General features: G+C 73.8%; 50 protein-coding genes and 1 other RNA gene (1 of these 51 running past the window's edge). 33 read left to right on the forward strand and 18 right to left on the reverse strand.

The annotated features are described in order from the left end of the window. The first annotated feature begins 157 nt into the window (after positions 1 to 157). The 3 genes from DOO78_RS15085 to DOO78_RS15095 all read left to right on the forward strand — a co-directional run bounded on the left by DOO78_RS15085 (position 158) and on the right by DOO78_RS15095 (position 2,447). A complete protein-coding gene (locus tag DOO78_RS15085) occupies positions 158 to 1,405 on the forward strand; it encodes a NupC/NupG family nucleoside CNT transporter (protein WP_207802919.1) in 1,248 nt (415 codons plus the stop codon). Then, on the forward strand, positions 1,405 to 2,127 hold the full coding sequence (locus DOO78_RS15090; protein WP_111470692.1) for a DUF4336 domain-containing protein: 723 nt from the start codon (positions 1,405 to 1,407) through the stop codon (positions 2,125 to 2,127). Before DOO78_RS15085 ends, DOO78_RS15090 begins: the two co-directional genes overlap by 1 nt. Before the next feature lie 131 nt (positions 2,128 to 2,258). Next, on the forward strand, positions 2,259 to 2,447 hold the full coding sequence (locus DOO78_RS15095) for a CsbD family protein (RefSeq protein ID WP_111470693.1): 189 nt from the start codon (positions 2,259 to 2,261) through the stop codon (positions 2,445 to 2,447). Between the two features lie 140 nt (positions 2,448 to 2,587). Here the strand turns inward: DOO78_RS15095 and DOO78_RS15100 are convergent, their stop codons facing one another. From DOO78_RS15100 to ffs, 6 genes are all read right to left on the reverse strand, one after another. Then, positions 2,588 to 3,586, reverse strand: coding sequence for a polysaccharide pyruvyl transferase family protein (locus DOO78_RS15100; protein ID WP_111470694.1), 999 nt, complete (start codon positions 3,584 to 3,586; stop codon positions 2,588 to 2,590). Between the two features lie 89 nt (positions 3,587 to 3,675). After that, positions 3,676 to 5,634, reverse strand: coding sequence for a hypothetical protein (locus DOO78_RS15105; RefSeq protein ID WP_128080064.1), 1,959 nt, complete (start codon positions 5,632 to 5,634; stop codon positions 3,676 to 3,678). A 189-nt stretch (positions 5,635 to 5,823) separates the two neighbouring features. Next, the gene (recR, locus tag DOO78_RS15110) at positions 5,824 to 6,429 is read right to left on the reverse strand and encodes a recombination mediator RecR (RefSeq protein ID WP_111470696.1); all 606 of its coding nucleotides are present in this window, start codon (positions 6,427 to 6,429) and stop codon (positions 5,824 to 5,826) included. 43 nt (positions 6,430 to 6,472) lie between these two features. Further along, positions 6,473 to 6,808, reverse strand: a complete 336-nt coding sequence (locus DOO78_RS15115) for a YbaB/EbfC family nucleoid-associated protein (RefSeq protein ID WP_111470697.1) — start codon at positions 6,806 to 6,808, stop codon at positions 6,473 to 6,475. Positions 6,809 to 6,817: 9 nt separating this feature from the next. Next, positions 6,818 to 8,785: a DNA polymerase III subunit gamma/tau gene (locus DOO78_RS15120; protein WP_111470698.1), complete on the reverse strand. Its 1,968-nt coding sequence runs from the start codon at positions 8,783 to 8,785 to the stop codon at positions 6,818 to 6,820. A gap of 88 nt (positions 8,786 to 8,873) precedes the next feature. Beyond that, positions 8,874 to 8,971: signal recognition particle sRNA small type (gene ffs, locus DOO78_RS15125), an RNA gene on the reverse strand. Between the two features lie 112 nt (positions 8,972 to 9,083). On the opposite strand from ffs, the gene nudC reads away from it, so the two are divergent. Continuing rightward, positions 9,084 to 10,010, forward strand: coding sequence for an NAD(+) diphosphatase (nudC, locus tag DOO78_RS15130; RefSeq protein WP_111470699.1), 927 nt, complete (start codon positions 9,084 to 9,086; stop codon positions 10,008 to 10,010). Between the two features lie 10 nt (positions 10,011 to 10,020). Then, positions 10,021 to 10,329, forward strand: a complete 309-nt coding sequence (locus tag DOO78_RS15135) for a phosphoribosylamine--glycine ligase (RefSeq protein ID WP_111470700.1) — start codon at positions 10,021 to 10,023, stop codon at positions 10,327 to 10,329. Positions 10,330 to 10,506: 177 nt separating this feature from the next. Here the strand turns inward: DOO78_RS15135 and polA are convergent, their stop codons facing one another. The 5 genes from polA to fsa form a co-directional block, all read right to left on the reverse strand. Continuing rightward, positions 10,507 to 13,455: a DNA polymerase I gene (polA, locus tag DOO78_RS15140; protein WP_111470701.1), complete on the reverse strand. Its 2,949-nt coding sequence runs from the start codon at positions 13,453 to 13,455 to the stop codon at positions 10,507 to 10,509. Next, entirely contained in the window at positions 13,439 to 13,675 is a 237-nt protein-coding gene (locus DOO78_RS15145; RefSeq protein ID WP_111470702.1) for a zinc-finger domain-containing protein, read from the reverse strand. Before DOO78_RS15145 ends, polA begins: the two co-directional genes overlap by 17 nt. A gap of 207 nt (positions 13,676 to 13,882) precedes the next feature. After that, the gene (locus tag DOO78_RS15150) at positions 13,883 to 14,842 is read right to left on the reverse strand and encodes a tyrosine recombinase XerC (RefSeq protein WP_243634565.1); all 960 of its coding nucleotides are present in this window, start codon (positions 14,840 to 14,842) and stop codon (positions 13,883 to 13,885) included. A 121-nt stretch (positions 14,843 to 14,963) separates the two neighbouring features. Beyond that, complete coding sequence (locus tag DOO78_RS15155; RefSeq protein ID WP_165838910.1) at positions 14,964 to 15,641, reverse strand: DUF484 family protein; 678 nt, start codon at positions 15,639 to 15,641, stop codon at positions 14,964 to 14,966. Beyond that, entirely contained in the window at positions 15,638 to 16,294 is a 657-nt protein-coding gene (gene fsa / locus DOO78_RS15160; protein ID WP_111470705.1) for a fructose-6-phosphate aldolase, read from the reverse strand. Before fsa ends, DOO78_RS15155 begins: the two co-directional genes overlap by 4 nt. 110 nt (positions 16,295 to 16,404) lie before the next feature. On the opposite strand from fsa, the gene DOO78_RS15165 reads away from it, so the two are divergent. Beyond that, positions 16,405 to 18,612, forward strand: a complete 2,208-nt coding sequence (locus DOO78_RS15165; protein WP_111470706.1) for a primosomal protein N' — start codon at positions 16,405 to 16,407, stop codon at positions 18,610 to 18,612. 9 nt (positions 18,613 to 18,621) lie between these two features. Here the strand turns inward: DOO78_RS15165 and DOO78_RS15170 are convergent, their stop codons facing one another. Then, positions 18,622 to 19,863 carry an MFS transporter gene (locus DOO78_RS15170; protein ID WP_111470707.1) on the reverse strand — a complete coding sequence of 414 codons (1,242 nt, stop codon included), beginning with the start codon at positions 19,861 to 19,863 and terminating at the stop codon, positions 18,622 to 18,624. 203 nt (positions 19,864 to 20,066) lie between these two features. Here DOO78_RS15170 and DOO78_RS15175 point away from each other — a divergent pair, with 203 nt between their 5' ends. The 20 genes from DOO78_RS15175 (at position 20,067) to DOO78_RS15265 (ending at position 44,156) form a co-directional block, all read left to right on the forward strand. After that, positions 20,067 to 20,660, forward strand: coding sequence for a F0F1 ATP synthase subunit delta (locus DOO78_RS15175; RefSeq protein WP_111470708.1), 594 nt, complete (start codon positions 20,067 to 20,069; stop codon positions 20,658 to 20,660). Beyond that, positions 20,660 to 22,195, forward strand: coding sequence for a F0F1 ATP synthase subunit alpha (atpA, locus tag DOO78_RS15180; protein ID WP_111470709.1), 1,536 nt, complete (start codon positions 20,660 to 20,662; stop codon positions 22,193 to 22,195). The genes DOO78_RS15175 and atpA overlap by 1 nt, the downstream gene beginning before the upstream one ends. 28 nt (positions 22,196 to 22,223) lie before the next feature. Then, a complete protein-coding gene (locus DOO78_RS15185) occupies positions 22,224 to 23,114 on the forward strand; it encodes a F0F1 ATP synthase subunit gamma (RefSeq protein ID WP_111470710.1) in 891 nt (296 codons plus the stop codon). A gap of 132 nt (positions 23,115 to 23,246) precedes the next feature. Continuing rightward, positions 23,247 to 24,674: a F0F1 ATP synthase subunit beta gene (gene atpD, locus DOO78_RS15190; protein WP_111470711.1), complete on the forward strand. Its 1,428-nt coding sequence runs from the start codon at positions 23,247 to 23,249 to the stop codon at positions 24,672 to 24,674. Positions 24,675 to 24,824: 150 nt separating this feature from the next. Beyond that, entirely contained in the window at positions 24,825 to 25,238 is a 414-nt protein-coding gene (gene atpC, locus DOO78_RS15195) for an ATP synthase F1 subunit epsilon (RefSeq protein WP_111470712.1), read from the forward strand. A 280-nt stretch (positions 25,239 to 25,518) separates the two neighbouring features. Then, positions 25,519 to 26,370: a ferritin-like domain-containing protein gene (locus DOO78_RS15200; protein WP_111470713.1), complete on the forward strand. Its 852-nt coding sequence runs from the start codon at positions 25,519 to 25,521 to the stop codon at positions 26,368 to 26,370. 89 nt (positions 26,371 to 26,459) lie between these two features. Beyond that, a complete protein-coding gene (locus DOO78_RS15205; RefSeq protein WP_111470714.1) occupies positions 26,460 to 27,500 on the forward strand; it encodes an endo-1,4-beta-xylanase in 1,041 nt (346 codons plus the stop codon). An 84-nt stretch (positions 27,501 to 27,584) separates the two neighbouring features. Next, on the forward strand, positions 27,585 to 28,430 hold the full coding sequence (locus DOO78_RS15210) for an NAD-dependent epimerase/dehydratase family protein (RefSeq protein WP_111470715.1): 846 nt from the start codon (positions 27,585 to 27,587) through the stop codon (positions 28,428 to 28,430). After that, complete coding sequence (locus DOO78_RS15215) at positions 28,430 to 29,317, forward strand: aldose epimerase family protein (RefSeq protein WP_243634566.1); 888 nt, start codon at positions 28,430 to 28,432, stop codon at positions 29,315 to 29,317. The genes DOO78_RS15210 and DOO78_RS15215 overlap by 1 nt, the downstream gene beginning before the upstream one ends. A gap of 100 nt (positions 29,318 to 29,417) precedes the next feature. Continuing rightward, on the forward strand, positions 29,418 to 29,555 hold the full coding sequence (locus tag DOO78_RS27525; protein WP_165838911.1) for a hypothetical protein: 138 nt from the start codon (positions 29,418 to 29,420) through the stop codon (positions 29,553 to 29,555). A gap of 345 nt (positions 29,556 to 29,900) precedes the next feature. Next, positions 29,901 to 31,253, forward strand: coding sequence for a DUF3140 domain-containing protein (locus DOO78_RS28180; RefSeq protein ID WP_111470716.1), 1,353 nt, complete (start codon positions 29,901 to 29,903; stop codon positions 31,251 to 31,253). A 388-nt stretch (positions 31,254 to 31,641) separates the two neighbouring features. Then, positions 31,642 to 33,291: an acyl-CoA dehydrogenase family protein gene (locus tag DOO78_RS15225; protein WP_111470717.1), complete on the forward strand. Its 1,650-nt coding sequence runs from the start codon at positions 31,642 to 31,644 to the stop codon at positions 33,289 to 33,291. A 166-nt stretch (positions 33,292 to 33,457) separates the two neighbouring features. Further along, a complete protein-coding gene (crtI, locus tag DOO78_RS15230; RefSeq protein ID WP_111470718.1) occupies positions 33,458 to 35,053 on the forward strand; it encodes a phytoene desaturase family protein in 1,596 nt (531 codons plus the stop codon). Between the two features lie 31 nt (positions 35,054 to 35,084). Further along, positions 35,085 to 36,686: a phytoene desaturase family protein gene (locus DOO78_RS15235; protein ID WP_111470719.1), complete on the forward strand. Its 1,602-nt coding sequence runs from the start codon at positions 35,085 to 35,087 to the stop codon at positions 36,684 to 36,686. 4 nt (positions 36,687 to 36,690) lie between these two features. Next, positions 36,691 to 37,524: a lysophospholipid acyltransferase family protein gene (locus DOO78_RS15240; RefSeq protein WP_111470720.1), complete on the forward strand. Its 834-nt coding sequence runs from the start codon at positions 36,691 to 36,693 to the stop codon at positions 37,522 to 37,524. Continuing rightward, a complete protein-coding gene (locus tag DOO78_RS15245) occupies positions 37,521 to 38,618 on the forward strand; it encodes a glycosyltransferase (protein ID WP_111470721.1) in 1,098 nt (365 codons plus the stop codon). Before DOO78_RS15240 ends, DOO78_RS15245 begins: the two co-directional genes overlap by 4 nt. Continuing rightward, the gene (locus DOO78_RS27535; RefSeq protein WP_165838912.1) at positions 38,615 to 40,288 is read left to right on the forward strand and encodes a squalene/phytoene synthase family protein; all 1,674 of its coding nucleotides are present in this window, start codon (positions 38,615 to 38,617) and stop codon (positions 40,286 to 40,288) included. The genes DOO78_RS15245 and DOO78_RS27535 overlap by 4 nt, the downstream gene beginning before the upstream one ends. Positions 40,289 to 40,325: 37 nt before the next feature. Beyond that, positions 40,326 to 41,558, forward strand: coding sequence for an FAD-dependent oxidoreductase (locus DOO78_RS15255; protein WP_165838913.1), 1,233 nt, complete (start codon positions 40,326 to 40,328; stop codon positions 41,556 to 41,558). Then, the gene (locus DOO78_RS15260; protein ID WP_111470723.1) at positions 41,551 to 42,912 is read left to right on the forward strand and encodes an aldehyde dehydrogenase family protein; all 1,362 of its coding nucleotides are present in this window, start codon (positions 41,551 to 41,553) and stop codon (positions 42,910 to 42,912) included. Before DOO78_RS15255 ends, DOO78_RS15260 begins: the two co-directional genes overlap by 8 nt. Before the next feature lie 107 nt (positions 42,913 to 43,019). Then, positions 43,020 to 44,156: an alpha/beta hydrolase gene (locus DOO78_RS15265; protein ID WP_111470724.1), complete on the forward strand. Its 1,137-nt coding sequence runs from the start codon at positions 43,020 to 43,022 to the stop codon at positions 44,154 to 44,156. A 47-nt stretch (positions 44,157 to 44,203) separates the two neighbouring features. Here the strand turns inward: DOO78_RS15265 and DOO78_RS15270 are convergent, their stop codons facing one another. Then, complete coding sequence (locus DOO78_RS15270; RefSeq protein ID WP_111470725.1) at positions 44,204 to 44,449, reverse strand: DUF1272 domain-containing protein; 246 nt, start codon at positions 44,447 to 44,449, stop codon at positions 44,204 to 44,206. Positions 44,450 to 44,542: 93 nt separating this feature from the next. Here DOO78_RS15270 and DOO78_RS15275 point away from each other — a divergent pair, with 93 nt between their 5' ends. Then, on the forward strand, positions 44,543 to 44,746 hold the full coding sequence (locus tag DOO78_RS15275) for a hypothetical protein (RefSeq protein ID WP_111470726.1): 204 nt from the start codon (positions 44,543 to 44,545) through the stop codon (positions 44,744 to 44,746). Between the two features lie 249 nt (positions 44,747 to 44,995). Here the strand turns inward: DOO78_RS15275 and DOO78_RS15280 are convergent, their stop codons facing one another. The 3 genes from DOO78_RS15280 to DOO78_RS15290 form a co-directional block, all read right to left on the reverse strand. Next, positions 44,996 to 45,976 (reverse strand): ketopantoate reductase family protein, encoded by a 981-nt coding sequence (locus DOO78_RS15280; RefSeq protein WP_111470727.1) that lies wholly within the window; start codon positions 45,974 to 45,976, stop codon positions 44,996 to 44,998. 17 nt (positions 45,977 to 45,993) lie between these two features. After that, positions 45,994 to 47,139, reverse strand: a complete 1,146-nt coding sequence (locus DOO78_RS15285; RefSeq protein WP_128080065.1) for an SH3 domain-containing protein — start codon at positions 47,137 to 47,139, stop codon at positions 45,994 to 45,996. Between the two features lie 139 nt (positions 47,140 to 47,278). Then, positions 47,279 to 48,040 (reverse strand): class I SAM-dependent methyltransferase, encoded by a 762-nt coding sequence (locus tag DOO78_RS15290; RefSeq protein ID WP_111470729.1) that lies wholly within the window; start codon positions 48,038 to 48,040, stop codon positions 47,279 to 47,281. 38 nt (positions 48,041 to 48,078) lie between these two features. On the opposite strand from DOO78_RS15290, the gene mutM reads away from it, so the two are divergent. The 6 genes from mutM to DOO78_RS15320 all read left to right on the forward strand — a co-directional run bounded on the left by mutM (position 48,079) and on the right by DOO78_RS15320 (position 54,457). Then, positions 48,079 to 48,924 (forward strand): bifunctional DNA-formamidopyrimidine glycosylase/DNA-(apurinic or apyrimidinic site) lyase, encoded by an 846-nt coding sequence (mutM, locus tag DOO78_RS15295; protein WP_111470730.1) that lies wholly within the window; start codon positions 48,079 to 48,081, stop codon positions 48,922 to 48,924. A 30-nt stretch (positions 48,925 to 48,954) separates the two neighbouring features. Further along, positions 48,955 to 49,734, forward strand: a complete 780-nt coding sequence (locus tag DOO78_RS15300) for an enoyl-CoA hydratase (protein WP_111470731.1) — start codon at positions 48,955 to 48,957, stop codon at positions 49,732 to 49,734. A 130-nt stretch (positions 49,735 to 49,864) separates the two neighbouring features. Next, the gene (gene rpsT, locus DOO78_RS15305) at positions 49,865 to 50,143 is read left to right on the forward strand and encodes a 30S ribosomal protein S20 (RefSeq protein ID WP_111470732.1); all 279 of its coding nucleotides are present in this window, start codon (positions 49,865 to 49,867) and stop codon (positions 50,141 to 50,143) included. A 357-nt stretch (positions 50,144 to 50,500) separates the two neighbouring features. After that, the gene (gene dnaA, locus DOO78_RS15310) at positions 50,501 to 51,892 is read left to right on the forward strand and encodes a chromosomal replication initiator protein DnaA (protein ID WP_111470733.1); all 1,392 of its coding nucleotides are present in this window, start codon (positions 50,501 to 50,503) and stop codon (positions 51,890 to 51,892) included. 210 nt (positions 51,893 to 52,102) lie between these two features. Continuing rightward, positions 52,103 to 53,230, forward strand: coding sequence for a DNA polymerase III subunit beta (dnaN, locus tag DOO78_RS15315; RefSeq protein ID WP_111470734.1), 1,128 nt, complete (start codon positions 52,103 to 52,105; stop codon positions 53,228 to 53,230). A gap of 342 nt (positions 53,231 to 53,572) precedes the next feature. Next, entirely contained in the window at positions 53,573 to 54,457 is an 885-nt protein-coding gene (locus tag DOO78_RS15320) for a sulfite exporter TauE/SafE family protein (protein WP_165838914.1), read from the forward strand. Between the two features lie 7 nt (positions 54,458 to 54,464). Here the strand turns inward: DOO78_RS15320 and DOO78_RS15325 are convergent, their stop codons facing one another. Then, positions 54,465 to 54,923, reverse strand: a complete 459-nt coding sequence (locus tag DOO78_RS15325; protein WP_207802920.1) for a nitroreductase family deazaflavin-dependent oxidoreductase — start codon at positions 54,921 to 54,923, stop codon at positions 54,465 to 54,467. A gap of 95 nt (positions 54,924 to 55,018) precedes the next feature. Continuing rightward, a protein-coding gene (locus tag DOO78_RS15330; RefSeq protein ID WP_111470736.1) for a CaiB/BaiF CoA transferase family protein crosses the window boundary here: on the reverse strand, positions 55,019 to 56,057 show its 3' portion. 158 nt of this gene lie beyond the right edge of the window; 1,039 of the gene's 1,197 nt are visible here — the last part of the coding sequence; its start codon lies off the right edge, out of view; the stop codon is at positions 55,019 to 55,021.

Below are 56,057 nucleotides of genomic sequence, written 5' to 3' on the forward strand. Positions count from 1 at the left end.
CTCCCGGACAGTCCGCCGGCTGGGGGCGCGCCCCCAGCCGGCGGCGCCCAAGTCTCTATCCCAGCGCCAAAGACACAAGCGAACCGGAGGTTCGCGCCCGGCGCCAAGGGGACTGCCCATGGGGACCGTTGATGGGTCACCATCAACGGTCGTTGGTATGAGCCTGCTGCAACTCCAGGCGCTGCTCGGCCTGCCGCTGCTCTGCCTGCTGGCCTGGGCCTGCGGCGGCTGCCGGCGCGGCGTGCGGGCGCGGGTGGTGGTGGCGGGGCTGCTCGGCCAGCTCCTCCTCGCCGGGGCGTTGCTGCACATCCCGCCGCTCCGCGCCGGCTTCGCCGCGGTGGGCGATGCGGTGGAGGCGCTGGCGCGGGCGACGCGGGCCGGCACCAGCCTGGTCTTCGGCTATCTCGGCGGCGGGCCGCTGCCCTTCGCCGAGACCGTGCCGGGCGGCAGCTTCATCCTCTTCTTCCAGGCGCTGCCGCTGATCCTGCTGGTCGGGGCGCTCTCGGCGGTGCTCTATCACTGGCGGGTGCTGCCCCGGGTGGTGGATCTGCTGGCGGGCGGGCTGCGCCGTCTCTTCGGCCTCTCCGGCGCCTGCAACCTCTCGGTCGCCGCCAATGTCTTCGTCGGCATGGTGGAGGCGCCGCTGCTGATCCGGCCCTGGCTCGGCACGCTGACCCGGGCGGAGCTCTTCGTCACCATGGTCGCCGGCCTCGCCACCATCTCGGGCAACATGCTGGTGGTCTATGCGACGATGATCGCGCCGGTGGTGCCCGACGCCGCCGGCCAATTGCTGACCGCGAGCCTGATCGCGGCGCCCGCCGCCATCCTCGCCGCCCTGCTGATGCGGCCCGAGGAGGCCGTGCCGGGGGCGGCGGCGCCGGAGGGCGCGATGCCGCGACTCTACGACAGCACCATGGACGCGCTGGTGCGCGGCACCGCCGACGGGCTGCAATTGCTGCTCGGCATCATGGCCTCGCTCATCGTCTTCGTGGCGCTGGTGGCGCTGCTGAACGCCATGCTCGAGCCGCTGACCGGCCTGACGCTGGAGCGGATCGCCGGCTTTGTCTTCTGGCCGCTGGCCTGGGCGATGGGCGTGCCGGCCGAGGAATGCGCGACGGTCGGGCAGAGCCTCGGCATCAAGGTGGTGGTGAACGAGTTCGTCAGCTACCTGCAGCTCGCGGCGTCCGGCGGCGCCGGCCTCTCCGAGCGCTCACGCATCATCCTCACCTACGCGCTCTGCGGCTTCACCAACTTCGCCTCGGTCGGGATCATGGTCACCGGCATGGCGGCGCTCTGCCCGGAGCGGCGGGCGGAGATCACCGCGCTCGGCCTGCCGAGCCTCGTCGCCGCCAGCATCGCCTGCTGCATGGCGGGCGCCACGGTCGGCGTGCTGACGCCGCCCTGATGCAGGGGGCCGTCCACAGGGCGCTGCCGCAGCCCATCGCGGCCGATCTCTGGCTGGTGGAGGGCGGGCCGCAGCGCGTGCTCGGCCTGCCCATCCCTTTGCGGATGACCGTGCTGCGCCTCGCCGGTGGCGGGCTTTGGCTGCATTCGCCGGTGCCCTACGGGGCGGACCTCGCTTCGGCCTTGCAGGCGATCGGGCCCGTCCGTCACCTCGTCGCGCCCGGCACGGCGCATTGGACGCATCTGCCGGGCTGGCAGGCCGCCTTTCCGGTGGCGCGGCTCTGGGCGGCGCCGGGCGTGGTCGCGCGGGCGGCGCGGCAGGGCGTGGCGCTGCGGGCGCATGGCGTGCTCGGGCCGGTCCCGGCGCCCGACTGGGCCGGGCAGATCGACCAGGCGATGCTGGAGGGGCTGGGCTTCGTCGAGATCGCCTTCCATCACCGGGCGAGCGGCAGCCTCATCCTCACCGACACGGTGCAGGCCATGGCGCCGGCGCAGCTGCCGCGAGGCCTCGGCTGGCTGCCGCGACTGCTCGGCGCGGCAGCCCCGGACGGTGGGACGCCGCTGCATGTCCGGCTGCTGCTGCTCCGGCACCGCCGCCGCAACCGCGCAGCCCTGCAGCGGCTGCTGGAGCTGGCGCCGCGGCGGGTGATCTTCGCCCATGGCGCCTGGTTCGCCGAGGATGGCGCGGCGCGGCTGCGGCGGGCCTTCGCCTGGCTGATGTGAGGGAGCGGGGCGACGCATCGCGACATTTCGCAATCGAGGCGGAGGGGCGGCACCGGCAACCCTGGCGCCCGCGGCCGCGTTTCCCCTGCCAGAAGCCGCCGCGAATTGCGGAGGCGGACGGAGGATCTGCCATGGACAAGGACCGGATCGAGGGCGCCGCCAAGCAGGTGAAGGGCGCCGTGAAGGACATGGCCGGCAAGGTGACCGGCGACACCAAGCTCCAGGCCGAGGGCAAGGCCGACAAGGCCGAGGGCAAGGTGCAGAACACCGTCGGTGGCGCCAAGGACAAGGTGCGCGACGCGGTCGACCCGAATCGCTGAGAGGGGTCGGTTTCGGCTGGACCTGGGCGGCGCTGGCGCGCTGCCCGCCAGCCGGCCCATTGATCCTTCTTGCTGAGTGACCCTGGATGCCGCCGCGGGATGGAGATCGGCCCGTGGCGGCATTCGTCATTGCGGCGCCTTCACTGCCAGGCGAGTTGCGTCAGCAAGGCTTCGGGCAGGGGCCATTGCGCCTGATCGAAGCCGACCTTCTGGGCCAGCGGAAAGGCCTCGAAGAAGCTGTCGAGCCGCGGTGGGGCGAGCGGCGACCAGAGACGGTTGACGGACCGGATCACCTGATCCCAGCGCGTCGTCTCGTGCCGCTGCTGCGCGATCCCTGGCAGATGGCTGCGGCCGGCGCCCCGGTAGAAATCCGCGAAGCGATGATCGACCTCGCCGGCCTCCAGGTCGGAGCGGATCTCGCCCTGGCCCGTGAAGGGGAAGGGCAGGCAGGGGATGCCGTAGGTCTCGGCGATGATGAGACCGTGCAGGCTGACGCTGACGATGCGCCGGCAGGAGAGGATCTCCACCAGCTTGCCGTGGAAGCCGGCCCAGCTCGCCTCATGCAGCGTCGAGATGATCTTCACGCCATCGGCCTCGCCGCCGCGGTAGCGGGGATGATCGGTGCGCGCATCGAGGGCGATCTTGTCGAGTTCCGAGATGTGCACGATGACACCGAGCTCATGCGTCGGCGGCCTCGACGGCCGGGCTATGATGCGCGGCAGGAACCAGGCGCCGTCGCCATAGATGGGCGGGGCGGGGATGCCGGCCTGCAGCAGCGTACGGCGGCTGTTCGGGCCACGCGTCGCATGCACGATATAGCGCGTGTGCGGCGCCGCCGCGAAGCCGGCCGATCGGTTGCCGAAGCTGCGGATCTTGGCGTCGACGCCGGTGCCCCAGAAATGCACCGTGCCCCATTTCGCGTCCTGGCCGATCGTGCCGATCGCGGCCAGCCGGGTTCCGTGGCTGGCATGCGGGGTGTGGATCGAGGCGCAGCCACTGATCGCCCCGACGACGACGGGGCTGGCGACGTCGCCGAGATTGGCGATGCCGCGGCTGACGACGCGGGCCCAGGTGAGGGGCACCTTGCCGCCCTGCTGGCGCACGGCGTCGTCGAGATCGAGATGGGGGCTGAAACTCATTGGCCTGCGTTTCCCGGCACCGTTGTCCGCCTCCCACGGGGTTGGCCCGCAGGAGGCAACACGGTGTGCAGGCTCCGCCTTACGGTTTCCTAATCATGCGGGTTCCCGACGAAGCCGAGGACCACCCAGGGCTGGGTTTCGGAATTGGTCTCGGCCGAGAGCGAGGAGCAGCGTACCTCGAGCCCCTCCTCGCGCGCCTGCGTGGCCCGTGCGAGCTGGCGGAGCAGCACGGTCTCGATCATGTCCAGCCTGTCGGCATGGCGCGCCTCGATGCTCCGCAGCGTCACGACCGGGCTCTGCCGCAGGGCGCGCAGCATGCGCAGGGTCAGGCCGGCATGGAAATTCCAGAACGCCATGCTCAGGCGCGGCTTGCCGCCGCCATCCTTCCAGTGAATGCCGACGGTATCGACCTTACGCGGCTTCTCCGCCCACATGAACCGGCCCGTGACCAGCGCATAGGCATTGAGCCCACGGTCGATCGCCGCCGCGATCCGCTCGTCCGGCAGCCAGGGCGCGGCATGGATGAGGGCGAGGAGCGCGGCGCTCTGGCAGTCGACATGCATGTCGCGGACGCTGCGCACGCCCATCAGGAAGCCGGTCTCCGGCCCGGCGATGTCGCCGGGCAGCGTCACCTGGAATTGCAGCAGCACCTCGACCAGGTCGGCGAGGCGCTTGCGGTACTGCTCCTCGCCCGTCGACCGCATCATGGTCGCGACCGCGAGGATGACGAAGGCGAGTTGGCGGCAGAACACCGTGTTCTTGCCATCCCAGAAGGCCCTCACGAATTGGGCATCGTAGACCTCGAGGTAGCGGTCGGTCATGCGCCGCATCTCGTCGGCAAGGCCCGGCGGCGCCTCCACCTCGCCGGAGGCGAACATCGCATGGGCCTTGGCGAAGGCATTGATCTCCACGCCGTAGTCGTAGGAGATCGAGAGATCGCGCGGCCAGGCGTCAGGCGGCATGTCGGAGGCCTGCCGCATCAGGCGCAGATACTCGGCGGCTTCGTCGTAGAAGCCACCGGCGGTGAGCAGCTTGTCCTCGGCCGCGACCAGCCGGGTGCCGCGATGCGCCCCAGGGAATCGATAGGCGGCGACCACCCAGTGCAGCCGCTTCTGCTTCTGCACCACGCGCAGCTCGTGCAGATTCCCCGGCGTGAGGGAGCGGGTATGCACGCCGAGGGCGAAGCCGCGCATCTCCTCCTGCGCCAGGCTGTAATATTCGGCGCCGGTCGCCGGCAGCGTGACGTTGCCGTCCTTGTCGGCCACGTGCCAGGCGACCGCACCGGCCGGCGAGAGGATGCCGACGCGGCCGTAATGCACGTTGTTGCGGCCATGGCTGAGATTGTCGTGGCCGATGGTGAGGATGACGTCCTCGATCTCGACGCCCGGCGCGATCTCGAGCGCGGCCTCGACCTGCACGAGCATGGTGCGGGCATCGATGCGGTAGGTGTAGGTGATGCGGCCGAGCGGCTGCGGCGCGCCGTCGGGCGAGAAGCGCAGGTCGCTGCCGTGGTGGGCGACGAGGACGCCCTTCTCCTCGCGGCCGCTGACCTCGGCGATGGCGTCCTCGACATCGAGCGTATAGGGCTTGCCGCGATGGCCGAAATGCACGTAGTTGCCGGTGAGGAACAGGTTCTCCGCTGTTCGCGCATCGTGGAAGCGGATGCCGAGCATCACGGTGCCCTGCTTCAGCCGGACGCCCACATGCATCATGGAATGCACGTAGCGGCCGTCCTCGGCGGTGCCGGAGGTGCGTGACAGCCGCGGCGCGCTGATCCGGCGGAAGACGAAGGGCGCCTCGCACATGCCGTGCAGGAAGCGTAGGATCTCCAGCGCCTGCTGCGGATAGGCCCGCCAGAAGGCCGGGCGCGCGAGCATCTCGACGACCTTGGCGTTGTCGTCGGTCCAGACCCAGGTGTCGCCGTCCATCTGCAGCTCGGTCTCGGCAACGGCCTGGATCGGCCCGCTCGGGCTGCCGCCGCAGGGGCGGAGCAGCTTGCGCATCAGGAAGCCGGCATAGGGGGAGGGGTCGAAATTCTCGGAACGCATGCGCAGCAACCTGACCCTTTCGCGGCGGCGGCGCGACGATCAGGGCGCGACACCCGCCATCTCGATCCACGGACGTCCCACGGATAGAGCCGGAATTGGTTGCCCGTTTCATGCCTGGGGGGCGCGCAACGCGCGGGTATCGGGGGCGTCCGGCCGCGGCGCCCCGCGCCGATGGTCGGCCCGCCGGCGTCAGACCGCCCGGCGCGCCTTCAGCGCCGCCGCCAGCGTGCCCTCGTCCAGCACGTCGAGGGCGCCGCCGATCGGCACGCCCTGGGCCAGCCGGGTCACCTGCACCCCGGTCGGCCGCAGCCGGTCGGTCAGGTAATGCGCCGTCGTCGCGCCATCGACCGTCGCCGGCAGGGCGAGGATCACCTCCCGCACCGGCTCGGCGGCGCCCTCGATCCGCCCGAGCAGCGGCCGCACGGCGAGGTCCTCCGGCCCGATGCCGCCCAGCGCCGAGAGCGTGCCGCCCAGCACGTGGTAGAGGCCGCGATGGGCATGCGCCCGCTCCAGCGCCCAGAGCTCGGAGACGCCCTCCACCACGCAGATCAGCCCCTGGTCGCGCTGCGGGTCGCGGCAGATGGCGCACGGGTTGACCGCATCGAGGTTGCCGCAGATCCGGCAGGGCTGCACCGCCGCCGCCGCCGCCCGCAGCGCCTCGGCCAGCGGCAGCATCGCCTGCTCGGGCTGCATCAGCATCCGCAGCACCGCCCGCCGGGCGCTGCGCCGGCCGAGGCCGGGCAGCCGCGCCAGCAGCCCGATCAGATGCTCGATGGGGTTCGGGTCGGTCGCCATGCCGGGGCCGCCGCGCCGGGCGGGCCCGGCGGCGCGGATGCGGTCAGAAGGGCAGCTTCAGGCCGCCGGGCAGCCCGCCCGGCAGGTTCAGCCCGGCGGTCGCCTTCTGCATCTCCTCGGCCATCTGCGCCTCGACCTTCTGCTTGGCATCGGCATGCGCCGCCACCAGCAGGTCTTCCAGCACCTCGCGCTCATCGGCGCTCATCAGGCTGGGGTCGATGGCGACGCGCTTCAGGTCGCCCTTGCCGGAGAGCGAGACCTTCACCATGCCGGCGCCCGACTGGCCCTCCACCACGGTGGCCTCCAGCTTGGCCTGCATCTCCTGCATGCGCGCCTGCATCTGCTGCGCCTGCTTCAGCATGTTGCCCAGATTCTTCATGGCCTCGGCCTATCGCTCCTCGTCAGGAGGTGGAACATCGTCATAGCCGGCCGGTTCTTCCAGCTCGGTCGGCGGGATGTCGCCCGGCTCGGCCTCCGGCAGCTCCTCGGCGGAGGCCGCCGGGGTCATGGCGCCGCCCAGCCCATAGGCATCCGCCGTCGCATCCCGCACCGCCTCGATGCTGCTGCCGGGGAAGGCGGCGAGCACCGCCTGCACCAGCGGATGGCTCTGCGCCACGGCGCGGCGGCTGGCCTCGGCGGCGCGGCCCTGATCGGCGAGCGTCGGCTCGCCCTCCGCCTGGCTGAGGGCGATGGTCCAGCGCTGCCCCGTCGCCTCCTGCAGCAGGGCGCCGAGCTGCCCGGCCAGGTCGCGCGGCGCGGCCGGAAGGGGGCGCAGCTCGAGTCGCCCCGGCGTCACCCGCACCGGATGCACGCTGTGGACGAGATGCGCGTGCAGCATCGGCTTGCGGCCGGAGGCGAGGGCGACGACCTCGCGCCAGGAGGTCGGGGCGGCATCGGCCGGCGCGGCCACCGCCGCGGCCAGGGCGCCGCCGCCGCCAATGGCACGCAGCCCGCCGCCATGGCCGTTCGGCTGTCCACTAGGGCGGGGCGCGCCGGCCGGCAGGGCGCCGCCCTCGGCCAGGCGCCGCACCAGGTCGCCCGGTGTCGGCAGCTCGGCGACATGCGCCAGCCGGATCAGCACCATCTCGGCCGCGGCGCGCCGGTCCGGCGCCTCGTTCACCTCGCCGAGCCCCTTCAGCAGCATCTGCCAGGCGCGGCCGAGCACCGGGATGGCGAGGCTGTCGGCGAGCGCCGCGCCGCGGGTCCGCTCGCCCTCGGTGAGGGCGGGATCGTCGCGCAGCGCCGGCACGCTCTTCAGCCGTGTCAGGGTATGGGTCAGCTCCAGCAGGTCCTGCAGCACCACCGCCGGATCGGCGCCGCGCTCATGCGCGCGGTCCATCAGGCCGAGGGCGGCCGGCATGTCGCCCGCCATCACGGCCTGCATCAGGTCGAGCACCAGGGCGCGGTCGGCGAGGCCGAGCATGTCGCGCACCGCCTCGGCGGTGACGCTGCCCTCCGGCCCGCCGAGCGCGATCGCCTGGTCGAGCAGCGAGAGCCCGTCGCGCACCGAGCCATCGGCGGCGCGCGCCAGCATGGCCAGCGCCTCCGGCTCGATCGCCACCCGCTCCTTCCCGGCGATGCCGGCGAAATGCGCCCGCAGCACCTCCTGCGGCACGCGCTTGAGGTGGAAGGTCTGGCAGCGCGAGAGGATGGTCGCCGGGACCTTCCGCAACTCGGTGGTCGCCAGCATGAATTTCACCTGCGCCGGCGGCTCTTCCAGCGTCTTCAGCAGCGCGTTGAACGCCGCCGTCGAGAGCATGTGGACCTCGTCGAGGATGATGACCTTGAAGCGACCCTGGGCGGGGCGGTAGCGCAGGCGCTCGCGCAGCTCCCGCACGTCGTCGATGCCGTTGTTGGAGGCGGCGTCGAGCTCCTGCACGTCCGGGTGGCGGTCGGCGAGGATGGCGCGGCATTCGGCGCAGACGCCGCAGGGCTCGGGCGTCGGCCCGCCGGTGCCGTCCGGCCCGATGCAGTTGAGGGCGCGGGCGATGATGCGGGCGGTCGTCGTCTTGCCGACGCCGCGCACGCCGGTGAGCATGAAGGCATGCGCCACGCGGTTCTGCGCGAAGGCATTGCGCAGCGTGCGGACCAGCGCCTCCTGGCCGATCAGCTCGGCGAAGCTGCTGGGGCGGTATTTCCGGGCGAGCACCCGGTAGGGCGTGGCGGCGGGCTCGGGCGCGAGCGGCGGCGCCGGGCTGGGCGCCGGTGCGGGCGCCGCCGGGGCGGGCGCGGCCGCCGGGGCGGGCGCGAGCGCGTCACCGAACAGGCCGGGGCCCTCGGGCGGCGGCGGCGCGGGCAGCGACTCCTCGGCGGGGGCATCTGGCGTCCCGGTCTGGCCGAAGAGGGAGGAGGGCATCGGGGCGGCGGGTTCCTGCTGGCCTGTCCTGCCGGCCGGAGGGCCCGCCGGGCCAAGGCGAGAGCGGGGCGGCGCGCCCCGTGAGGACGGTGGAAGGCCGACAAACGACCCGGGCAAGAACCCGTTACGGCTGCTTCCTTCCGGACCTGACCGGGTTGGCGAGGAGCCCGTCCGCGCCGACCTTCCGCCGGCACCTATAGCATGTCCCCCCACCCCCAACACAATGGAGGGGGGCGGAACGACCGGCCGGCGCGCCCCGGTTGCCGGCCGGGGTCGCGCATGGCAGGGTCCGGTTCCCATGCTCTCCATCCCCGCCAGCCGGCCGAACGCCTATACGGGCAGCCCCCTCGACCGCGCCGCGACCCGGCGCGAGGACGCCGCCTGGATCGCCGCCGCCCTCACCGATCCCGGGACGCTCTTCGCCCCGGTCTGGCGCAGCCGCAGCCTGATGAAGGGCGTGCAGGAGGGCCAGCCGGAGGCGGTGCTGATCACCGGCGCCGCCGCCGAGGCGATGCGCATGGCGGGCGGCCCCTGGGCCTTCCTCGGCCTGTGGGAGGGGCGGCCGGTCTTCACGGTCGACTGCTCGCAGGCGGAGGACCCGCTGCCGCTGCTGCCCGATGCCATGGGCAGCTTCACCGATCTCCGTGCCGTCGCCGGCCTGCTGCCGCCGGGGGAGGCGAGCGTCCTCGCCCATGCCCGCGGCCTGATGCACTGGCGCACCAAGCACCGCTTCTGCGGCGTCTGCGGCCATGGCTGCGAGGCGCGCTCGGCCGGCCATGTGATGGTCTGCAGCAATTGCCGGGCGCAGCATTTCCCGCGCACCGACCCGGCGGTGATCATGCTGGTGGTGCGGGAGGGGCATTGCCTGCTCGGCCATTCGCAGCGCTTCCCGAACAGCACCATGTACTCGACCCTCGCGGGCTTCGTGGAGCCGGGCGAGAGCCTGGAGGAGGCGGTGCGGCGCGAGGTGCTTGAGGAATCCGGCATCGTGGTCGGCGAGGTGCACTACCACTCCTCGCAGCCCTGGCCCTTCCCCTCCTCGATCATGCTCGGCTTCCATGCCGAGGGCCTCTCGGAGGCCATCACCATCGACGAGACGGAGTTGCGCGACGCCCGCTGGTTCAGCCGGGAGGAGATCCGCAACCCGTCCGCCCATGGCTTCGCCCTGCCGCGCGCCGATTCGATCGCCCGGCGGCTGATCGAGGACTGGATCGCCCAGGCATGAGTCGGGTGCCATGAGGCGTCTGCCGGCCTTTCTGCTGCCGGGGCTCGTCCTGCTGGGGGCCTGCGGCCTGTTCGGCCCGCCGGGCCCGCCGGTCCCGCGCGACGAGGACACGCCGCAGCACGAGGCCTGCCGGTCCGAGGCGCGCAACAGCCCCGAGGTGCTGGCGCTGAACCGCCAGATGAACCCGTCCAACCAGTGGAATGTCGACCGCCTGGCGGGCGAGGTGCGGCGCGCGGAGAACCGGGCCTACCGCACCTGCCTCGCCGCCCATGGCCTCGGCCCGCCGGGCGGCGTCGAGGCGCAGGTGCCGCGCAACTGATCTGACGGCGGCTCCACGACACTGTGTGGCGTCCTGGGACCGCTTGAGGCGCCTGTCAAAGCCGTCGCTGTCCGTTGCCCTGCCGCGGCTTCGCCGCGGCAGGCTGTGACGCCCCTCTGGCAGGAGGGGATTCCATGGGGCCCCCGCGACGGCGCGCAGCGACGTCGTGGGGATGACCTAGTGCGCCTCGGCCCAGCTCCGGCCGGTGCCGACCTCGACCGCGAGCGGCACGCGCAGCGTCACCACCCCCTCCATCACCGCGCGGACCAGCGCGGCGGTGGCCTCCACCTCCGCCTCCGGCACCTCGAAGACCAGCTCGTCATGCACCTGCAGCAGCATGCGGCCGGAGAGGCCGGCCTCCCGCAGCGCGCCCGGCACGCGCACCATGGCGCGCTTGATGATCTCCGCCGCGCCGCCCTGGAAGGGGGCGTTGATGGCCGCCCGCTCGGCGCCGGCGCGGCGCACCATGTCGCGGGCGCCGATATCGGGGATCCACAGCTTCCGCCCGAAGGAGGTGGAGACGTAGCCCTGCAGCCGCGCCTTCTCCTTCAGCCGCTCCATGGCGTCGCGGATGCCGGGATACTGGCCGAAATAGGCGTCGATGATGCCGCGCGCCTCGACCGGCGGGATGCCGAGGCGGGAGGCCAGGCCGAAGGCGGACATGCCGTAGATGATACCGAAATTGATCGTCTTGGCGCGCCGCCGCGCCTCGCGGTCCACCGTGCCGGGGGCGAGGCGGAAGATGTCGGCGGCGGTGCGGGCGTGGATGTCCTCGCCCTTCTCGAAGGCCTCGCGCAGCGCCGGGACATCGGCGAGATGCGCCAGCAGCCGCAGCTCGATCTGGCTGTAATCGGCCGAGAGCAGCAGATGCCCCGCCTCGGCGACGAAGGCGCGGCGGATGCGCGCGCCCTCCTCGGTGCGGATCGGGATGTTCTGCAGGTTCGGCTCGGTCGAGGAGAGCCGGCCCGTGGCGGCGACCGCCATGGCGAAATCCGTGTGCACCCGGCCATCGCGCGGGTCGATCGCCGCGGTCAGCCCGTCGACATAGGTGGATTTCAGCTTCGAGAGCTGCCGCCAGTCCAGCACCTTGCGGGCCAGCGGCACGCCCTGGACCGCAAGCTCCTCCAGCACGCTGGCATCGGTGCCCCAGGCGCCCGAGGCCTTGCTGCGCTTGCCGCCCGGCAGCTTCATCTCGTCGAACAGGATCTCGCCGAGCTGCTTCGGCGAGCCGACATTGAAGGGCCGCCCGGCGAGGCCGTGGATCTCCTGCTCCAGCGCCGCCATGCGGCCGGAGAAATCCTCGCCGATGCGGGCCAGCTCGGCGCCGTCCACCTTGATGCCGGCGAGTTCCATGTCGCGCAGCACCGCGACCATGCGCCGCTCCACCTGCTCGTAGAGGGCGAGAGCGCCCTCCGGCAGCAGCCGCGGCCTCAGCACCTGCCAGAGCCGCAGCGTGACATCGGCATCCTCGGCGGCATAGGCCGTGGCCTTGTCGAGCGGCACGCGGTCGAAGCTGATGCGGGCGCGGCCGGTGCCGGTCACCTCGTCGAAGCCCATCGGCTTGTGGCCGAGATGCAGCACCGAGAGCTCGTCCATGCCATGCCCGTGCCGCCCCGCCTCGAGGGCGTAGGAGATCAGCATGGTGTCGTCGACCGGCGTGACGGCGATGCCGCCATTCTCGGCGCGGCAGAGCACCTCGAGATCGTATTTGGCGTTCTGCAGCAGCTTCAGCACGCTGCGGTCGGTCAGCAGAGGCCGCAGCGCCTCGATCGCCTGATCGAAGGGGATCTGCTCCGGCGCCGCCACCGGCTCGCTCAGCATGTCGGCCTGCGGGTTGCCCGGCGCGACATGGCGGAGCGGGATGTAGCAGGCGCGGCCCGGCGCGGTGGCGAGGCAGATCCCGACCAGCCGCGCCCGCAGCGCGTTCAGGCTGTCGGTTTCGGTGTCGAGCGCGACCAGGCCGGCCGCCCGCGCCTCGGCGATCCAGGGCTCGAGCGCGGCGAGCGTCGTCACCGTCTCATAGGGGCCGAAGGGCGCCTTGCCGGCATCGGGCTCGGCGGGGGCCGCGCGGGTGGCGGCCGCCGCGGCGGCATGGGCGGCGACCGCGCTGTTCCGCGCCCGCGACCCGGCATCGCCGGCCGCCTCGCCGAGCCCCATGCGGGCGAGCACGCTGCGGAAGCCCTGGGTCTGCAGGAATTGCGCGAGCGTCCTCGGCTCCGGCGGCCGCACCGCCAGCTCCTCCACCGGCAGGGTGAGCGGCGCGGCCTCGTCGAGCGTCACCAGCCGCTTGGAGAGGCGGGCCTTGTCGGCATGGCCGACCAGCGCCTCGCGCCGCTTCGGCTGCTTGATGCCGCCCGCCTTCTCGAGCAGCGTCTCGAGGTCGCCATATTCGGTGATGAGCTGCGCCGCGGTCTTGATGCCGATGCCGGGCACGCCAGGGACGTTGTCGGTCGGGTCGCCGGCCAGCGCCTGGACGTCGGGCACCTTCGCGGGGGGGACGCCGAATTTCTCCTCGACCTCGGCCTCGCGGATCGGCTTCTGCTTGATCGGGTCGAGCATCTGCACGCCCGGCCGCACGAGCTGCATCAGGTCCTTGTCGGAGGAGACGATCGTCACTTCGCCGCCCTCGGCGGTGAACTGCCGGGCATAGGCGGCGATCATGTCGTCCGCCTCGAAGCCCTGCTGCTCGATGCAGGCGACGCCGAAGGCGGCGGTCGCCTCGCGGATCAGGGCGAATTGCGGCACCAGCTCGGGCGGCGGATCGGGGCGGTGCGCCTTGTAGTCGGGGAAGATCTCGTTGCGGAAGGTGGTGCGGCTGGCGTCGAAGACCACGGCCAGGTGGCTGCCGCGATGATCGGTGAGGAAGCGGCTCAGCATCTGGGTGAAGCCGTAGACGGCGTTCACCGGCGTGCCGTCCGGCCGGGTCATCGGCGGCAGGGCGTGGAAGGCGCGGAAGATGTAGCCGGAGCCGTCGACGAGCACGAGATGCCGCGCCCCGGGCAGGGTGACGGGCACTGCCTCGGCGGCGGCGGTCGCGCCGGCGAGGGCGCCGCCGCGGGGCCGGTCGCCCGCGGGCGCCGGCTCGGCCTCGGGCGGCGCGGCGCCGTCCTCAGTGATGGCCGTCATCCCCGGCGCCGGGCTTCAGCACATAGGTGATGGAGCAATAGGGGCAGGTCACCTGCTCCTCGCCGGGCGACATGCGCAGCCAGACCCGCGGATGGCCGAGGGCGGCGAGGCCGATCTCGCCGTCGCAGGGCACGGCGCGGCTCTCCACCTCGACCCGCTGCTCGGGCGTGATGCCGGGGATGGGCTTCGGCGCATAGCCGGTCAGTTTGCCGTCGCGCATCGGGGCGTCCTCGCAGTCTGGGGCATGGGGTGGCCCAGCATAGGCCAGAACGCCCCAGGGCGCGACGGGGTGGCCATGGGGAAGGCCGGAGCGCCCTTTGCCGTCCGTCGCCACCCGGTGCCCTGCCGCGGCAGGCCGTGACGCATCCCGGACCCGAGGCGAAGCCCGGGGCCCCCGCGAAGACGCGCGGCGGCTTCGCGGGGCGAGTCAATCCGCGCGCGGATGCGCCTTCCGCCAGGTGGCCAGCAGCCCGGCGGCATCGACGGCGGTGTAGCGCTGGGTGGTGGAGAGGCTGGCATGGCCGAGCAATTCCTGGATCGCCCGCAGGTCGGCGCCGCCGCCGAGCAGATGCGTGGCGAAGGAGTGGCGCAGCGCATGCGGCGTCGCATGCTCCGGCAGGCCGGCGAGGCGGCGCCAGTCGCGCAGCGTCTTCTGCGCCACCGCCGGATCGAGCCGGCCGCCGCGGGCGCCGAGGAACAGCGGCGCCTCCGGCGGCGCGCCGGGGCGGAGCGCCAGGTAGTCGGCGATCGCCTGGCGCACCGCCGGCAGCACCGGCACCAGCCGCGGCTTGCCGCCCTTGCCGGTGACGCGCAGCGCCGCCTCGCCGCCGGGCAGCGGCGCATCGCGGATATCAAGGGCGAGCGCCTCGGCGATGCGCAGACCGCAGCCATAGAGCAAGGTGAACAGGGCGATGTCGCGCGCCGCCTGCTCGGCCGGGCGCTCGGCGCGCGCCGGGTCATGCGCCTGGCCGACGCCGGCGGCGGCTTCCAGCGCCTGGTCCGGGGTCAGGGCGCGCGGCACCGCGGGCGGCAGGCGCGGCCCGCGGATGGTGGCGAGCGCCAGCGGCTCGCGGCCCTCGGCACGGGCCAGCCAGCGGAGGAAGCCGCGGATGGCGGCAAGCTGGCGGGCGCGCGTCGCGGCGCCGGCGCCGGCCGAGGCGCGGGCGGCGAGGAAGGCACGGAGATCGGCGGCGCGCAGCGCGCCGAGCGCCGCGGGGCCAGGCTCCTCGCCGAGATGGCCGGCGAGGAAGCGCAGGAAATCCGTGAGATCGCGGCCATAGGCCTCGACGGTGTTGGCGGCGGCGCGGCGCTCGCGGGCCAGCCAGTCGAGGAAGCGGTGGCGGGCGGCCTCGCCGGTCTCGGGCGGGCCGGCATAGGCGGCGGGCAAGGGCCCGGCGGGCGGTCTGGCGGGCGGTCCGGCGGGGCTGGCGGCAGCGGGGGACGGGCGCCGCGCCGGGGCTCCCGGCCGGCCTCGCCGCGCGCCGCCCGGCATGCCGCGGTGTCTCCCCCTAGCGCGCCAGGGCGGCCGCGACGGCGCGGCCGAGGAAGGCGAGGGTGGCGATGGCCTGCTTGTTCGGCAGCGCCTGCGGGTCCCGCGCGCCGAGGGCGAGCAGGGTCGGCGTGCCGGTCCAGACCGGCACCCGCACCAGCGCGTCGCGGGCGACCAGCGGCGCCGCCTCCTCGTGCAGGGTCTCGGTCTCGGTCGGCGCCTGCCGCACCAGCGCGTCGCGGCCCGGCCCCATCAGCCGCGCCACGGTGCCGCGCGGCAGGTGCAGCACGCCGCGACGGTCCGGCTTCTCGCTGAGCAGGGTGCAGGTCTCGATGCCGAGCAGGGCCGGCAGCTCCTGCGTCACCGTCTCGATGACGTCGGTGCTGCGCATCAGGGCCAGCACGGCGAGGCGGACGCGGATGGTCAGGCCGTAGCCGGCGCGGCCGGCGATGACGGCGGCGTCCACCTCGGCCTCGAGGCTGCGGACGCGGCGGCGCTCGGCGGCCAGCATCGCCGCCATGTGGTCGGCGATGCGCTCGCCATGGACGCGGCGCGGCGGGGAGAGGCTGCGGAACAGCTCCGGCCGCTCGGCGAGGAAGTCCGGATGGGATCGCAGGAAGGCGGCGACCGCGTCGGGGCTCGGCAGGTCGAGCTCGGCGTCGGCCTCGGCGCTGGCGCCGGGGAGGGTCGCGGTCACAGGATGCTCTGGCCCGTCTTGCGCCAATCCGCCAGGAAGGCCTCGAGCCCCCGGTCGGTCAGCGGATGCTGGAGGAGCTGGCGGATGACGGCGGGGGGCAGGGTCGCCACCTCGGCGCCGAGCTTGGCGGCCGCGACCAGGTGCCCCGGGTGGCGGATGGACGCTACCAGGACTTCTGTCTTAAGGTGGGGATAATTGCGGTATATTTTCACGATGTCTTCGATGAGCCGCATGCCGTCGGTGGCGATGTCGTCGAGGCGGCCGACGAAGGGCGAGATGAAGGTCGCGCCCGCCTTGGCGGCGAGCAGCGCCTGCGCGGGGGAGAAGCAGAGGGTGACGTTGACCATGGTGCCCTCGCCCGAGAGGGTGCGGCAGGCGCGCAGCCCGGCCTCGGTCAGCGGCACCTTCACCGCGACATTGGGCGCGAGGTCGCGCAGGTACCGGCCCTCGGCCAGGATGGGCTCGTATTCGGTGGCGGTCACCTCGGCCGAGACCGGGCCCGGGGTGATCGAGCAGATCTCCCGGATCACCTCGGCCATCGGGCGGCCTGACTTGGCGATGAGGCTCGGGTTGGTGGTGACGCCGTCCACAAAGCCGGCCTCGGCGAGGGATCGGATCTCCCTCACCTCGGCGGTGTCCACGAAGAATTTCATGGGCAAGGGGATCCTTCGATGGCGCGCAACGGCCGAGGTCCCGGCAACGCGTTGTGCAATTTTCTGAGCAAGGGTAGCCGATTTTGTCCGGGTCGGAAAAGCGCCGCGGTATGAAAGACACGGCCATTGTGGCCGCGCGGACACGGGTATCGGTCCTGCTGCCGCTGCCGCTGGCAGGGGCCTACGACTATGCTGTGCCCTCTTCCATGACCATCCGTCCAGGAGAATTTGTCTCCGTACCTCTCAACCATAGAGAGTTGGTCGGCGTGGTCTGGGATCCTCCTCCGACTCCGGACCTGAACCCGATCCCCGACCGGCGGTTGCGTCCCATCTCCGGCACCCTGCCGGTGCCGCCGATGACCGAGAGCCTGCGCCGCTTCGTCGACTGGATCGCCGCCTACACGCTGAGCCCGCCCGGCGCGGTGCTGCGCATGGCGATGAGCGTGCCGGCGGCGCTCGAGCCGCCAACGCCGCAGGCCGGCTGGGTGCTGGCGCCGCCGGGCGGCAACAGCCGGCCCCGCATCACCCCCGAGCGGCAGCGGGTGCTGGACGCCCTGCGCCCGGGCGAGGTGCAGGCCGGGGCGCCGCTCGCCGAGGCGGCGCGCGTCTCCCTCGGCGTGCTGCGCGGCATGGCCGAGAACGGGCTGATCCGCCCGGCGCTGCTGCCGCATCGCCGCCGCTTCGCCCGGCCCGACCCGGCGCATCCCGGACCGGCCCTCGCCGCGGACCAGCGCGAGGCCGGGGCCGCGCTGCGCGCCGCGGTGGCCGCCCGCCGCTTCGGGGTGACGCTGCTGACCGGGGTGACGGGCTCGGGCAAGACCGAGGTCTATCTCGATGCCGTCGCCGAATGCCTCACCCAGGGCCGGCAGGCGCTGGTGCTGCTGCCCGAGATCGCCCTCTCGGCGCAGTGGCTGGACCGCTTCCGGGCGCGCTTCGGCGTGGCGCCGGCGCTCTGGCATTCCGAGGTGACCTCGCGCACCCGCCGCGACACCTGGCGGGCGGTGGCGGAGGGCGAGGCGCCGGTGGTGGTCGGCGCCCGCAGCGCGCTCTTCCTGCCCTTCCCCGATCTCGGCCTGGTCATCGTCGACGAGGAGCACGAGACCGCCTTCAAGCAGGAGGAGGGCGTGGTCTACCACGCCCGCGACATGGCGGTGGTGCGGGCGCGGCTGTCGCAGGCCGCCTGCGTGCTGGTCTCGGCGACGCCCTCGCTCGAGAGCCTGACCAATGCCGAGACCGGCCGCTACGCCCTGCTGCACCTGCCCGAGCGGCATGGCGGGGCACGGCTGCCGGCGGTCGAGGTGCTCGACCTGCGGCGGACGCCGCCCGAGCGCGGCCGCTTCCTGGCGCCGCCCCTGGTCGAGGCGGTCGGCGAGACGATCGGGCGCGGCGAGCAGGCCATGCTGTTCCTGAACCGCCGGGGCTATGCGCCGCTTACCCTCTGCCGGCATTGCGGCCACCGGATGCGCTGCCCCAACTGCACCGCCTGGCTGGTCGAGCACCGGGCGAAGCGCCTGCTGCAATGCCACCATTGCGGCCATGCCGAGCCGCCGCCGGCGGAATGCCCGGAATGCGGCACCGCCAACAGCCTGACCGCGGTCGGCCCCGGCGTGGAGCGGGTGCTGGAGGAGGCGACGGCGCTCTGGCCGGAGGCGCGGCGGCTGGTCATGGCCTCCGACACCCTGCCGGGCCCGGCCGCGGCGGCGGAGGCGGCGCGCGCCATCCAGGACCGCGAGGTCGATCTCATCATCGGCACGCAGATCGTGGCCAAGGGCTGGCATTTCCCGCATCTCACCCTGGTCGGCGTGGTGGATGCCGATCTTGGCCTCGCAGGCGGCGATTTGAGGGCAGCCGAGCGCACGGTGCAGTTACTGCACCAGGTGGCCGGCCGGGCCGGCCGCGCCGAGGCGCCCGGGCGGGTGCTGCTGCAGAGCTTCTCGCCCGAGCATCCGGTGATGCGGGCGCTCGTCTCCGGCGACCTCGAGGCCTTCATGCAGGAGGAGGCGGCGATGCGCCGCCCCGGCCACTGGCCGCCCTTCGGCCGGCTGGCGGCGCTGATCGTCTCCTCCGAGGAGGAGCGGGAGGCGGACCGCACGGCGCGCGATCTCGGCCTCGCCGCGCCGGGCGGGGAGGGGGTGCAGGTGCTCGGCCCCGCCCCGGCGCCGCTCGCCCTGCTGCGCGGCCGCCATCGCCGCCGGCTGCTGCTGAAGACCCGGCGCGACATCGCGGTGCAGCCGATCCTGCGCGACTGGCTGGCCCGGGTGGCGGTGCCGAACCATGTCCGGGTGCAGGTGGATGTGGACCCGGTCGGCTTCCTCTGACGGCGCCGCTCAGCCGCTGGCCCGGCCGGCGGCCGGCCGCCGGCCGGTCAGCAGCAGCGCCGCCGCGGCGAGCTGCAGCGCCATCGCCAGGGCCGGCGGCGCCACCGGCCCCCAGCCCGCCATCGCGCTGCCGAAGAGCGCCGGGCCGAAGGCGTAGAAGCCCTGGTTCACCGCGGTCAGCAGGGCCAGCACCGCCGTCACCTGCCCGGCCGGCCATTCCGCCTGGGCGATGAGCGGCGGCAGGGAGAGCAGGTTGCCGATCCCGAGGCCGAAGAGCAGCACGCCGGCCAGCAGCGCCGGGGCGCTGCCGGGCGCGGCGGCGAGCAGGGCGCAGCCGGTCGCCTGCAGCAGGAAATTGGCGCTGCCGGCGAAGCGCCGGTCGAGTCCCGGCGGCAGCGCCGTGCCGACCACGGTGCGGCCGACCACCGCGCAGGCGGTGGCGAGGCTCATGGCGCCGCCCGCCCCCGCCTCGCCGAGCACCGGGGCGAGGAGGGAGAAGAGCGTCGTCAGCAGCCCCATCTGCGCGACCAGGCCCAGGGCGAAGGCGAGCGAGAGGCTGCGGAAGCAGGGCTGCCGCCAGAGCGGGCCGGCCGGGGCGGCGGCGGGGCGGGGCGGCGGCGGCGTCGCCGCGCCGTCCGGATGCAGGCCGAGATCGGCCGGCACCCGGCCGAGCCAGCGCCCGGCGATCGGCCAGCTCGCCAGCGCCACCAGCAGGGCGAGGCAGGCCGAGGCGCCGGCGAAGCCGAAGGCGCCGATCAGCACCGCCCAGAGCGGCGTGAACAGCACCCCGCCGAGACTCGCGCCGTTGAAGGCCATGGAGAGGGCGGCGCCGCGGCGGCGGTCGAACCAGGGGGCGACCATGGCATTGATCGCAACCCCGCTGGTCAGCGCCCAGCCGAGGGCGGTCAGCAGCGCCGCCGGCACCATGTGCCAGGGCGCCGCGGCATGGCCCCAGGCAAGCGCGCCGGCCGCGCAGGCGAGCATCCCGGCCCGCGTCACCGCCACCAGGCCGAAGCGCCGGTGCAGCGCCGGCAGCCGGGTCACTAGCGCGCCGCTGGCCAGGAAGTGCAGCGTGATCGCCGCCGAGATCAGCGAGGGCGACCATCCTTCCCGAGCGTGCAGCGCGTGCAGATAGACCGACGGCCCGTAGAAATTGAGTCCCCAGCTGAACACCGCGATGACGAAGGCGGCCGCGACCACCTGCCAGCCGAAGAAGATGCCCGTCCGCTCCTGCCCCGTCCGCGCCTGCATTGTCGGCCCGCCCTGCCTCCCCGCCGCGGCCGGATTCCTGGCGCGGCCCGCCGGTTTCCGGCTTCGGGCCGGCCCGAACCGTTCCTGCCCGGGCCAGATTGCGGGGGCGTACACCCCATGGTAAAGGCCCTGCGCCGCGCCGGCGGAAGCCTGGTGGCGGGACCCGCGCATGCGCATCCTCTGGAACAGGACCCGGAACGCCCGTGGCCTCCGCCGAGACCATTTCCTCCTCTGCGTCCACCCCCTCCGGCCTTGCCGAGCGCTATGCGCAGGCCTTGATCGGCCTCGCGGATGACCGTCGGCAGACGGACCCCGCGGCGGTGGACCGCATCGCCGCCGATCTCGACCGCCTCTTCGCGCTGTGGCGCGAGGACGAGACCTTCCGCGCCTTCGTCGCCGATCCGCGCCTCGACAGCGCCTCGCAGAAGAAGGGCGCCTTCGCCGTCCTCGACCGCGCCGGCATCAGCGGCGAGGTGCGCAACCTGGTCGGCGTGCTGATCGCCAACCGCCGGCTGTCGCAGCTGCCGCAGGTGGCGCAGGCCTTCGGCGCGCTGCTCGCCACGCGCCGCGGCCAGCAGGCCGCCTTCGTCACCAGCGCGCATCCGCTGAACGACACCCAGCGCGCGCAGATCAGCGCGCGGCTGACCGAGGCCGGCTATTCCGGCGTCAGGCTCACCGAGCAGGTCGATCCCTCGATCCTCGGCGGCCTGATCGTGCGGATCGGGTCGCGGCTCTACGACAACAGCATCAAATCCAAGCTGCAGCGCCTGCAGTACGCCATGAAGGGGGCCGCCTGATGGACATCCGTCCCGCCGAGATCTCGGAGATCCTGAAGCAGCAGATCGCCGGCTTCGACACCGAGGCGAACGTGGCCGAGGTCGGCACCGTGCTGACGATCGGCGACGGCATCGCCCGCGTCTACGGCCTGCAGAACGTCATGGCCGGCGAGCTGGTCGAGTTCCCCTCCGCCGGCCTGAAGGGCATGGCGCTGAACCTCGAGCACGACAATGTCGGCGTCGTGATCTTCGGCCCGGACGAGCATATCCGCGAGGGCGACACGGTGCAGCGCACCGGCACCATCGTGGACGCGCCGGTCGGCAAGGGCCTGCTCGGCCGCGTGGTGGACGGGCTCGGCAACCCGATCGACGGCAAGGGCCCGCTGCAGAACGTCGAGCGCCGCCGCGTCGAGGTGAAGGCGCCTGGCATCATCCCGCGCAAGTCGGTGCATGAGCCGATGCAGACCGGCATCAAGGCGATCGACGCCCTGATCCCGATCGGCCGCGGCCAGCGCGAGCTGATCATCGGCGACCGGCAGACCGGCAAGACGGCGGTGATCGTCGACACGATCATCAACCAGAAGCCCATCAACGCCTCGGGCGACGAGAGCAAGAAGCTCTACACCATCTATGTCGCGGTCGGGCAGAAGCGCTCCACCGTGGCGCAGCTCGTGCGCACGCTCGAGGAGAACGGCGCGCTCGAGTACTCGATCGTCGTCGCCGCCACCGCCTCCGACCCGGCGCCGATGCAGTTCCTCGCCCCCTATACCGGCTGCACCATGGGCGAGTTCTTCCGCGACAACGGCATGCACGCGGTCATCTTCTATGACGACCTCTCGAAGCAGGCCGTCGCCTACCGCCAGATGTCGCTGCTGCTGCGCCGCCCGCCGGGGCGCGAGGCCTATCCGGGCGACGTCTTCTACCTGCATTCGCGCCTGCTCGAGCGCGCGGCGAAGATGAACGACGATTTCGGCGCCGGCTCGCTCACCGCGCTGCCGGTCATCGAGACCCAGGCGGGCGACGTCTCGGCCTACATCCCGACCAACGTCATCTCGATCACCGACGGCCAGATCTTCCTGGAGACGGAGCTGTTCTTCAAGGGCATCCGCCCGGCGGTGAATGTCGGCCTCTCGGTCTCGCGCGTCGGCTCGGCGGCGCAGATCAAGGCGATGAAGCAGGTGGCCGGCCGCATCAAGCTGGAGCTGGCGCAGTACCGCGAGATGGCGGCCTTCGCGCAGTTCTCCTCCGACCTCGACGCCTCGACCCAGGCGCTGCTCGCCCGCGGCGCGCGGCTGACCGAGCTGCTGAAGCAGCCGCAGTTCAAGCCGGTGCCGGTCGAGGAGCAGGTGGTGGCGATCTTCGCCGGCACCCGCGGCTATCTCGACAAGCTGCCGGTGAACTCGGTCGGCGAGTTCGAGCGGCGCCTGATCGGCGAGCTGAAGGCCACGCAGCCGGACATCCTGGACTCGATCCGGACCGACCGCGAGATCAAGAAGCCGGTCGAGGACAAGCTGGTCGCCTTCCTCGACAGCTTCGCCAAGTCCTTCGTGGCCTGAGGCCGGGAGCCCAGAGGGGGAGCAGCCGATGGCGAGCCTGAAGGACCTGCGCGGGCGGATCAACAGCGTGAAGAACACGCGCAAGATCACCCAGGCGATGAAGATGGTGGCGGCGGCGAAGCTGCGCCGCGCCCAGGCGCAGGCCGAGGCGGCGCGCCCCTATGCCGAGCGGATGGAGGCGATCCTCGCCTCCCTCGGCGCGGCGGTGGCGAGCACCCCGGGCGCCCCGCAGATGCTGGTCGGCACCGGCGAGGACCGGGTGCACCTGCTGGTGGTGGTGACCGCGGATCGCGGCCTGGCCGGCGGCTTCAACACCAATGTCGGCCGCCTGGCGCGGGCCCGCATCCGCGCCCTCGAGGCCGAGGGCAAGGTGGTGAAGGTGCTGACGGTGGGGCGCAAGGGCGCCGCCTATCTGCGGCGCGACTTCGCCAGCCGCATCGTCGGCGAGATCACCTTCATGGGCAAGAAGCGGGTCGAGTTCTCGGATGCCGAGGCGGTCGCGGTCCGGGTGACCGAGATGCTGGAGGAGGGCGAGTTCGACGTCTGCTCGCTGCTCTACAACCGCTTCCGCAACGTGATCACCCAGATCCCGACGGATCAGCGCCTGATCCCGGCGCCGCTGCCCGAGGGCCAGGTGACGGCCCCGGCCGCCGCCGGCCCGCAGGCGCAGTACGAGTACGAGCCGGCCGAGGAGACCATCCTCGCCACGCTGCTGCCGCGCAACCTGGCGATCCAGATCTACCGCGCGGTGCTCGAGAGCACCGCCGGCTTCTACGGCAGCCAGATGACCGCGATGGACAACGCCACGCGGAACGCCGGCGACATGATCAATCGACTGACGCTCAACTACAACCGCACGCGCCAGGCCAACATCACCAAGGAGCTGATCGAGATCATCTCCGGCGCCGAGGCTGTGTGATGCGATCGCGGAGCGCGCTTGCCGCGCGGAGCGTGAATCGCATCATCCGAATCCTGGCGATGCGATCGCGGAGCGCGCTTGCCGCGCGGAGCGTGAATCGCATCACCCGAACCGATTGAGGAGCTAGGAACCATGAAGAACAATGTCGGGCAGATCGCCCAGGTTCTCGGCGCCGTCGTGGACGTGCAGTTCCCGGGCGAGCTGCCGGCCATCCTGAACGCGCTCACCACCAAGAACGGCGACAACACCCTCGTCCTCGAGGTGGCGCAGCACCTCGGCGAGCGCACCGTCCGCTGCATCGCCATGGACACGACCGAGGGCCTGGTCCGCGGCCATGAGGTGGTCGATACCGGCAAGGGCATCACCGTGCCGGTCGGCAACGGCACGCTCGGCCGCATCCTCAACGTCATCGGCGAGCCGATCGACGAGCGCGGCCCGGTGCCGCACGACAAGAGCTACACGATCCACCGCGAGGCGCCGCCCTTCGACGAGCAGGCGACCTCGGCCGAGATCCTGGTCACCGGCATCAAGGTCATCGACCTCCTCGCCCCCTACCTGAAGGGCGGCAAGATCGGCCTGTTCGGCGGCGCCGGCGTCGGCAAGACCGTGACCATCCAGGAGCTGATCAACAACGTCGCCAAGGCGCATGGCGGCGTCTCGGTCTTCGCCGGCGTCGGCGAGCGGACGCGCGAGGGCAACGACCTCTACCACGAGATGGTCGATGCCGGCGTCATCAAGCTGGGCGAGGGCACGACCGAGGGCTCCAAGGTGGCGCTGGTCTATGGCCAGATGAACGAGCCGCCGGGCGCCCGCGCCCGCGTCGCCCTCTCCGGCCTCTCGGTGGCGGAGTATTTCCGCGACGAGCAGGGCCAGGACGTGCTCTTCTTCATCGACAACATCTTCCGCTTCACCCAGGCGGGCGCCGAGGTCTCGGCGCTGCTCGGCCGCATCCCCTCGGCGGTGGGCTACCAGCCGACGCTGGCCACCGACATGGGCGCGCTGCAGGAGCGGATCACCTCGACCAAGAAGGGCTCGATCACCTCGGTGCAGGCCATCTACGTGCCGGCCGACGACCTGACCGACCCGGCGCCCGCCACCTCCTTCGCCCATCTCGACGCGACGACGGTGCTCTCGCGCTCGATCGCCGAGCTCGGCATCTTCCCGGCGGTCGACCCGCTCGACTCCACCTCGCGCGCCCTCGATCCGCGGATCGTCGGCGACGAGCACTACCGGGTGGCCCGCGAGGTGCAGCGCATCCTGCAGACCTACAAGTCGCTGCAGGACATCATCGCCATTCTCGGCATGGACGAGCTCTCGGAGGAGGACAAGCTGGTCGTCGCGCGCGCGCGGAAGATCCAGCGCTTCCTCAGCCAGCCCTTCCACGTCGCCGAGGTCTTCACCGGCACGCCGGGCGTCTTCGTGAAGCTCGAGGACACGATCCGCAGCTTCGCCGCCATCACCTCGGGCGAGTACGACCACCTGCCGGAGGCGGCCTTCTACATGGTCGGCACCATCGAGGAGGCCGTGAAGAAGGGCGAGACGCTCAAGGCTGCCGCTTAAGCGGCAGGCTTGAGGCTTCTGGTGCCCTCAGGCGCCGGGCGGCCGCCTCCGCGGCCTTGGCTCGCCGCGTAGGCGGCGGGCCGCAGAAGCGGCCTCGGCGCCAGCCGAGGGCTCGCGCCGTTCGATCGCCTCTCATGCTGGAACCCTGATATGGCCACCTTCCTGCTCGAACTCGTCTCGCCGGAGCGGCTGCTGCTCTCCCGGCAGGTCGAGATGGCGACCATCCCCGCCGCCGAGGGCGAGATGGGCGTGCTGCCCGGCCATGCGCCGATGATCGTCACCCTGCGCGGCGGCATCATCCGCGTGCGCGAGAACGGCGCCGAGACCGAGCGCCTCTTCGTCGGCGGCGGCTTCGCCGAGGTCTCGCCCGAGCGGGTGACGGTGCTGGCCGACGAGGCCACGCCGCTTGCCAACCTGTCGCGCGCCGAGGCGGAGCGCCGGATCGCCGAGGCCGAGGCGGCGCTGCGCGAGGTCACGGCCGAGGACACCGAGGTCAAGCGCGATGCGGCGCTCGAGCGCGTGCTCTCGGCGCGGTCCATGCTGGACGCCGCCCAGGCCGCCTGAGCGCGGCGTGGCGGCGACGACACGGGGCCGGGGCGGCGACGCTCCGGCCCCGCCTCGTCTCCGGCCGGCCCTGGCCCTGGCCCCGACCCTGGGCAGTGCGGCATCGCCACAGCTTTGTCATTTTGCGCACCGGCCCGTGCGTCCCGGCCGGCCCATGCCTTGAATCCCCTGCCGCAGGGGCGAACATGCGCGAAGGGGGCAGCCCGCCCCCGATCCCGGTGGCAGACGCCGCCATCATGGCACAGGAACGGTTTGGCCGGCGGCCGGCCGCGGGGACAGCATGAAGCACTGGCGCGTCGAGCAGGTGAGCTGGGACCGCTTCGATCCGTCGAAACTGGACCCGGAGATCGTCCCGCTGGTCAAGGCCGCGGCCATGGTCGAGCGAAACGGCGACGACTACGCCATCTACCTCAAGCGCGTCTTCCACGACGATCCGGATTTCCAGCAGGCGGCCGAGAATTGGGCGCTGGAGGAGATCCAGCATGGCGATGCGCTCGGCCGCTGGGGCGAGCTGGCCGATCCCGGCTGGGACTATGCCGAGGCCTTCGCCCGCTACCGCGCCGGCTACAAGATCGACCTCAACGCCGATGCCTCGATCCGCGGCTCCCGCACCGGCGAGCTGATCGCCCGTTGCATGGTCGAGACCGGGACCAGCAGCTACTACACCGCCCTCGGCGAGGCGAGCGAGGAGCCGGTGCTGAAGGAGATCTGCCGCCTCATCGCTGCCGACGAGTACCGGCACTTCAAGCTCTTCTACGACCACATGAAGCGCTACCTGGCGCGGGAGGACCTGTCCTTCCTGCGACGGCTCCGGGTGGCGGCGGGGCGGATCGGCGAGTCGGAGGACGACGAGCTCGCCTTCGCCTTCCATTGCTCCAACGAGGAGCCCGGCATCGCCTACAGCCATGCCCGCTGCATCGCCGGCTATATGGGCCGGGCCATGAATTTTTACCGCTTCCGGCATATAGAGCGGGGCATGGGCATGGTCTTCAAGGCGGTGGGGCTCGAGCCCCGTGGCCGTCTCTCCGATCTCGCGGCGCGCGGCGCCTGGCGGCTGCTCTGCTGGCGGCGCGACCGCTTCCGCGCGGCGCTGGCGCAGGAGGCGGCGCCGATCCTGGCCCGGGCGGCCTGAGCCTGGGCTGCCTCCCGCGGCGTTCGCTGCTGGGCGGGGCCGGGCTGGCCGGGGCCGGGGCGCTGCTGCCGGGCGGCGCGGCGGCGGCCATGCCGGGGGAGGGCCTCGGGGCGCGGGCCCGGCGAGCCGGCATCCTCTTCGGCACCGCGGTCGATAGCGGCCGGCTGCAGGATGCCGGCTATGCCCGGCAGATCCAGGCCGAGGCGCGCCTGCTGGTCCCGGAATGGGAGGGCAAATGGGCGGCGCTGCAGCCGGAGGAGGGACGGTTCGACTTCGCCCCGCTCGGCACGCTGCTCGATTTCGCCAGCCGGCACGGCCAGCAACTCCGCGGCCATGCGCTGGTCTGGCACCAGGCCATGCCGGCCTGGCTGACGACCGCGCTCGCCTCCGGCCCGGCGCGCTCGCACGGCGTGCTGGTCGCGCATCTGGATGCCGTGCTCGCCCGCACCGCTCCGGCGATCCGCGACTGGGACGTGGTGAACGAGGCGGTGGCCAATCCCGGCGGCCCCTTCCTCGACGAGACCCCGGCGATCGGCGAGCTGCGCGACACGCCCTGGCTGCGGGCCCTCGGGCCGGACTATGTCGCGCTCGCCTTCCGGCTGGCGCGCGAGCGCGACCCGACGCTGCGCCTCACCTACAACGACTACGGGTTGGAGGGGGACACCCCCTTCGCCGAGGAGAAGCGGCGGCGGGTGCTGCGCCTGCTGCGCCGTATGGTCGAGGCGAAGGTGCCGGTCGATGCGCTTGGCCTGCAGGCGCATCTGCAGCTCGACGAGCCCTTCCGGCCGGAGCCCTTCGCCGCCTTCCTGCAGGAGGTGCGCAGCCTCGGCCTCGCCCTGTTGGTCACCGAGCTCGACGTGCGCGAGGCGCGCGCGATCCCGGCCGAGCTGGCGGCGCGGGACGCGCTGGTGGCGACCCGCGTCCGGGCGGTGGTCGGCACGGCGCTGGAGGCGGGCTGCCGCACCGTGCTCACCTGGGGCCTCTCGGACCGCGATAGCTGGCTGGTGCGCGACCGGGAGGTGGCGCGGCGCGACGGCGCCACGCATCGCGGCCTGCCGCTGGATGCCGAGGGGCGCCGCAAGCCGATGTGGCAGGCGCTGGCCGATGCCTTCGCCGGGCGCGGCGGCTGAGCGGGCGGCGCGCCATGCCCTTCACCCAGGTATCTTGCGCTCTGGCATCCTCCGCTCTGGCACCCTTCGATGGAGACGCGTCCCATGGCAGCACCCCCCGCCAAGCCGGTCCTGATCACCGGCGCCTCCGGCAATCTCGGCCGTGCCCTCGCGCGGGGGCTGGCCGAGCGCGGCTGGACACTCCGCCTCACCGACATCGCCCCCTTTCCGGACCCGCTGCCGCAACGCGCGCGCTTCGAGCGGATGGACCTCGCCGAGGGCGTCGACCTGCTGCATTTCGCCGAAGGCTGCGGCGCCATCCTGCATTTCGGCGGCATCAGCTCGGACCATCCCTTCAACACGGTCCTCGGCCCCAACATCCAGGGCCTCTATCACGTCTACGAGGCGGCCCGGCGGGAGCGGGCGCGCGTCGTCTTCGCCTCCTCCAACCACGCCATCGGCTTCCATGAGCGGCCGGGCCAGGCGAATGACCGGCTGGAGGCCAACTGCGCCTTCCGCCCGGACAGCTTCTACGGCCTCTCCAAGGCCTATGGCGAGCTGATGGGCCGGCTCTACTGGGACAAGCACGGCGTCGAGAACGTCAATCTCCGCATCGGCTCCTGCTTCCCCGAGCCGACCGAGGCGCGGATGCTCTCGACTTGGCTCTCCTATGCCGACCTCGTGCGGCTCTGCGAGGCCGCGGTGACCGCGCCGCGCACCGGCCATTGCGTCATCTGGGGCTGCTCCGACAACCCGGCGAGCTTCTGGGGCCGCGACCACCGCGACCGCATCGGCTGGCAGCCGCAGGACAGCGCCGAGGCCTGGCGCGAGCGGGTCGGGGGACTCACCTCCGGCAATCCGGTGACGGAGCGCTACCAGGGCGGCGGCTACACGGCGCAGGGCTATTCGCGCGACGAGCCGTCCGGCCGCGACGCCTTCGCGCTCGATTGATGGACGGCACGGCGATGGTGGCGCCGCCGGGCGGGCTGGCGCTCGCCGGCGGCGCCTGGGAGGCGGTGCTGCTGCCCGGTCACGGCGCCGCCTTCGCGCGTCTGGCCTGCGACGGGGTGGAGGTGCTGGCGCCGCTGCCGCTGGGCGCCGATCCGAATGCGAGCTTCGCCGGCGCCTTCCTGATGGCGCCCTGGACCAACCGGCTGGACGGGGGAAGGCTGCCGGTCGGCGGCACGACCTACCAGCTTCCGATCAACCGGCCGATCGACGGCACCGCCATCCATGGCCTGCTCCGCGATGCCGCCTGGACGGTGCAGGAGGCCATGCCGGCGCGCGCGGTCCTGACGCAGCAGGGCGATGCGCTCGCGCTCGGCGTGCCCTGGTCCTGGCAGGCCAGGCTCGAGGTGACGCTCGATGCGGCGGGGCTGCAGATCGGGCTGACGCTGACGAATGGCGGCGCGTTGCCCTTTCCCTTCGGCTGCGGCTGGCACCCCTTCTTCATGCGCCCGCCCGGCACGCGGCTGCGCTTCGCCGCGACCACGCGCTTCGCGCGCGACGCCCGCACCCTGCCCGTCGCGGCGCAGCCCTGCGACGGGCTGGACGGCGACGAATCCGCCTATGAGGGACTCGACACGCAGTTCGCCGGCTGGGATGGCGTCGCCGAGATCATCCGTCCCGATCTCGCGCTCCGCCTTGCCGCGCGCGGCGCCTGGGCGGGCAACCTGCAGGTCTTCGCGCCGGCCGGCAGCCACATCCTCTGCGTCGAGCCGGTGAGCCATGTGCCGGACGCGCCGAACCGGCCGGACCTCGCGCGCTTCGGCCCGCTCGCCCTGCTCGCGCCCGGCGAGTCGCTCGAGGCGGTGCTGCGGATCACGCGCCGGCGCTGAGAGCCGGGCGGGAGGCGGTGCCGCGCGGCGCGGGGCGATGCGCGGGAACGCTTGCCGTGTCGTGACGTTGCCTGCCGCAACCGCAACACACGGAACCAGCATGGACGGCATTGCGCGCAAGACCGATCCCGCGCTCTGGGACCGCGTGGCATCCGGGATCACGACGCGCGACGAGGGCGGCAGGCCAGGGGAGCGGTCGGCACGCAAGGCGCGGCGCGTCGCGCAGGATCGCCGATGACGATGCGGCGGCGGCTGCACCACGCTCCGCTCACGCCGGTTCGCGGACCATGGTCCAGCGCGGCATTGGGGCGCGTGAGTCACGCCTTCGGTGAGTCCGCCTTGGCGGACACCCATCTCGAAGCGTGGGCCGAGGAGACACGGGGCCCGCGCCCGGGGCGGGACTCGCGCGAAAGCGGCGTGCGCCGCGCTCTCGCCGGCGGCGTGCGACCGGGGCCCCGTCGCCAGGCAACGGGACAGGCGGGCCGGGCGGCGGTATTCGGTGCCGCCCCGCGACGTCGCCGGCACGGTGGCCGCGCTGCGCAAGCACCGGCCGGGGCGCGCCCAACCAGGGAAAGGACACGGCATGGATGACCAGGAGGCCACGATCGCGGACGCCTTCCGCACGCTGGTGAACATGCGCGCCGATGCGCTGCGCGCCTGGCTCGAGACCGAGGACAGCCGCGATGTCGGCTGGACGCATCCGGGCGATTCGGAGGCGGTCGGGCATCAGTCGGGCCGGCGGATCCTCGAGATCCTCGAGCGCGGCGATCCCGCCGAGGCGGATGAGGCGTTCCTGCACGAGGTGGTGGGCTATATCCGCCGCCACCTGGCGCAGCGCCCCGAGGGCGATGTCAGCGAGACGCGCTGGCGCTATTCGCTGATGAACTGGGGACACGACCCGTTGCGGGGCAGCGAGGCGGATGCGGATCGCAACGCCGGCGCGGATGACCGGCAGACAGAGGAGGACCACGCCATGCAGGACGAGAGCCAGGAGATCACCCCGGTCGAGGAGCCGGCCGCCGAGGAGGCGCCGCGTCGCCGCCGCACCGCCACCCGCAGCCGCCGCGCCGCCGCCACGGCCGAGGGCGATGTCGCCGAGGGCACGGACGCGCCGCGCCGCGGCCGCCGCCGCGCCGCGCCGGCCACGGAGGCCGACGAGGCCACGCCGACCCGGCGGCCGCGCCGCGCCGCCGCCGCCAAGCCCGCGCCCAAGCGCGGCGCCGCCGGCCGGACGGCTGCTGCCGCGAAGGGCGGCCGCGCCTCGTCCCGTGGCACCGGCGCCAAGCGCGCGACGGCGGACCGGGCCACCGGCACCGCGCGCAAGACGACCCGCAGCGCCGCGGGCAAGACCGCCGCGACCCGCGGCACCGCGAAGCGCGCGACGGGCACGGCTGCCAAGCGCAGCGCGTCGGGCGCGACCGCCAAGCGCACGCCGGCACGCCGCGCCACGGGCACGGCCAGCAAGCGCGCCACCGGCACCACGGCCAAGCGTGGCGCCACCCGCAGCACGGCGACGAAGCGCGCGACCGGCAGCACCGCGACGCGCGCCACGGGCACGAAGCGTGCGACGGGCACGGCGGCCAAGCGCGCGACCGGCAGCACGGCGAAGCGCACCACCGGCACGGCCGCAAAGCGCGCCACCGGTGCGACCGCGAAGCGCGCCTCCGGCACGGCGGCCAAGCGCACGACCGGCGGCACGGCGAAGCGTGCCACGGGCACGGCGACGAAGCGCGCCACCGGCGGCACGGCGAAGCGCGCCACGGGCACGGCGACGAAGCGCACCGCCGGCGCGACCGCCAAGCGCGCCACCGGCGCGACTGCCAAGCGCGCCACCGGCGCGACCAGCAAGCGCGGCGCGGCCGGTCGCACCGCCGCGGCGGCCAAGGGCGGCCGGGCCGGGGGCAGCCGGCGCGGCAGCAGCCGCAGTCGTACCTAGAGCAGATCCCGATCAGGTGGACTTACCTGATCGGGTGAAGATGCTCTGAAACAGGAGCCTAGGGCGCTTCCCGTGAACCGGTGTTCACGGGAAGCGCCCTAGGGCATGATCGCCTGAGGTGGCATCACCCTGCATTCGGACGGAAACGCCTGAACGCCGAGTGATGCTCCGAAGGCGATACCCCGGGGCGTGCCGCGTGAGCGCAGGCGGACGCAGCATGCTCCAGGCCGGTGCACGGCCCGGACCCTCGGCCCCGGACCCTGGGCCCCTGACCCTGGGCTCCGGATCCGCCTGCCGCATTGGCACCCCGGGTCCGAGAAGGCATGGTGGGCGCCTGCCCGGGCCGGCCGGTCCGGGCGGCGTTTGCTGCAGGGGGCAGAACAGCGTCATGGCCGCCACCACCCAAGCCGAGGATCTGGTCTTCGGCCTCACCCGCGTCATCGACCTGCCGGGCCTGACCGCGGCGGGCGGGGCGTCGCTCTCGGCCGAGGACATCGCCGCCATCATCGGCGAGGCCGAGCGCTTCACCCGGGAGCTGCTCTGGCCGTATGCCCAGGCCGCCGACCGCCAGGGCGCGACCTACGAGAACGGTGTGGTGCGGGTGCCGGAGAGCTACCGCGCCGCCTACCAGGCCTGGCGCGAGGGCGGCTGGCAGGGCCTCGCCGCGCCGGCCGAGCTGAATGGCGTCGAGACCGGCGGGCAGGAGCTGCCGCAGGCGCTGTGGATGGCGGTCTCCGAGCTGGTCACCGCCGGCGACATGGCCTTCAGCCTCTGCCCGCTGCTCTCGGCCGGCGCCATCGAGGCCATCGCCCGCTTCGCCTCGCCCTCGCAGCAGCGGGCCTGGCTGCCCGCGCTCGTCTCCGGCGCCTGGACCGGCACCATGTGCCTCACCGAGCCGCAGGCCGGCAGCGACCTCTCGCAGGTGCGGACCCGCGCCGAGCCGGCGGGCGAGGGGATCTACCGTCTCACCGGCCAGAAGATCTTCATCACCTGGGGCGAGCACGACCTCGCCGAGAACACGCTGCACCTGGTCCTGGCGCGGCTGCCGGATGCGCCGCCGGGCACCCGCGGCATCTCCCTCTTCGCCGCGCCGAAGCGGCTGGCCGATGGCAGCCGCAACGCGCTGCGCTGCGGCGGCATCGAGAAGAAGCTCGGCATCCACGCCTCGCCCACCTGCGTGATGCTCTTCGAGGGCGCCGAGGCGGAGCTGATCGGCGAGCCGAATCGCGGCCTCAACGCCATGTTCGCCATGATGAACGCGGCCCGGCTCGGCGTCGGCGTCGAGGGCGTGGCGCAGGGCGCGCGGGCGCTGGCGCTGGCCGAGCCCTTCGCCGCCGAGCGCATCCAGGGTGGCCGGCCGATCGCCCGCCATCCGGACGTGGCCCGCATGCTGGCCGAGATGCGCGCCATCACCCTGGCCGGGCGGCTGCTGGCGCTCGAGGCCGGCGCGGCGCTCGACCGCGCCCGGCTGCTCGGCGATGCCGCGGCCGAGGCCCGGGTCGCGCTGCTGACGCCGGTCGTCAAGGCCTGGTGCACCGATCGCGGGGTGGATTGCGCCTCGCTCGGCATCCAGGTGCATGGCGGCATGGGCTTCGTCGAGGAGACCGGCGCGGCGCAGGTGCTGCGCGACGCCCGCATCGCCCCGATCTACGAGGGCACCAACGGCATCCAGGCGCTGGACCTGGTCGGCCGCAAGCTCTTGCGCGACGGCGGCGCGGCGATGCGCGGCCTGCTCGCCGAGGTGGCGGCGGCCGATCCGCGCCTCGGCCCGGCCGTCGCGGCGATGACGCGGGCCACCGACTGGATGCTCGATCGCGGCCAGACGGATGCGGCGGCGGCCGAGGCCTCGGCGGCGGCCTATCTGGAGGCGGCGGGCTGGACGCTCGGCGGCTGGATGCTGGCGCGCGCCGCCGCGGCCGATGCGCGCTACGCGCCGCTCGCCGGCTTCTACCTCGCCCGGCTGCTGCCGCGGGCGGCGGCGCGCCTGGACGAGATCGAGGCGGCGGACAGCCTGCTCGCCCTCATTCCCGCCGCTTGAGTCCGCCCCGCAGCGCCGGCGCACCGCCCCGGGGGGCCGCCGCGGGCCCGGCCCGGGGCGGTGCGCCGGCGGAACGGTCGGGCAGCGTGGCGCCGCGCCGCCTTGCGCAAAGCCGCCCCGGCCATATTTGCGCTATTCGACCAAAGTGCAGGATCGCCAGACGCGCATGAACGCCCCGCTTGCCTCCCCTGCACTGAAGCCGAACCGCCCCCGCATCGCCGTCATCGGCGCCGGCCCGGGCGGCCTCGCCGCCGCGCTCCTCCTCGCCGCCCAGGGCGCGCAGGTCACCATCTTCGAGCGGGATGCAGTGGTCGGTGGCCGCACCCGCACCCTGGCGACGCCCGAGGGCTACCGCTTCGACCTCGGGCCGACCTTCTTCCTCTATCCCCGCGTCATCGCCGAGATCTTCGAGAGCGTCGGCGCCCGGCTGGAGGAGGAGGTGCGGCTGATGCGGGTCGATCCGCTCTACCGCCTGGTCTTCGAGGGCGCGGGCCGCATCGACGCCTCGGCCGATCCGGCGCGGATGGAGGCCGAGATCGCCCGGCTCTGCCCCGAGGATGCCGCCGGCTTCCGGCCCTTCCTCGCCGAGAACCGCGCCAAGCTCGCCGCCTTCCGCCCGGCGCTCGAGAACCCCTTCGATTCGGTCTTCCGCTTCCTGCACCCCGACATGGTGCGGGCGCTGCCGCTGCTCCGGCCGCACAGCACGGTGGACCGCGACCTGGCGCGGCATTTCCGGCATCCGCTGGTGCGGCTCGCCTTCTCCTTCCAGACCAAGTACCTGGGGATGAGCCCGTTCCGCTGCCCCAGCCTCTTCACCATCCTGAGCTTCCTCGAATACGAGCACGGCATCTGGCACATCGAGGGCGGCTGCGGCGGCATCTCGGAGGCGATGGCGCGCGTCGCGGAGCGGCTCGGCGTCGAGCTCCGCCTCGGCACGCCGGTCGAGCGCATCGCCTTCGAGGGGAGGCGCGCCCGCGGCGTCGAGGCCGGCGGCCGGCTGCATCCGGCCGATGCGGTCGTCGTCAACGCCGATTTCGCGCATGCCATGCCGGGGCTGGTGCCGGAGGCGCTGCGGCCGCGCTGGGACGACCGCAAGATCGCCGGCGCCCGCTATTCCTGCTCCACCTTCATGCTCTATCTCGGCATCGAGGGCGAGCTGCCCGAGCTCGCGCATCACACGGTGCTGCTCTCCGAGGGCTATGCCCGGAACATCCGCCAGCTCGAGACCGGCATCCTGCCGGACGAGCCGAGCTTCTACCTGCACAATCCGAGCCTGCTCGACCGCAGCATGGCGCCGCCGGGCCACTCCGCCCTCTACCTGCTGGTGCCGGTGCCGAACCTGCGCGACGCCCGGCAGCAGGGCGGGCTCGACTGGGCGCGGGAGGCGCCGCGCTTCCGCCGGCTGGTGCTCGACCGGCTGGCCGCGCTCGGCCTCGGCGCGATCGAGCCGCGCATCCGCGCCGAGCGGATGGTGACGCCGCAGGACTGGCAGGGCCGCTACGCCGTCGGCCATGGCGCCACCTTCAACCTCAGCCACGACCTGGGGCAGATGCTCTGCTTCCGGCCGCAGAACCGCTTCGCCGGGGCGGAGGGCGTCTACCTGGTCGGCGGCGGCACGCATCCCGGCAGCGGCCTGCCGGTGATCTACGAGGGCGCGCGCATCACCGCGCGGCTGCTGGCGCAGGATCTCGGCCTGCGGCGGGACAACACCAGGCCGCAGCCGCAGGGCGGCCTGGCGCCGGCCCTGCAGGCGAGCCCGTGAGCGCGCCGCGGCGGAAGGAAGGGGGAGGGCCATGACCTCGCATGTGGTGGTGGTGGGCGGCGGACTCGGCGGTCTCGCCGCGGCGGCGACGGCGGCGGCGCGCGGCCACCGGGTGACGCTGCTCGACAAGAATCCCTGGCTCGGCGGCAAGGCGGCGGAGCTGCGGCTGCTCGATCCCGGGCAGCCCGGCGGCAATGCCGGCTTCCGCTTCGACATGGGCCCGACCATCCTCACCCTGCCGCGCGTGCTGCGCCGCATCTATGCCGAGGCCGGGCGCGACCAGGCGCGGGATCTGCCGCTGATCCGGCTCGACCCGCAATGGCGCTGCTTCTTCGCCGACGGCACGCGCATCGACCTCTGCGAGGATGTCGAGGCGATGGCGCGGGCGATGGACGCCTTCGCGCCCGGTACCGGCCAGGGCGAGGGCTATCGCCGCTTCCAGCAGGTGGCGGAGACGCTGCACACCATCTCGGAGAAGTTCTTCTTCTGGAAGTCGGTCGAGGGCATCGGCGACACCATCGACCTGCGCGCCAATTTCGACCCCTCGACCATGCGCGACGTGCTGGCGCTGCGTATGGGCCGGACGGTGGCGAAGGTGATCCGCGGCCATGTGCCGGATGCGCGGCTGGCGCAGATGCTCGACCATTTCTGCCAGTATGTCGGCTCCAGCCCCTATCTCGCCCCGGCGGTGCTCTGCTCCATCGGCGACATGCAGGCGAGCGAGGGCGTCTGGTACCCGGTCGGCGGCACCCGCGCCGTCGCCCTCGGCCTGGCGGAGCTTGCGGCCGGGCTCGGCGCCGATCTCCGCACCGGGGTGGAAGTGAGCGGGTTCGAGATCGAGGCGGGCGCCGTCCGGGCGGTGCGCACCGCGGCGGGCGAGCGCATCGCCTGCGACGCCGTCATCTCCAACATGGACGCCATCCGCACCTATGCCGAGCTGGTCGGCGGCGAGGCCGGCCGCCGCTACACCCGCAAGGGCTACGAACCCGCCTGCTCGGGCGTCGTGCTCTATCTCGGCCTCAACCGCCGCTACGAGCACCTGGCGCATCACTGCTTCGTCTTCTCCCGCGACGCCGAGGCGGAGTTCGACGCCATCTACCGCCGCGGCGAGCCGGCGCCCGACCCGACCGCCTATCTCGCGGCGCCCTCGGCCACCGACCCGGAGGTGGCGCCGGAGGGCGGCGAGGCGCTCTACGTGCTGGTCCACACCCCCTGGCTCCGGCCGCATCACGATTGGTCGCGGATGTTCCCCGCCTACCGGCAGGTGATCCTCGACAAGCTCAAGCGCTGCGCCGGCATGGAGGATATCGAGGAGCGCATCGTGGTGGAGCGGGCGCTGACGCCGGTCGATATCCACGAGCGCTACAAGGTGCTGGACGGCGCCATCTACGGCCTCGCCAGCCACGGCCGCTGGACCGGCGCCTTCAAGCCGGGCAACCGCTCGAAATCGGTGCGCGGCCTCTACCTCGCCGGCGGCGCGGCGCATCCCGGCCCGGGCATGCCGATGGTGATGATGAGCGGCTGGATCGCCGCCGATGCGCTGGACCAGGATCTCGGCGGCCGCGGCATGGGCGAGGCGGCGGCGGAGGCGGGGCTGCGCGACGCCCACCGCGCCCGCCTCGCCGCCGAGTAGGGCCATGCCGCCGGGGGAGGCCTCGCCGGTCGCGCTCTACTCGCCGGCGCGGCTCGCCTTCTTCCACTTCATCTTCGCCCGCTTCGCCCGGCGCCACCTGCGGGCGGTGCGCCTCGCCCGCTGGGGCGCGCCGCCGCCGGAGGATCGCGGCCGCCCGCTCGTCGTCTATGCCAACCATCCCTCCTGGTGGGACGGCGTCGCCTTCATGCTCTACGCCACGGCGCTGTTTCCCGGCCGGCGCATGTTCATCCCGATGGAGGCGGCGGCGCTGGCGCGCTACCGCTTCATGCGCCGCCTCGGCGTCTTCGGGGTGGAGCGGGACTCGCCGCGCGACGCCGTCGCCTTCCTGCGCACCGCCGGCGCGGTGCTGGCCGCGCCCTCGCACATGCTCTGGATGAACGCCCCCGGCCGCTTCATGGATGTGCGCGAGCGGCCGGTGCCGATGGCGCCGGGCCTGGTCCGCCTCGCCGAGCTGGCGCCGCGGGCGCGCTTCCTGCCGCTCGCCCTCGAATACCCCTTCTGGTCGGAGCGGGCGCCGGAGATGCTGGCCGGCTTCGGCCCGCCGCTCGAGGGCGCGGCGCTGGCGGCCCTGCCGCGCGGCGCGCGCGCCGCCGCCCTGGCCGGGGCGCTGGAGGCGGCGATGGACCGGCTGGCCGGCGATGCCATGGCCCGCGACCCGGCGCGCTTCCGTCCGCTGCTGCGGGGGCGGGCGGGCATGGGCGGCCTCTACCAGCACTGGCGGCACCTGCGGGCGCTGCTGCGCGGCGAGCGCTTCGACCCGCAGCACGACCCCCAGCACGACCCGCACCACGACCCCGTGGCGGGGGAGAGCCGATGACCGACTGGGCCTGGATCAGCCTCGGCCTCGCCGCCCTGCCGGCGGCGCTCGGCGCCCACAATCTCCGGCGCCTCCCCCGCCTGCCCGCGGCGGCGGCGCCGGGGCTGGTCTCCATCCTGATCCCCGCCCGCGACGAGGCCGCCAATATCGCGGCCTGCCTCGACGCGGCGCTGGCCAGCCAGGGCGTCGCCATCGAGGTGGTGGTGATGGATGACGGCTCGACCGACGGCACGCCGGAGATCGTCCGCCGCCGCGCCGCCGCCGATCCGCGCCTGCGCCTGCTCGCCGCGCCGCCGCTGCCGCCGGGCTGGACCGGCAAGGTGCATGCCTGCGCCCGGCTGGCCGAGGCGGCGCGCGGGGACTGGATGCTCTTCCTCGATGCCGATGTCCGCCTGGCGCCGGAGGCGGCGGCGGCGATGGCGGCGCATGCCGCCCGCCAGGGCCTCGCCATGGCGAGCGCCGTGCCGCGGCAGGTGATCGGCTCGCTCGGCGAGGCGCTGACCGTGCCGGCGATCAATTTCCTCCTGCTCGGCTATCTCCCCGGCGGCGGCCGGGCGGAGACCCGGCAGCCCGGCCTGGCCGCCGCCTGCGGCCAGCTCCTGCTCTGCGAGCGCGGCGCCTATGCCGCGATCGGCGGCCATGGCGCGGTGCGCGGCGTGCTGCACGAAGGGCTGGCCCTGGCCCGCCGCTTCCGCGCCGCCGGGCACCGGACGGAGGTGGTGGACGGCGCCCCGCTCGCCGAATGCCGCATGTATCGCGGCTTCGCCGAATGCTGGGCCGGATTCCTGAAGAATGCCCGGGAGGGGATGGCGACCCCGCTCGGCCTGCCGGTCTGGACGGCGATGCTGGGCGGCGCGCATCTCTGGCCCTGGGCGCTGCTGCCGGCCTGGCCGGCGGCGCTCGCCCTGCTGCTCGGGCTGGGGCTGCGGATCGCCGTCACCCGGCGGGCGCGGGAGCCCTGGTGGACCGTGCCGCTGCACCCCGCGACCATGCTGGTGGCCCTGGCGATCCAGTACTGGGCGCTCATCCGCTGGCTGGCGGGGCGGCCGGCGGGCTGGAAAGGCCGGGCATATCCCGCCACAAAGGCGGCATGAACGCCCCCGTTCCACCGACCCCGCCAGGGGGAGCGAGCCTGGCCGTCTCGGCGGCGCCGACCCGCGACCATGACGAGGAGAATTTTCCCACCGCCTCGCGGCTGCTCGCCCGGCCGGTGCGGGCCCAGGTCATGGCCTTCTACCGCTTCGTCCGGGTGGCCGACGATATCGGCGACAGCCCCGACCTCGCGCCCGAGGAGAAGCTGCGCCGCCTGGATGCGATGGAGCTTGCGCTCGACGACCCGGGCACCGCGCTGCCCGAGGCCGCCGCGCTGCACCGCACCGGCACCGGCGTGGAGGAGGCGCGGCGCATGCTCTCCGCCTTCCGCCAGGATGCGGTGAAGCGGCGCTACGCGGATTGGGAGGAGCTGGTCGATTATTGCCGCCGCTCGGCCGATCCGGTCGGGCGGATGCTGCTGCGGCTGCATGGCGATGGCGGCAACGCCCCGGCCGAGGCAGCCGCCGATGCGCTCTGCACCGCGCTGCAGGTCCTGAACCACCTGCAGGACCTGGTGCCGGACCGCCGCAGCCTCGATCGCATCTACCTGCCGCAATCCTGGATGGCGCTCGCCGGCGGCGAGGAGGCCTTCTTCGACCCGGCCAATGCGGCGCGGCGGCGCGCGGTGTTGGACGCCGCGCTCGACCGGGTGGAGGAGCAGCTCGACCGCGCCGCCATCCTGCCGCGGCTGCTGCGCGCGCGCCGCCTCGCCCTCCAGAGCGGCATGACCATCCGCTGCGCCCGCCGGCTGCTGGCGCGGCTGCGGCGCGGCGACCCGGTCGCGGGCCGCATCGCCCTCTCGAAGGCGGATTTCGCCGGGGCGCTGGCCGGAGCCCTGCGCGGCGGCCCGCGCGATGCGGCGGTGGTCGCCGGCCGCGTCTCCCGCGCCGGCTCCTCCTTCGCCCGCGGCATGGCGGCGCTGCGCGGCGAGCGGCGGCGCGCCCTCTGGGCCGTCTACGCCTTCTGCCGGGCGGTGGACGACATCGCCGACGGCGCCATGCCGGAGGCGGAGAAGCGCCGCTTCCTGGCGGATTGGCGGGGCAAGCTGCAGCGGCCGGACTGCATCCTCTCGCGCGAGCTGGCCTGGGCGCGCGCCGCCTATGGCGTGCCGCTCGCCGAATGCGAGGCGATGATCGCCGGCATGGAGACCGACAGCACCGAGCGGCTGCGGCTGGCGACCGAGGCCGAGCTCGACCTCTATTGCCGCCGCGTCGCCGGCAGCGTCGGGGCGATGAGCGTGCGCATCTTCGGCGCGCCGGAGGCCGAGGGCTTCGGCCTCGATCTCGGCCACACCTTCCAGCTCACCAACATCCTGCGCGACGTGGACGAGGATGCGCTGCGCGAGCGCGTCTACGTCCCGCGCGACCTGCTGGCGGCCGAGGGCATCCCGGAGGGGCCGGCGCGGGAGATCGTCGCGCATCCCCGCTTCGCCGCCATCTGCGCCCGGCTCGGCGAGCGGGCCGAGGCCGGCTTCGCCCGCGCCCGGCGGGAGATCGCCCGCTTCGACCGCCAGGCGCTGCTGCCGGCGGCGGTGATGATGTGGGGCTATGGCCGGCTGCTGGACCGCATGCGGGCGCGCGGCTGGGCCGGCGAGAGGCCGCGGCCGCGCCTCGGCACGGGCGAGAAGCTGCGCATGGCCTGGATGGCGCTCGGCTTCGGGCGGGCGGCATGACGGCGGCCCTGTCCGCCGGGACGCCCGCCGCCGCGCCATGACCATCCATGTGATCGGCGCCGGCGTCGCGGGCCTCGCCGCGGCGCTGGCGCTGGCCGAGGCCGGCCGTTCGGTCGCCCTGCACGAGGCGGCGCCGGTCGCCGGCGGCCGCTGCCGCGCCCTGCCGGATGGCAGCGACAACGGCACCCATGCGCTGCTCGGCGCCAACCAGGCGGCGCTCGGCTTCCTCGCCCGCATCGGCGCGCGGGAGGGCTGGGTGGAGCCGGAGCCGGCGGGGCTGCCGGTGCTCGACCTGCGCGACGGCCGCGCCTTCCGCGTCGCCCTCTCGCCGCTCGCCTGGGGCAACCCGGCGCTGCGCCCGCCCGGCCTCTCCGCCGGGGCGCTGCTGGCGCTGGCCCGCCTCGCCCTGCCGGGGCGGGACCGGGCGGTCGGGCCGGCCATGGCGGCCCATCCGGAATTCCATCGCGGCTTCGTCGATCCCCTGGTCATCGCGGCGCTGAACACGCCGAGCGGGGAGGCCTCGGCGCGCCGGCTCGGCGCCGTGCTGCGCCGCCTCGGCGGGCGGGGGGCGACGCGGCTGCTGGTGGCGCGCGCGGGGCTGGGGCCGGACCTGGTGGCGCCGGCGCTGGCGGCGCTCGCCCGCCGCGGCGCGACCATCCGCTTCGGCGCCCGGCTGCGCCGGCTGGAGAGCGCCGGCGGCCGGGTGGTGGGGCTCGATTTCGGCGAGGACGCCGTCGCCCTCGGCCCGGGGGAGGCGGCGGTGCTGGCGACGCCGCCCTGGGAATCGCAGCGCCTGCTGCCGCATCTCGAGACGCCGGCGGCGCATGCGCCGATCGTCAACCTGCATTTCGCCCATCCCAATCCGGGCCCGGTGCGCTTCCTCGGCCTGCTGGAGGCGCTCTGCCAATGGGTGCTGGTGCGGCCGGCGGGCGTCAGCGTCACGGTCAGCGCCGGCGACGCGGCGGTGCGCGAGGAGGCGGCGACGCTCGGCCCGCGCGCCTGGGCCGAGCTGCGCCGGGCGGCGCTCGCCTTCGGCCTGGCCGGCGACTGGCCGGAGGCGCCGCCGCCCTGCCGGGTGGTGAAGGAGCGCCGGGCGACGCCGCGCCACACCCCCGGCCCGGCGCTGCGCCCGCCGCGCCTGCCGCTCGGCAACCTCGCCTTGGCCGGCGACTGGACCGATCCGCTGCTGCCGGCGACCATCGAGGCGGCGACCCGCAGCGGCGAGGCGGCGGCGCGGGCGCTGCTGGCGGCGGGCCAGGGCGATGGCTGATCCGGCCGGGGAGGGGGACCCCGCCGCCGCGCTGGCGGCCCTGCGGGCGGCCGAGGCGCGGGACGGGGCGTTGCCCCTGGCGCGCCGGCAGGCGCTGCTGCGCGTCCTGGCGGCGCTGCTGCTGCGCCGCGCCGAGGCCGTGGCGGAGGCCGTCGATGCCGATTTCGGCGGCCGCTCCACCGAGGAGACGCTGCTCGCCGAGGTGAAGCTGGTGGTCGATGCCGCCCGCCACGCCGCGGCGCGGCTGCCGCGCTGGGCCCGGCCGCGCCGGGCCGGCGTGCCCTTGCCCTTCTGGCCCGCCCGCGCCCGGGTCGAGCCGGTGCCGAAGGGCGTCGTCGGCATCATGGCGCCCTGGAACTACCCGGTGCAGCTCGCCCTCTGGCCGGCGGTCGATGCCTTCGCCGCCGGCAACCGGGTGGCGATCAAGCCCTCCGAGGCGGCGCCGCGGACCGCCGCGCTGCTCGCCGCGCTGCTCGCCGAGGCCTGGGGCGGGGAGATCGTTCAGGTGGTGCAGGGCGGGCCGGCGGTGGCGGCGGCCTTCGCGGCGCAGCCCTGGGACCATCTGGTCTTCACCGGCGGCACCGAGACGGGCCGGCGGGTGATGCGGGCGGCGGCCGAGGCCCTGGTGCCGCTGACCCTGGAGCTGGGCGGCAAATGCCCGGCCCTGGTGCTGCCCGGCGCCGATCTCGCCCTGGCGGCGCGCGCCATCCTGGCCGGCAAGCAGGTGAATGCCGGGCAGACCTGCATCGCCCCGGACACCGTCCTGCTCGTCGGCCACGCGGCCGCCGATTTCATCGCCGCCTGCCGGGCGAGCGGCCTCGGCGCGGCCGAGACGGCGCTGGTGAACGACCGCCAGGCGGCGCGCCTCGCCGCGCTGCTGGAGGGGGCGGCGCTGGTGCCGCTGGCGCCGGACGGGCCGGGCCGGCGGCGCGGCCTCGCCCTGGCCGAGGCGCCGCCCGGGCATCCGCTGCACCGGGAGGAGATCTTCGGCCCGGCGCTCGCCTTGCAGCCCGTGCCGGACTTGGCCGCCGGCATCGCCTGGATTGCCGCCCGGCCGCGGCCGCTCGCCATCTACCTCTTCGGCGCCACGCGGGCGGAGGAAGCGGCGGTGGCCGCCGGCACGCGGAGCGGCGCCATCGTCGCCAACCGCTGCCTGGAATACGCCGCCTTCCCCGACCTGCCCTTCGGCGGCAGCGGCGCCTCCGGCTTCGGCCGGCGCAACGGCGAGGCGGGGTTCCGCGAGTTCAGCCTGCTGCGCAGCCGCGTCGCGCATGGGCGCTGGAGCCTGGCGCGGCTGCTCGACCCGCCGCGCGGCGCGCGGGCGCGCCGGCTGGTGCGCCAGGTCCTGCGCTGAGCCCCGCCCCGCGGCAGGCGGGGCAGGCCTTCCGGGCGGCGGCGGCGGGCCGATGCCGAACCGGACCGGAGGGGCGGCGTTCTGCTGCCGACCCCCACGGAGCCCGCATGACCCATCCCCGCCTCTCGCGTCGCGGCACGCTGCTCGGCGCCCTCGCCCTCGCCGGCTGCCAGACCACCGCCATGGACCTCTCCGGCACCGGGACGGTCGCCGGCGCCAGCAGCGGCGCCGGCAAGCCCGCCGCCCTGCTCTCGGCCAACACGGCCGATCCGGCGATGGGGCAGGTGTTGCAGGCCTTCATCGATCTCGGCGCCAAGCCGGTCTCCACCCTCTCCGTCGAGCAGGCGCGGCGGCAGCCGAGCATGGCCGACGCGGCGCGCCGGGTGATGCAGCAGCAGGGCCTGCCGACCACGCCGCGGCCGGTGGCCCAGGTGCTCGACCTGATGATCCCGGGGCCCCGGGGCCGCATCCCGGCGCGGCTCTACAACCCGGGCGGCGGCAATGCCCGCCTGCCCCTCATCCTCTACTGGCATGGCGGCGGCTGGGTGATCGCCGACCTCGACACCTATGACGCCTCGGCCCGGGCGCTGGCCGCCGAGACCGGCGCCATCGTGCTCTCCTGCCACTACCGCCAGGCGCCGGAGCACAAATTCCCCGCCGCGCATGACGATGCGCTGGCCGCCTATGCCTGGGCGGTCGGCCATGCCGAGCGGCTCGGCGCCGACCGCCACCGGGTCGCGCTGGCCGGCGAGAGCGCCGGCGGCAACCTCGCCCTCGCCACCGCGCTCGGCGCCCGCGACCAGCGCATGCCGATGCCGGCACACATGCTGCTGGTCTATCCCGTGGCCGGCACCGATACCCGCACGCCCTCCTATCTCGAGAATACCGCCGCCATCCCGCTCGGCCGCGACGACGTGCTGTGGTTCGTGGACAAGCTGACGCGCTCGCCGCTCGACCTGCAGGACCCGCGGCTCGACGTCATCGGCAAGGCCGATCTGCGCGGCCTGCCGCCGGCGACGATCCTCAATGCCGGGATCGACCCGCTGCGCTCGGATGGCGAGAGGCTGGCGCAGGCGCTGCGAGCGGCCGGCGTGGCGGCGGAGCAGCGTACCTGGGCCGGGGCGACGCATGAGTTCTTCGGCCTCGCCGCCGTGGTGCCGGATGCGGCCGAGGCGCAGCGCCTCGCCGCCACGCGGCTGCGCGGCGCGCTCGGCCTCGGCGCGGTGCCGCTGGCCGGGTCGTAGAGAGCCCCGCGACGGCGCTGCAGCGGGGCCGCGCGGCAGACCGGCGATCAGGCCGCGACGCAGCCCTGCGGCTTGACCTTGCGCTCGGTGCTGGCGGGGAATTTTGCCAGGCGGTCGGCCGGGCGCACCGGCCGCCGCACCAGTTCGCCGGCGCAATTCGGGCAGCGGCCCCGCAGCACGCCCTCGGCGCAGGTGGCGCAGAAGGTGCACTCGAAGGAGCAGATGCGCGCCGCGGGGCTCGCGGGCGGCAGGTCCGTGCCGCAGCATTCGCAGCAGGGGCGGAGTTCCAGCAAGGCATGTCCTCCCGATCGGGCCCGCAGCCTCGGCAGCCGCCGGGCCGGGGTCAAGACGGCGAACCCGCCGCCGCCGGCCGGCGTTGCCCCGGCATGACCGACAGCACCGCGCCGAAACCCACCCGCCCGGGCGAGGCCCCCGACGATCCCGGCCGCGCCGCGCCCGGCGCCGCCCCGCCCCCCGCCCGGCCCCGTGCCGAGCCCATGGTGGTGACGCCGGCCGAGGATGCGCCCTCGCCCCCCGGCGGCACCGGCGCGCCACGCGACCCCGAGGCGCCCATCCCGGAGCCCGGCTAGGGCGTGAATCGCACGATCGAACATTAGCCTAGAGCATGTCCTGCGAACGTCCGTTCACCTGCAATGCTCTAGGTGTTTGTTTTTACGAGCATCTTCACCTGTCCGGATGAGGTCATCCGGACAGGATCTGCTCTAGACCATGATCCTCGAGCCGGCGTGAGCGGATCGTGGTCCAATGTCAACGGCATGAATTCTTCATGCATGCCGAGCGCCCGAATGGGCGCCGCCGCCAGTGCGGCGAAGCGCGGCTCAGCCGGGCCTGCGCGCCTCTCCCTCGGCGAGCAGCCGCACCAGCCCGTGGATGCCGGCGAGCACCGGCGCCGGCTGTTCCAGATGCCGCGCCAGCTCCACCAGCCCGCCGAGGATCGGGCCGAGCTCCAGCCGGCGCCCGGCCTCCAGATCCTGCAGCATGGAGGTGCGGAAGGCGCCGATGCGGCGCGTGACCACCATCCGCTCCTCGATGCTCTGCGCGATCGGCAGGCCGATGCGCCCGCCGATCGCTGCCATCTCCCGCATCATCGCCTCGACCAGGCCCAGCACGCCGGGATCCTCCAGCATGGCCCGCATATCGGCGCGGCAGAGGGCGCTCAGCGGGTTCATGTTGGAATTGCCCCAGAGCTTCAGCCAGACCTCCCGGCGGATATCGGGCACCGCCTCGGCCGGCACGCCGCCCTGGCGCAGCGCCCCGACGAGCCGCGCCAGCGCCCCGGCATGCCGGCCCGAGGGGTCGCCGTAGAGCATCCGGTCCTCGGTCATCAGCCGCACCACGCCGGGCGCTTCCACCAGGGCGCCGACATGCGCGACGCCCCCGAGCACCCGCCCGGCCGGCAGGGCGCGGCCGAGCGCGCCGCCGGGATCGACGGCCTCCAGCACCAGCCCCTCGGCCGGGCCGCCGAAGCCCTGCAGGAACCACCAGGGCAGGCCGTTCTGGGCGGTGGCGACCAGGGTCTCCGGGCCGAGCAGGCGGCGGATCAGCGGCAGGGCGGGCGGCAGGTCGTGGCCCTTCAGCGCGAGCAGCAGCAGGTCGGCCGGCGGCAGGTCGGCGGGGTCGTCGCTGGCCGGCAGGGCGAAGCGCTCGCTCGTCGTGCCCCGGCGCAGGACCAGCCCGTCGCGGCGCAGCGCCGCCAGGGTGGCGCCGCGGGCGAGCGCCGCGACCGGCAGGCCGGCCCGCGCCAGCCCCGCCGCCAGCCAGCCGCCCACCGCCCCGAGGCCAAGCACCGTGACGCGCATCGCGGCCGCTCCGGCGCTCAGGGCCTCGCGGGGACGAGGAATTTCCCGAACATCCAACCCTGCGGCCGGCCATGCCCGACCTGCACCCAGCCATCCGGACTGCGGTCGTATTCCTGCAGGACCTCGCCGGCCGGCACGGTGCGCAGGACGCTGGCCCGGTTGTTCGGCGCGGTGCGCAGGTTGGTGCCGGTGCGCGGCATCACCAGGCCGGCCTCGGCGGGGTCCGTGGGGACCGGCGGGGCCGTGGCGGCGGTGGCGGGGGCGCGCTCCCGCAGCGCCGGGGCCGGGAAGGCCGGCACCGGCTCCGCCGTCGCGCCGGCCGGGCGTTCGGGCGCCGCTGCCGCCGGCGCGGCGGCGGGCGCGGCCGGGACGGCGGGCGAGGCCGTGCCGCCGGCCGAACTCGCGGCCGGCGCGCCGGCCTGCGTCCCGGTGCGGGCGGTGGCCGGCAGGCCGGTCGGGGCCGGGGCGGCGGCCAGCTCGGGTGCCGGGGCGGGGGGCGGCGTGCCGCCCCAGAGCACGGCGATGGCCGCGGTGACGGCGGCGACGCTGCCGAGGGCGAGCGCCACCAGCAGGCCCGAGCGCCGCCGGTCCGCGGCGAGGTCCGGCTGCACCGGCAGGCGGACCGAGGCGGGCGGCAGGCCGATGCGCTGCGCCGCCACCTCCCGGTTCAGCATGGGCGGGCGGCCGGCGCGGCCGGGCGCCGCCGGGGAGGGGCCCCGGGCCGGGCTGCGCGGCGCCAGCGAGCGGCGCACCACGCCCACCCAGCCATCGCCGCCCGGCAGGCTGATCGGCGGCAGGTTGGCGAAGGCGGCCGGCAGGATGGTGTCGAGCAGGCGCAGCTCCTGCGGCGTCACCTGCAGGTGCACGACCGGCAGATGCCCTGGGAAGATGGCGCCGAAGCGCGCCGCGTCGAGCCGGGCGCGCAGCGCCGGCTCGGCGCCATGCGTTGCCTCCGGCGCGATGTCGATCAGCGCGATGCCGACGAAGGGATGCAGCAGCACATGCCGCACCGCGACGGTCTGGCCGGGGACGGGGCTGAGGTTGCAGCGCTCCAGCCCGACCCAGCCGGGTGGCAGGACCAGGGCCGGCAGGACCGGCTGCGGCGGCGCCCTCTCGGCCCGGCCCGGCGTGTCGAAGTCGTGAATCGTTTCGGACTGCTGCACCATGGATTGCAATGCCCCCCTTGCACGCAATGTCTCCGGCACGCCCCCGCATGCCGAAGTCCCCCAAGGGCGGATCGTATACTCTCTTGAGCCCGCGCCATACCACCGTTTGCGGCCCGGGATCGGGCGCGCCGCGGCCCTACAACCGCCAGCCGGTATGGATGGCGACGATCCCGCCGGCGAGGCTCTGGTGGCGCACCCGCTCCAGCCCCGCCGCGCGCATCATCGCCGCCAGGCTCTCCTGGTCGGGGAACATGCGGATGCTCTCGGCGAGGTACTGGTAGCTCGCGGCATCGCCGGCGACCAGGCGGCCGAGCGCGGGCAGCACGCGGAAGGACCAGGCATCGTAAAGCGGCGCCAGCGCCGCGACCTCGACGCGGCTGAACTCGAGGCAGTGGAAGCGGCCGCCCGGGCGCAGCACGCGCCGCACCTCGCGCAGCACCGCCGGCTTGTCGGTGCAGTTGCGCAACCCGAAGGCCATCGAGACCTTCTCGACGCTGCGATCGGGCAGCGGCAGGCGCTCGGCATCGGCGCAGAGGAAGGCGAGCCCGGCGGCGAGGCCGCGCTCCAGCGCCCGGCCCTGCGCCACCTGCAGCATGGCGGGGTTGATGTCGGAGAGGATGACGCGCCCGGCGCCGCGCTCGAGCGCGCGGAAGGCGATGTCGCCGGTGCCGCCGGCGAGGTCGAGCAGCGCCTCCCGCGGCGAGGCGGCGATGGCCGCGACGAAGGCGTGCTTCCAGGCGCGGTGCAGGCCGAGCGACATCAGGTCGTTCATCAGGTCGTAGCGTGGCGCCACGCTGTCGAAGACCTGGCGGACCAGGCTGGCCTTCTCCGCCCTCGGCACCGCGCGGTAGCCGAAGTCGATCACATCCTCTGCCGGGTGGCTCTTGCGTTCGCTCATGCGCGGCGAGCATAGCCCCGGCGGGAGGGCAGGGACATATGCCGGAACTGCCGGAAGTCGAGACGGTGATGCGCGGGCTGCGCCGCGTGCTGGAGGGGCAGCGGATCCGCGCCGCCAGCGTGGCGCGGCCGGACCTGCGCTGGCCCTTCCCGGAGGGGCTGGCGCTGCGGCTCACCGGCGCGCGGGTGGACGGGTTCCGCCGCCGAGGCAAGTACATGCTGATGCGCCTCTCGGGCGGCGACAGCGTGCTGATCCATCTCGGCATGTCGGGCCGCATGGTGGCGCGCGACGCCATGGACCGGCCGAACGCCCCGGTCGCGCACGAGCATCTGGCGCTGGAGACGGAGGCGGGGGTGCGCGTCGGCTTCGTCGATCCGCGCCGATTCGGTTGCGTCGACCTGGTGCCGACGGCGGCGGAGGAGGCGCACCGGCTGCTCGCCGGGCTCGGCCCCGAGCCGCTCGAGCCCGGCTTCACGCCGGCCGTGCTCGGCGCCGCCCTGGCCGGCAAGCGGACGCCGATCAAGGCGGCGCTGCTCGACCAGCGGGTCGTCGCCGGCCTCGGCAACATCTATGTCTCGGAGGCGCTGTTCCGCGCCGGCATCTCGCCGCGCCGGCTGGCCGCGAGCGTCACGGGCGCGCGGCTGCAGCGGCTGGTGCCGGCGATCCGGGCGGTGCTGGAGGAGAGCATCGCCGCCGGCGGCTCCTCGCTGCGCGACTACGTGCAGGCGGATGGCGGCATCGGCTTCTTCCAGGAGCGGTTCAAGGTCTATGACCGCGCCGGCCTGCCCTGCGAGCGCTGCCCCGGCGTGCCGCCCTGCCCGGGGATCCAGCGCATCGTGCAGGCGGGCCGCGCCAGCTTCCATTGCCCGCGGACGCAGCGCTGATAGAGTGAGGCCAGGGCAGGGGAGACGCGCATGGCCGGCTACGAGATGATCCTGACCGAGTTGCAGGGGCGCGTCGCGGTCATCCGCCTCAACCGCCCGAAGGCGCTGAACGCGCTCTGCGACCAGTTGATGGAGGAGCTCGGCCAGGCGCTGCGCGGCTACGACGCCGACCCGGCGGTCGCCGCCATCGTCCTCACCGGCAGCGAGAAGGCCTTCGCCGCCGGCGCCGACATCAAGGAGATGCAGGCGCGCAGCTATCCGGCGGTCTATCTCGACGACTTCATCGGCAAGCGCTGGGAGGCGGTGACCTTCGTGCAGAAGCCGGTGATCGCGGCGGTGGCGGGCTATGCGCTCGGCGGCGGCTGCGAGCTGGCGATGATGTGCGACATCATCCTGGCCGCGGATACCGCGAAATTCGGCCAGCCGGAAATCAACCTGGGCGTCATTCCCGGCGCCGGCGGCACGCAGCGCCTGACGCGCGCCATCGGCAAGGCCAAGGCGATGGAGATGATCCTCACCGGCCGCATGATGGATGCGGCGGAGGCGGAGCGGGCCAACCTCGTCGCCCGGGTGGTGCCGGCGGCCGCGCTGCTGGCCGAGGCGGTGAAGGTCGGCGAGACGATCGCCGGGCTCTCGGCGCCGGCCGTCGCGGTGGCCAAGGAGGCGGTGAACCGCGCCTATGAGACGACGCTGGCCGAGGGCGTGAAATTCGAGCGGCGGGTCTTCCAGGCGCTCTTCGCCACCGCCGACCAGAAGGAGGGCATGGCCGCCTTCGCCGAGAAGCGGAAAGCCAATTTCCAGAACCGCTGAGGGGCGGGCGGCGAGGCGGGCGATGGGGCCCCGTCGCTTGACGCCGCGCCGCCGCCGCCTGTAGAAGCCCCCTTCCTGCGTGCCCGCCGGTACGCCTCCCCTCCTTCGTATTGAGTCGAAACCACAGCCCATGGCGAACACGGCCTCTGCCCGCAAGCGCATCCGCCAGACCGAGAAGCGCACCATCCGCAATCGTGCGCGCCGCTCCCGCGTGCGGGGGTTCCTCCGCAAGGTCGAGCAGGCGATCGCCGGCGGCGACCAGGCGCAGGCGCGGGACGCGCTGCAGGCGGCGCAGCCCGAGCTGCACCGCGCCGCGACCAAGGGGGTGTTCCACCCGAACACCGTGGCCCGGAAGCTGTCGCGCCTCTCGGCCCGCATCAAGTCGCTCGGGGCTGCCGCCCAGGCCTGAGGCGCGGTGCGGCCATCCGTCCGGGACACAAACGGGAGCGTGCAAGAACGGGTCAATTCCTGTTCTGGCACGCTTCTTTTTATTGTCACCGGCGGATCCGGGTATTGTGCATCTTCGCTAAAGTGAGGGCAATTATATAAATCGGCATTCGATTTCGTTAAGTTACTATTGGCTCTGACTTGGGGTCCGGGGTAACATCGCTTCCGCTAGGACGGACGGTCCCCGACCCCGCACCCTGCACCGGACGTCCCGGTCCCTGGCCCCGCTCGCGGGCAGGTCGGCTCGGCGTCGTCCCTAAGCCGGAAGGCATTTGGGAGAAGAGGAGGCCGCTGGTTGCCGCCCGAAACGTCCGGACAGATGGTCGCGTGTTGGGCCCGCATCCGCGGACGCCTGCGGGATGAGGTGGGCGAGGTCGAGTACCGCACCTGGCTCCGCCAGATGACCCTCGCGGGCATCGATGGCGAGGAAGCGGTGATCCTGCTGCCGACGCGCTTCCTGCGGGACTGGGTGAACAGCCATTACGGCGATCGCCTGCGCGCGCTCTGGCAGGGCGAGGATGCCTCGATCCGCCGGGTCGAGATCCGCGTCGCCCAGGCGGCGAGCGCCGAGCCGGTGCTCGCCGATGGCGAGGCGGCGCCGGCGCGGGCCGAGCCGGCCGGGCTGGCCGAGAGCCTGGCGCCGTCGCGCCCGGCCGAGCTCCGCGCGCCGGAGCCGCGGTCCGACTGGGTGGTGCCGCTCGAGGCGCGCTTCACCTTCGACACCTTCGTCGTCGGCAAGCCGAACGAGTTCGCGCATGCCTGCGCGCGGCGGGTGGCGGAGCGGCCGGCCAGCCCGGGCTTCAACCCGCTCTTCCTCTATGGCGGCGTCGGCCTCGGCAAGACGCATCTGATGCATGCCATCGCCTGGGCGATCCGCGAGGGCGAGACCGCCCGCACCGTCGCCTATATGAGCGCCGAGAAGTTCATGTACCGCTTCATCGCCGCGCTGCGCAGCCAGAGCACGATGGAGTTCAAGGAGACGCTGCGCGCCGTCGACGTGCTGATGATCGACGACCTGCAATTCCTGATCGGCAAGGACAACACGCAGGAGGAGTTCTTCCACACCTTCAATGCGCTGGTGGACCAGGGCAAGCAGATCGTCGTCTCCTCCGACAAGCCGCCCTCCGACCTGGCGGGCATCGAGGACCGGCTGCGCACGCGGCTCGGCTGCGGCATGGTCGCCGACCTGCACGCGACCACCTACGAGCTGCGCCTCTCCATCCTGCAGGCCAAGGCGGCGGCGGCGCAGGTGCTGGTGCCGGCCAAGGTGATGGAGCTGCTGGCGACCAAGATCACCACCAATGTCCGCGAGCTGGAGGGGGCGCTGAACCGGCTGGTGGCGCATGCCAACCTCTTCGGCCGGCCGATCACCATCGACAGCGCGCATGAGGTGCTGCACGACGTGCTGCGGGCGCATGAGAAGCGCGTCTCCATCGAGGAGATCCAGCGCAAGGTCGCCGAGCACTACAACCTGCGCCTGACCGACATGGTCTCCGCCCGCCGCGCCCGCAACGTGGCGCGGCCGCGGCAGGTGGCGATGTACCTCGCCAAGCACCTGACGCAGCGCAGCCTGCCGGAGATCGGCCGGCGCTTCGGCAACCGCGACCACACCACGGTGATGCATGCGGTTTCCCGCGTCTCCGAGCTGATCGCCCAGGATGCCGGCTTCGCCGAGGACGTGGCGCTGCTGCGGAAGATGCTGGAGACCTGATCGCCCGGCCCCGCCCGGGGCCTGGATCGAAACAGCAACATTGCGGCGGCCATGGGCCGCGACGGCTGCTGCGGGGGTTGCGCCAGGCATGGCGTCCCGCTTATCGCGGCGGCCGGGAGTTGGTATTCTCCCCGGCCCAGCGGCCCGTCCGGGGAGGCGGGCCGGGGGGCGCGTAGCGGCTGAACGGACCGTCGGGGGAGCCAGGGTGGCATGAAGTTCACGGTGGAACGGGCGATCCTGCTCAAGGCCCTGGCGCATGTGCAGAGCGTGGTCGAGCGCCGCAACACCATCCCGATCCTCGCCAATGTCCTGATCGCCGTGCAGGACGGGGTGCTGAAGCTCACCGCGACCGATATGGAGATCGCGGTGGTCGAGGAGGTGCCGGGCGTCCAGGTCGCCCGCCCCGGGCGCACCACCGCGCCGGCCGCGACCCTCTACGAGATCGTCCGCAAGCTGCCGGACGGCGCCAAGGTCGAGCTCGATCATGCCGGCGGCGATGCCGCGCTGAAGCTGCGCGCCGGCCGCTTCAACACCGACCTCGCCGTGCTGCCGGTCGAGGACTTCCCCTCCATGACCGAGGGCAAGCTGCCGCACGGCTTCGCCCTGCCGGCGGGCCAGCTACGCGAGCTGGTGGACCGCACGCGCTTCGCCATCTCCACCGAGGAGACGCGCTACTACCTGAACGGCATCTTCCTGCATGCCGCCGAGGGCGAGGGCGGCAAGGTGCTGCGCGCCGTGGCGACGGACGGCCATCGCCTCGCCCGGGTCGAGGAGCCGCTGCCCGAGGGCGCGGCGGGCATGCCCGGCGTCATCATCCCACGCAAGACGGTGAACGAGCTGCGCAAGCTGGCCGAGGAGGTGCAGGACGAGATCGCCATCCGCCTCTCCGACACCAAGATCCGCTTCGATATCGGCCCGGTGCAGCTCACCAGCAAGCTGATCGACGGCACCTTCCCGGAATACGACCGCGTCATCCCGCGCGGCAACGACAAGGTGCTGACCGTCTCGAAGAAGGAGTTCGCCGAGGCGGTCGGGCGCGTCGCCGCCATCAGCTCCGAGCGCTCGCGGCCGGTGAAGCTCTCGCTCGACCGCAACCACCTCCTCCTCTCCGCCTCCTCCGCCGAGCAGGGCCAGGCGCAGGAGGAGCTGGACGCCGAGGTGGTGAAGTACGAGCACACGCCGCTCGAGATCGGCTTCCAGGCCCGCTACCTCAACGACATCACCGACCAGATCGGCGACCAGGTGGAGTTCCGCTTCGCCGATGGCAGCGCGCCGACCGTGGTCACCGATGCCGCGAAGCCCGAGGCGCTCTACGTGCTGATGCCGATGCGGGTCTAGAGCAGATCCTGTCCGGATGACCTCATCCAGCAGGCCACTGGAGCAGATCCCGATCAGGTGGACTCGCCTGATCGGCTGAGGCTGCTCAATGCGGCTCGCGGGAGGGCGGGAACGCCCGGGGACGAGCCTCTGCCCCAGGACCGATGACCCGTGGCGGGTTGCGTTCGGCATCGAACGCGATCCGCTGCGGCCTGTCCCGCCCGCCTGGCCGCGCCCCGGCGAGGCGGATCGCCGGCACGCCGGATGGGGTGCTGCGCCGCACAGCAGCCAGGCCGGCCGGTTTCCTATGACGAGCCCGCACGCTCCGCTTCGGGGCCGCATGCTCGAAGGAGGGGCGCCGTCATGTCCGACAGACTGCAGCCCGCCCTGGTCGGTGGACCGCTCTCCAGGCTGGCCTGGATCTCCCACCGGCCGGCCTGGCTGCCCGGCGTCGTCACCGCGGCGGCGCTGCTGCCGGTCGCCTTCCTCTATGGCCAGGGCCTGCACCGGCTGGGCGCCGAGGCGGTGAGCGGGCTGGCCGTGCTCGCCATCCTCGTCTCCGCCACGGTCTCCAGCATCGCCGGCTTCGCCTTCTCCGCGCTCTGCGGCGGCCTGCTGCTGTACCTCCTGCGGAGCCCGGCCCTGGCCGTGCAGGTCATGCTCACCTGCAGCATCGGCATCCAGCTCCTGAGCGTCTGGCAGCTGCGCCGGCAGATCGAGTGGCGCTGGCTGCCGCGCTTCTTCCTCGGCGGCGCCCTGGGGCTGCCGGCGGGCCTCTGGCTGCTCCTGCACCTGCGGCGCGAGCACTATGCCGGCGCGCTCGGCGGGCTGCTCATCCTCTACGGCCTCTGGATGCTGTGCCGCCGCCCGGGCCGGCCGCGGCAGGCGCCCCGCTGGACCGCCATCCTCGCCGGCGCCCTCGGCGGCGTCACCGGCGGCATGGCGGCGCTGCCCGGACCGGCGGCGATGATCTGGTGCAGCCTGCAGGGCTGGGAGAAGGCGCGCCAGCGCGGCCTGATGCAGGCCTACATCCTCGGCATGCAGCTCCTGGCGCTCGCCGCCCTCGCCACGCTCGGCGCCGGGCCCGCCCTGCCGGCCGGGGCGGGCTGGGCGGCCCTGGCCTATCTGCCGGCCGCGCTCCTCGGCACCTGGCTCGGCCTGGCGCTGTTCCGCCGGCTGTCGGATGGGCAGTTCGCGGCGATCGTCAATGCCATGCTGATCGTCTCCGGCCTGGCATTGCTGCTGTGAGGCGCGGTCAGACGGGGTCGAGCACCACCACCGGGATCTCGCGCGTCGTCTTCTTCGCGTAGTCGGCATAGGGCGGCCAGAAGGTCAGCGCCTGCTGCCAGAGCGCCTCGCGCTCGGCCCCAGTCGCGGTGCGGGCGCGGACCTGCGCCGTCTCCGTGCCGACCCTCACCTCCGCCATCGGGTCAGCCAGCAGATTGCGGTACCAGCCGGGATGCTCCGGCGCGCCGCCCTTCGAGGCGACGACGAACCAGCCCTTGCCGGCGGTGCCGTAGAAGAGGGGGAAGATGTACTTCTCGCCGGATTTGCGGCCGGTCGTCGTCAGCAGCAGCGACGGCACCTGCAACTCGCCATAGCCGGGCGGCGAGACGGTGTAGATATGGCCCTCCTTGCCGCCGCTCGACAGGTAGCGTTCGGCATGCTCCTGCATCCATTGCGGCAGGTTGGGGGCAAGCTTCGCCTCGGCCATGGCTGGGTCTCCTTCTCCGATGCGGCGAGCCTATCGCAGCCGGCGCGCGATCCCGAAGGCCGAAGCGCCCGGCTCGCGCAACCGGCACCGCCGGGTCAGCCCAGCGCCCCGGCCTGGCGCAGCGCCGCCACCTCCGCCGGGCTGAAGCCATAGCCCCGCAGCACCTCCTCGCTATGCGCGCCGAGCAGCGGCGGCGGCGCGCGCACCTGCCGCGGCGCGCCCTCGAACTGGATCGGCTGGGCGATGGCGTGCAGCGGCCCGAGCGCCGGGTGCTCGTAGTCCATCACCATGCCGCGCGCCGCGAGCTGCGGATGCGCCAGCAGCTCGGCGATGGTGTTGATGGCGGCGCAGGGGATGCCGATGCGGCCGCAGAAGGCCACCCAGTGATCGGCCGTTTCGGTCCGCACGATCGCCTGCACCAGGGCGACGGTCGCATCGAAATTCGCCACCCGGTCGGCATTGCTGCGGAAGCGCGGATCCTCGGCGAGCTCCGGCCGGCCGATGCCAGCGGCGAAGCGGCGCCAGAGGTTGTCGCTGGCGATGCCGATCAGCACCGGCCGGTCGCTGGCCTCGAAGGCCTGGTAGGGGCAGAGGGATTCGTGGCCGGAGCCGCATTTCCCCGGCAGCACGCCCTTCTCCCAGTAGATCTGCAGCGTGTAGCCGAGCAGCGCCGTCGCGGTCTCGAGCAGCGAGACCTCCAGCCGGCAGCCCTGGCCGGTGCGCCCCCGCTCGAGCAGCGCCGCGAGGATGCCGGAGAAGGCCTGCATGCCCGTCGCCTGGTCGATCGGCGAGAAGGGGCTGCGGATCGGCCCGCCCTCGCGCTCGCCGGTCATCGCCATGATGCCGGAGAAGGCCTGCAGGATGACGTCGTAGCCGAGCCCCTGCGCCAGCGGCCCGCTGCGGCCGAAGCCGGAGATGCTGCAATGGATCAGCCGCGGGTTGGCGGCGCGGAGCGCCTCGGCGCCGATGCCGAGCCGCTCGGCGACGCCGGTCGCGTAGCTCTCGATCACCACGTCCGCCTCGGCCGTCATGCGGCGCGCCGCCGCCTGGCCCTCGGGCGTCTTGAGGTCGAGGGCGAGGCTGCGCTTGTTGCGGTTGGCGGCGAGGAAGACGGCGCCGGCGCGGCCGCCCGGC

The sequence above is a fragment of the Roseicella frigidaeris genome (assembly GCF_003258945.1).
In the GTDB taxonomy this organism is placed as follows: Bacteria; Pseudomonadota; Alphaproteobacteria; order Acetobacterales; family Acetobacteraceae; genus Paracraurococcus; species Paracraurococcus frigidaeris.

Coding starts and splice junctions, on each gene's coding strand:
- DOO78_RS27525 (WP_165838911.1), top strand. CDS start 29,418: ATGGACGGCATTGCGCGCAAGACCGATCCCGCGCTCTGGGACCGCGTG.
- DOO78_RS15085 (WP_207802919.1), top strand. CDS start 158: ATGAGCCTGCTGCAACTCCAGGCGCTGCTCGGCCTGCCGCTGCTCTGC.
- recR (WP_111470696.1), bottom strand. CDS start 6,429: ATGGCGACCGACCCGAACCCCATCGAGCATCTGATCGGGCTGCTGGCG.
- DOO78_RS15325 (WP_207802920.1), bottom strand. CDS start 54,923: ATGGCCGAGGCGAAGCTTGCCCCCAACCTGCCGCAATGGATGCAGGAG.
- fsa (WP_111470705.1), bottom strand. CDS start 16,294: ATGAAATTCTTCGTGGACACCGCCGAGGTGAGGGAGATCCGATCCCTC.
- DOO78_RS15210 (WP_111470715.1), top strand. CDS start 27,585: ATGGCAGCACCCCCCGCCAAGCCGGTCCTGATCACCGGCGCCTCCGGC.
- DOO78_RS15240 (WP_111470720.1), top strand. CDS start 36,691: ATGCCGCCGGGGGAGGCCTCGCCGGTCGCGCTCTACTCGCCGGCGCGG.
- DOO78_RS15095 (WP_111470693.1), top strand. CDS start 2,259: ATGGACAAGGACCGGATCGAGGGCGCCGCCAAGCAGGTGAAGGGCGCC.
- atpC (WP_111470712.1), top strand. CDS start 24,825: ATGGCCACCTTCCTGCTCGAACTCGTCTCGCCGGAGCGGCTGCTGCTC.
- DOO78_RS15200 (WP_111470713.1), top strand. CDS start 25,519: ATGAAGCACTGGCGCGTCGAGCAGGTGAGCTGGGACCGCTTCGATCCG.
- DOO78_RS15105 (WP_128080064.1), bottom strand. CDS start 5,634: ATGCGTTCCGAGAATTTCGACCCCTCCCCCTATGCCGGCTTCCTGATG.
- DOO78_RS15185 (WP_111470710.1), top strand. CDS start 22,224: ATGGCGAGCCTGAAGGACCTGCGCGGGCGGATCAACAGCGTGAAGAAC.
- DOO78_RS15265 (WP_111470724.1), top strand. CDS start 43,020: ATGACCCATCCCCGCCTCTCGCGTCGCGGCACGCTGCTCGGCGCCCTC.
- nudC (WP_111470699.1), top strand. CDS start 9,084: ATGCTCTCCATCCCCGCCAGCCGGCCGAACGCCTATACGGGCAGCCCC.
- DOO78_RS15115 (WP_111470697.1), bottom strand. CDS start 6,808: ATGAAGAATCTGGGCAACATGCTGAAGCAGGCGCAGCAGATGCAGGCG.
- DOO78_RS15165 (WP_111470706.1), top strand. CDS start 16,405: ATGAAAGACACGGCCATTGTGGCCGCGCGGACACGGGTATCGGTCCTG.
- DOO78_RS15260 (WP_111470723.1), top strand. CDS start 41,551: ATGGCTGATCCGGCCGGGGAGGGGGACCCCGCCGCCGCGCTGGCGGCC.
- atpA (WP_111470709.1), top strand. CDS start 20,660: ATGGACATCCGTCCCGCCGAGATCTCGGAGATCCTGAAGCAGCAGATC.
- DOO78_RS15300 (WP_111470731.1), top strand. CDS start 48,955: ATGGCCGGCTACGAGATGATCCTGACCGAGTTGCAGGGGCGCGTCGCG.
- DOO78_RS15290 (WP_111470729.1), bottom strand. CDS start 48,040: ATGAGCGAACGCAAGAGCCACCCGGCAGAGGATGTGATCGACTTCGGC.
- dnaN (WP_111470734.1), top strand. CDS start 52,103: ATGAAGTTCACGGTGGAACGGGCGATCCTGCTCAAGGCCCTGGCGCAT.
- DOO78_RS15135 (WP_111470700.1), top strand. CDS start 10,021: ATGAGGCGTCTGCCGGCCTTTCTGCTGCCGGGGCTCGTCCTGCTGGGG.
- rpsT (WP_111470732.1), top strand. CDS start 49,865: ATGGCGAACACGGCCTCTGCCCGCAAGCGCATCCGCCAGACCGAGAAG.
- mutM (WP_111470730.1), top strand. CDS start 48,079: ATGCCGGAACTGCCGGAAGTCGAGACGGTGATGCGCGGGCTGCGCCGC.
- DOO78_RS15215 (WP_243634566.1), top strand. CDS start 28,430: ATGGACGGCACGGCGATGGTGGCGCCGCCGGGCGGGCTGGCGCTCGCC.
- DOO78_RS28180 (WP_111470716.1), top strand. CDS start 29,901: ATGGATGACCAGGAGGCCACGATCGCGGACGCCTTCCGCACGCTGGTG.
- DOO78_RS15205 (WP_111470714.1), top strand. CDS start 26,460: ATGCCGGGGGAGGGCCTCGGGGCGCGGGCCCGGCGAGCCGGCATCCTC.
- DOO78_RS15090 (WP_111470692.1), top strand. CDS start 1,405: ATGCAGGGGGCCGTCCACAGGGCGCTGCCGCAGCCCATCGCGGCCGAT.
- DOO78_RS15280 (WP_111470727.1), bottom strand. CDS start 45,976: ATGCGCGTCACGGTGCTTGGCCTCGGGGCGGTGGGCGGCTGGCTGGCG.
- crtI (WP_111470718.1), top strand. CDS start 33,458: ATGAACGCCCCGCTTGCCTCCCCTGCACTGAAGCCGAACCGCCCCCGC.
- DOO78_RS27535 (WP_165838912.1), top strand. CDS start 38,615: ATGAACGCCCCCGTTCCACCGACCCCGCCAGGGGGAGCGAGCCTGGCC.
- DOO78_RS15120 (WP_111470698.1), bottom strand. CDS start 8,785: ATGCCCTCCTCCCTCTTCGGCCAGACCGGGACGCCAGATGCCCCCGCC.
- polA (WP_111470701.1), bottom strand. CDS start 13,455: ATGACGGCCATCACTGAGGACGGCGCCGCGCCGCCCGAGGCCGAGCCG.
- DOO78_RS15100 (WP_111470694.1), bottom strand. CDS start 3,586: ATGAGTTTCAGCCCCCATCTCGATCTCGACGACGCCGTGCGCCAGCAG.
- DOO78_RS15170 (WP_111470707.1), bottom strand. CDS start 19,863: ATGCAGGCGCGGACGGGGCAGGAGCGGACGGGCATCTTCTTCGGCTGG.
- DOO78_RS15275 (WP_111470726.1), top strand. CDS start 44,543: ATGACCGACAGCACCGCGCCGAAACCCACCCGCCCGGGCGAGGCCCCC.
- DOO78_RS15320 (WP_165838914.1), top strand. CDS start 53,573: ATGTCCGACAGACTGCAGCCCGCCCTGGTCGGTGGACCGCTCTCCAGG.
- DOO78_RS15235 (WP_111470719.1), top strand. CDS start 35,085: ATGACCTCGCATGTGGTGGTGGTGGGCGGCGGACTCGGCGGTCTCGCC.
- dnaA (WP_111470733.1), top strand. CDS start 50,501: ATGGTCGCGTGTTGGGCCCGCATCCGCGGACGCCTGCGGGATGAGGTG.
- DOO78_RS15245 (WP_111470721.1), top strand. CDS start 37,521: ATGACCGACTGGGCCTGGATCAGCCTCGGCCTCGCCGCCCTGCCGGCG.
- DOO78_RS15145 (WP_111470702.1), bottom strand. CDS start 13,675: ATGCGCGACGGCAAACTGACCGGCTATGCGCCGAAGCCCATCCCCGGC.
- DOO78_RS15255 (WP_165838913.1), top strand. CDS start 40,326: ATGACCATCCATGTGATCGGCGCCGGCGTCGCGGGCCTCGCCGCGGCG.
- atpD (WP_111470711.1), top strand. CDS start 23,247: ATGAAGAACAATGTCGGGCAGATCGCCCAGGTTCTCGGCGCCGTCGTG.
- DOO78_RS15225 (WP_111470717.1), top strand. CDS start 31,642: ATGGCCGCCACCACCCAAGCCGAGGATCTGGTCTTCGGCCTCACCCGC.